54 protein-coding genes are annotated in these 57,261 nt (G+C 57.2%); 17 read left to right on the forward strand and 37 right to left on the reverse strand.

From position 1 onward, the window contains the following. Positions 1–522: 522 nt before the first annotated feature. Positions 523–1,302 (reverse strand): CDP-diacylglycerol--serine O-phosphatidyltransferase, encoded by a 780-nt coding sequence (gene pssA / locus A0251_RS14630; RefSeq protein WP_062817586.1) that lies wholly within the window; start codon positions 1,300–1,302, stop codon positions 523–525. A gap of 96 nt (positions 1,303–1,398) precedes the next feature. Continuing rightward, positions 1,399–2,415, reverse strand: a complete 1,017-nt coding sequence (gene ilvC, locus A0251_RS14635; protein WP_062817668.1) for a ketol-acid reductoisomerase — start codon at positions 2,413–2,415, stop codon at positions 1,399–1,401. A gap of 166 nt (positions 2,416–2,581) precedes the next feature. Between ilvC and ilvY the strand changes: the two genes are divergently transcribed. Continuing rightward, the gene (gene ilvY, locus A0251_RS14640) at positions 2,582–3,466 is read left to right on the forward strand and encodes an HTH-type transcriptional activator IlvY (protein WP_062817587.1); all 885 of its coding nucleotides are present in this window, start codon (positions 2,582–2,584) and stop codon (positions 3,464–3,466) included. 210 nt (positions 3,467–3,676) lie between these two features. Here ilvY and ilvN read toward each other — a convergent pair whose 3' ends face one another. Beyond that, positions 3,677–4,168, reverse strand: a complete 492-nt coding sequence (gene ilvN / locus A0251_RS14645; RefSeq protein ID WP_062817588.1) for an acetolactate synthase small subunit — start codon at positions 4,166–4,168, stop codon at positions 3,677–3,679. Then, positions 4,168–5,889, reverse strand: coding sequence for an acetolactate synthase 3 large subunit (locus tag A0251_RS14650; RefSeq protein WP_062817589.1), 1,722 nt, complete (start codon positions 5,887–5,889; stop codon positions 4,168–4,170). Before A0251_RS14650 ends, ilvN begins: the two co-directional genes overlap by 1 nt. Before the next feature lie 479 nt (positions 5,890–6,368). On the opposite strand from A0251_RS14650, the gene A0251_RS14655 reads away from it, so the two are divergent. Then, positions 6,369–6,830 carry a DUF4124 domain-containing protein gene (locus A0251_RS14655; RefSeq protein WP_062817590.1) on the forward strand — a complete coding sequence of 154 codons (462 nt, stop codon included), beginning with the start codon at positions 6,369–6,371 and terminating at the stop codon, positions 6,828–6,830. 43 nt (positions 6,831–6,873) lie between these two features. Here the strand turns inward: A0251_RS14655 and clpB are convergent, their stop codons facing one another. The 4 genes from clpB to rluD all read right to left on the reverse strand — a co-directional run bounded on the left by clpB (position 6,874) and on the right by rluD (position 11,906). Next, positions 6,874–9,459: an ATP-dependent chaperone ClpB gene (gene clpB / locus A0251_RS14660; RefSeq protein WP_062817591.1), complete on the reverse strand. Its 2,586-nt coding sequence runs from the start codon at positions 9,457–9,459 to the stop codon at positions 6,874–6,876. Positions 9,460–9,745: 286 nt separating this feature from the next. Then, on the reverse strand, positions 9,746–10,492 hold the full coding sequence (gene pgeF, locus A0251_RS14665; RefSeq protein ID WP_062817592.1) for a peptidoglycan editing factor PgeF: 747 nt from the start codon (positions 10,490–10,492) through the stop codon (positions 9,746–9,748). Positions 10,493–10,509: 17 nt separating this feature from the next. Continuing rightward, positions 10,510–10,908: a hypothetical protein gene (locus A0251_RS14670; protein WP_062817593.1), complete on the reverse strand. Its 399-nt coding sequence runs from the start codon at positions 10,906–10,908 to the stop codon at positions 10,510–10,512. Positions 10,909–10,928: 20 nt separating this feature from the next. Beyond that, entirely contained in the window at positions 10,929–11,906 is a 978-nt protein-coding gene (gene rluD, locus A0251_RS14675; protein WP_062817594.1) for a 23S rRNA pseudouridine(1911/1915/1917) synthase RluD, read from the reverse strand. Positions 11,907–11,987: 81 nt separating this feature from the next. Between rluD and A0251_RS14680 the strand changes: the two genes are divergently transcribed. Beyond that, positions 11,988–12,803: an outer membrane protein assembly factor BamD gene (locus tag A0251_RS14680; protein WP_062817595.1), complete on the forward strand. Its 816-nt coding sequence runs from the start codon at positions 11,988–11,990 to the stop codon at positions 12,801–12,803. Positions 12,804–12,964: 161 nt separating this feature from the next. Here the strand turns inward: A0251_RS14680 and A0251_RS14685 are convergent, their stop codons facing one another. Further along, the gene (locus A0251_RS14685; RefSeq protein ID WP_062817596.1) at positions 12,965–14,590 is read right to left on the reverse strand and encodes an NAD+ synthase; all 1,626 of its coding nucleotides are present in this window, start codon (positions 14,588–14,590) and stop codon (positions 12,965–12,967) included. Between the two features lie 247 nt (positions 14,591–14,837). Between A0251_RS14685 and A0251_RS14690 the strand changes: the two genes are divergently transcribed. The 3 genes from A0251_RS14690 to A0251_RS14700 are packed head-to-tail and all read left to right on the forward strand — an operon-like array spanning position 14,838 to position 18,033. Next, on the forward strand, positions 14,838–15,086 hold the full coding sequence (locus tag A0251_RS14690; RefSeq protein ID WP_062817597.1) for a PP0621 family protein: 249 nt from the start codon (positions 14,838–14,840) through the stop codon (positions 15,084–15,086). Next, a complete protein-coding gene (locus A0251_RS14695) occupies positions 15,076–16,632 on the forward strand; it encodes a PAS domain-containing sensor histidine kinase (RefSeq protein ID WP_062817598.1) in 1,557 nt (518 codons plus the stop codon). The genes A0251_RS14690 and A0251_RS14695 overlap by 11 nt, the downstream gene beginning before the upstream one ends. Before the next feature lie 12 nt (positions 16,633–16,644). Beyond that, a complete protein-coding gene (locus A0251_RS14700) occupies positions 16,645–18,033 on the forward strand; it encodes a sigma-54 dependent transcriptional regulator (protein ID WP_062817599.1) in 1,389 nt (462 codons plus the stop codon). Here A0251_RS14700 and A0251_RS17280 read toward each other — a convergent pair. Further along, positions 18,015–19,061, reverse strand: coding sequence for an FAD-binding oxidoreductase (locus A0251_RS17280; RefSeq protein ID WP_082810923.1), 1,047 nt, complete (start codon positions 19,059–19,061; stop codon positions 18,015–18,017). The two genes, A0251_RS14700 and A0251_RS17280, sit on opposite strands and share 19 nt — an antisense overlap. Here A0251_RS17280 and A0251_RS17285 point away from each other — a divergent pair. Next, positions 19,052–19,654, forward strand: coding sequence for a GspH/FimT family pseudopilin (locus A0251_RS17285; protein ID WP_082810921.1), 603 nt, complete (start codon positions 19,052–19,054; stop codon positions 19,652–19,654). The two genes, A0251_RS17280 and A0251_RS17285, sit on opposite strands and share 10 nt — an antisense overlap. A gap of 202 nt (positions 19,655–19,856) precedes the next feature. On the opposite strand, the gene A0251_RS14705 is transcribed toward A0251_RS17285, so the two are convergent. From A0251_RS14705 to murJ, 12 genes are all read right to left on the reverse strand, one after another. Then, complete coding sequence (locus A0251_RS14705) at positions 19,857–20,288, reverse strand: type IV pilin protein (protein ID WP_062817600.1); 432 nt, start codon at positions 20,286–20,288, stop codon at positions 19,857–19,859. Beyond that, the gene (locus tag A0251_RS14710) at positions 20,285–24,523 is read right to left on the reverse strand and encodes a PilC/PilY family type IV pilus protein (RefSeq protein ID WP_197461955.1); all 4,239 of its coding nucleotides are present in this window, start codon (positions 24,521–24,523) and stop codon (positions 20,285–20,287) included. Before A0251_RS14710 ends, A0251_RS14705 begins: the two co-directional genes overlap by 4 nt. After that, positions 24,450–25,001, reverse strand: coding sequence for a PilX N-terminal domain-containing pilus assembly protein (locus tag A0251_RS14720; protein ID WP_062817603.1), 552 nt, complete (start codon positions 24,999–25,001; stop codon positions 24,450–24,452). Before A0251_RS14720 ends, A0251_RS14710 begins: the two co-directional genes overlap by 74 nt. After that, entirely contained in the window at positions 24,985–25,818 is an 834-nt protein-coding gene (locus A0251_RS14725) for a PilW family protein (protein ID WP_062817604.1), read from the reverse strand. The genes A0251_RS14720 and A0251_RS14725 overlap by 17 nt, the downstream gene beginning before the upstream one ends. After that, the gene (gene pilV / locus A0251_RS14730) at positions 25,815–26,324 is read right to left on the reverse strand and encodes a type IV pilus modification protein PilV (RefSeq protein WP_062817605.1); all 510 of its coding nucleotides are present in this window, start codon (positions 26,322–26,324) and stop codon (positions 25,815–25,817) included. Before pilV ends, A0251_RS14725 begins: the two co-directional genes overlap by 4 nt. Beyond that, positions 26,324–26,845, reverse strand: a complete 522-nt coding sequence (locus tag A0251_RS14735; RefSeq protein WP_062817606.1) for a Tfp pilus assembly protein FimT/FimU — start codon at positions 26,843–26,845, stop codon at positions 26,324–26,326. Before A0251_RS14735 ends, pilV begins: the two co-directional genes overlap by 1 nt. 560 nt (positions 26,846–27,405) lie before the next feature. Then, the gene (ispH, locus tag A0251_RS14740) at positions 27,406–28,341 is read right to left on the reverse strand and encodes a 4-hydroxy-3-methylbut-2-enyl diphosphate reductase (RefSeq protein ID WP_062817607.1); all 936 of its coding nucleotides are present in this window, start codon (positions 28,339–28,341) and stop codon (positions 27,406–27,408) included. A 103-nt stretch (positions 28,342–28,444) separates the two neighbouring features. Continuing rightward, positions 28,445–28,915 carry a peptidylprolyl isomerase gene (locus A0251_RS14745; protein WP_062817608.1) on the reverse strand — a complete coding sequence of 157 codons (471 nt, stop codon included), beginning with the start codon at positions 28,913–28,915 and terminating at the stop codon, positions 28,445–28,447. Beyond that, entirely contained in the window at positions 28,908–29,438 is a 531-nt protein-coding gene (gene lspA / locus A0251_RS14750) for a signal peptidase II (protein WP_062817669.1), read from the reverse strand. The genes A0251_RS14745 and lspA overlap by 8 nt, the downstream gene beginning before the upstream one ends. A 22-nt stretch (positions 29,439–29,460) precedes the next feature. Beyond that, positions 29,461–32,271, reverse strand: coding sequence for an isoleucine--tRNA ligase (gene ileS, locus A0251_RS14755; protein ID WP_062817609.1), 2,811 nt, complete (start codon positions 32,269–32,271; stop codon positions 29,461–29,463). Beyond that, positions 32,268–33,236, reverse strand: a complete 969-nt coding sequence (gene ribF, locus A0251_RS14760) for a bifunctional riboflavin kinase/FAD synthetase (protein ID WP_062817610.1) — start codon at positions 33,234–33,236, stop codon at positions 32,268–32,270. Before ribF ends, ileS begins: the two co-directional genes overlap by 4 nt. 134 nt (positions 33,237–33,370) lie before the next feature. Then, positions 33,371–34,936: a murein biosynthesis integral membrane protein MurJ gene (murJ, locus tag A0251_RS14765; RefSeq protein WP_062817611.1), complete on the reverse strand. Its 1,566-nt coding sequence runs from the start codon at positions 34,934–34,936 to the stop codon at positions 33,371–33,373. A 225-nt stretch (positions 34,937–35,161) separates the two neighbouring features. On the opposite strand from murJ, the gene rpsT reads away from it, so the two are divergent. Then, positions 35,162–35,428, forward strand: a complete 267-nt coding sequence (gene rpsT, locus A0251_RS14770; protein ID WP_062817612.1) for a 30S ribosomal protein S20 — start codon at positions 35,162–35,164, stop codon at positions 35,426–35,428. A 141-nt stretch (positions 35,429–35,569) separates the two neighbouring features. On the opposite strand, the gene proB is transcribed toward rpsT, so the two are convergent. The 4 genes from proB to rplU all read right to left on the reverse strand — a co-directional run bounded on the left by proB (position 35,570) and on the right by rplU (position 38,930). After that, entirely contained in the window at positions 35,570–36,682 is a 1,113-nt protein-coding gene (gene proB, locus A0251_RS14775; protein WP_062817613.1) for a glutamate 5-kinase, read from the reverse strand. 23 nt (positions 36,683–36,705) lie between these two features. Then, positions 36,706–37,887 (reverse strand): Obg family GTPase CgtA, encoded by a 1,182-nt coding sequence (cgtA, locus tag A0251_RS14780; RefSeq protein WP_062817614.1) that lies wholly within the window; start codon positions 37,885–37,887, stop codon positions 36,706–36,708. Positions 37,888–38,327: 440 nt separating this feature from the next. Then, the gene (gene rpmA, locus A0251_RS14785) at positions 38,328–38,588 is read right to left on the reverse strand and encodes a 50S ribosomal protein L27 (protein ID WP_062817615.1); all 261 of its coding nucleotides are present in this window, start codon (positions 38,586–38,588) and stop codon (positions 38,328–38,330) included. Between the two features lie 30 nt (positions 38,589–38,618). Next, positions 38,619–38,930 carry a 50S ribosomal protein L21 gene (rplU, locus tag A0251_RS14790; RefSeq protein WP_007148862.1) on the reverse strand — a complete coding sequence of 104 codons (312 nt, stop codon included), beginning with the start codon at positions 38,928–38,930 and terminating at the stop codon, positions 38,619–38,621. Between the two features lie 241 nt (positions 38,931–39,171). On the opposite strand from rplU, the gene A0251_RS14795 reads away from it, so the two are divergent. Genes A0251_RS14795 through A0251_RS14805 form a run of 3 tightly spaced genes read left to right on the forward strand, consistent with a single transcriptional unit; the run spans position 39,172 to position 41,023 of the window. Then, the gene (locus tag A0251_RS14795) at positions 39,172–40,143 is read left to right on the forward strand and encodes a polyprenyl synthetase family protein (protein WP_062817616.1); all 972 of its coding nucleotides are present in this window, start codon (positions 39,172–39,174) and stop codon (positions 40,141–40,143) included. Between the two features lie 14 nt (positions 40,144–40,157). After that, positions 40,158–40,739: a YajG family lipoprotein gene (locus A0251_RS14800; RefSeq protein WP_062817617.1), complete on the forward strand. Its 582-nt coding sequence runs from the start codon at positions 40,158–40,160 to the stop codon at positions 40,737–40,739. Next, complete coding sequence (locus A0251_RS14805; RefSeq protein ID WP_062817618.1) at positions 40,739–41,023, forward strand: SelT/SelW/SelH family protein; 285 nt, start codon at positions 40,739–40,741, stop codon at positions 41,021–41,023. Before A0251_RS14800 ends, A0251_RS14805 begins: the two co-directional genes overlap by 1 nt. A gap of 300 nt (positions 41,024–41,323) precedes the next feature. Here the strand turns inward: A0251_RS14805 and A0251_RS14810 are convergent, their stop codons facing one another. The 3 genes from A0251_RS14810 to A0251_RS14820 form a co-directional block, all read right to left on the reverse strand. Continuing rightward, positions 41,324–41,518 carry a CPXCG motif-containing cysteine-rich protein gene (locus A0251_RS14810; protein ID WP_062817619.1) on the reverse strand — a complete coding sequence of 65 codons (195 nt, stop codon included), beginning with the start codon at positions 41,516–41,518 and terminating at the stop codon, positions 41,324–41,326. Positions 41,519–41,520: 2 nt separating this feature from the next. Next, on the reverse strand, positions 41,521–41,925 hold the full coding sequence (locus A0251_RS14815; protein ID WP_062817620.1) for an HIT domain-containing protein: 405 nt from the start codon (positions 41,923–41,925) through the stop codon (positions 41,521–41,523). A 146-nt stretch (positions 41,926–42,071) separates the two neighbouring features. Continuing rightward, a complete protein-coding gene (locus A0251_RS14820; protein ID WP_062817621.1) occupies positions 42,072–43,085 on the reverse strand; it encodes an AraC family transcriptional regulator in 1,014 nt (337 codons plus the stop codon). A 122-nt stretch (positions 43,086–43,207) separates the two neighbouring features. Between A0251_RS14820 and A0251_RS14825 the strand changes: the two genes are divergently transcribed. Both A0251_RS14825 and A0251_RS14830 read left to right on the forward strand, forming a co-directional pair. Next, complete coding sequence (locus A0251_RS14825; RefSeq protein ID WP_062817622.1) at positions 43,208–44,044, forward strand: NAD(P)-dependent oxidoreductase; 837 nt, start codon at positions 43,208–43,210, stop codon at positions 44,042–44,044. Positions 44,045–44,210: 166 nt separating this feature from the next. Next, on the forward strand, positions 44,211–44,399 hold the full coding sequence (locus tag A0251_RS14830) for a hypothetical protein (RefSeq protein ID WP_062817623.1): 189 nt from the start codon (positions 44,211–44,213) through the stop codon (positions 44,397–44,399). A 94-nt stretch (positions 44,400–44,493) separates the two neighbouring features. Here the strand turns inward: A0251_RS14830 and A0251_RS14835 are convergent, their stop codons facing one another. After that, a complete protein-coding gene (locus A0251_RS14835; protein WP_062817624.1) occupies positions 44,494–44,874 on the reverse strand; it encodes a hypothetical protein in 381 nt (126 codons plus the stop codon). Between the two features lie 256 nt (positions 44,875–45,130). On the opposite strand from A0251_RS14835, the gene A0251_RS14840 reads away from it, so the two are divergent. Both A0251_RS14840 and A0251_RS14845 read left to right on the forward strand, forming a co-directional pair. Beyond that, positions 45,131–45,559 carry a phasin family protein gene (locus tag A0251_RS14840; RefSeq protein ID WP_062817625.1) on the forward strand — a complete coding sequence of 143 codons (429 nt, stop codon included), beginning with the start codon at positions 45,131–45,133 and terminating at the stop codon, positions 45,557–45,559. A gap of 225 nt (positions 45,560–45,784) precedes the next feature. Next, positions 45,785–47,116, forward strand: coding sequence for an AarF/ABC1/UbiB kinase family protein (locus tag A0251_RS14845; RefSeq protein ID WP_062817626.1), 1,332 nt, complete (start codon positions 45,785–45,787; stop codon positions 47,114–47,116). Between the two features lie 47 nt (positions 47,117–47,163). Here the strand turns inward: A0251_RS14845 and A0251_RS14850 are convergent, their stop codons facing one another. Further along, the gene (locus tag A0251_RS14850; protein WP_062817627.1) at positions 47,164–47,715 is read right to left on the reverse strand and encodes a porin family protein; all 552 of its coding nucleotides are present in this window, start codon (positions 47,713–47,715) and stop codon (positions 47,164–47,166) included. Between the two features lie 145 nt (positions 47,716–47,860). On the opposite strand from A0251_RS14850, the gene A0251_RS14855 reads away from it, so the two are divergent. Continuing rightward, complete coding sequence (locus tag A0251_RS14855) at positions 47,861–50,281, forward strand: hybrid sensor histidine kinase/response regulator (RefSeq protein WP_062817628.1); 2,421 nt, start codon at positions 47,861–47,863, stop codon at positions 50,279–50,281. Positions 50,282–50,291: 10 nt separating this feature from the next. Here A0251_RS14855 and A0251_RS14860 read toward each other — a convergent pair whose 3' ends face one another. The 6 genes from A0251_RS14860 to A0251_RS14885 all read right to left on the reverse strand — a co-directional run bounded on the left by A0251_RS14860 (position 50,292) and on the right by A0251_RS14885 (position 54,995). Further along, positions 50,292–51,647, reverse strand: a complete 1,356-nt coding sequence (locus A0251_RS14860; protein WP_062817629.1) for a VWA domain-containing protein — start codon at positions 51,645–51,647, stop codon at positions 50,292–50,294. 58 nt (positions 51,648–51,705) lie between these two features. Next, the gene (locus tag A0251_RS14865) at positions 51,706–52,635 is read right to left on the reverse strand and encodes a MoxR family ATPase (protein ID WP_062817630.1); all 930 of its coding nucleotides are present in this window, start codon (positions 52,633–52,635) and stop codon (positions 51,706–51,708) included. A 103-nt stretch (positions 52,636–52,738) separates the two neighbouring features. Continuing rightward, positions 52,739–53,074 (reverse strand): putative quinol monooxygenase, encoded by a 336-nt coding sequence (locus A0251_RS14870; RefSeq protein ID WP_231866036.1) that lies wholly within the window; start codon positions 53,072–53,074, stop codon positions 52,739–52,741. 85 nt (positions 53,075–53,159) lie between these two features. Further along, the gene (locus A0251_RS14875; protein WP_062817632.1) at positions 53,160–53,843 is read right to left on the reverse strand and encodes a nitroreductase; all 684 of its coding nucleotides are present in this window, start codon (positions 53,841–53,843) and stop codon (positions 53,160–53,162) included. A 66-nt stretch (positions 53,844–53,909) separates the two neighbouring features. Continuing rightward, complete coding sequence (locus A0251_RS14880; protein WP_062817633.1) at positions 53,910–54,233, reverse strand: hypothetical protein; 324 nt, start codon at positions 54,231–54,233, stop codon at positions 53,910–53,912. 129 nt (positions 54,234–54,362) lie between these two features. After that, complete coding sequence (locus A0251_RS14885) at positions 54,363–54,995, reverse strand: TetR family transcriptional regulator (RefSeq protein ID WP_062817634.1); 633 nt, start codon at positions 54,993–54,995, stop codon at positions 54,363–54,365. A gap of 235 nt (positions 54,996–55,230) precedes the next feature. Here A0251_RS14885 and A0251_RS14890 point away from each other — a divergent pair, with 235 nt between their 5' ends. Next, a complete protein-coding gene (locus tag A0251_RS14890) occupies positions 55,231–57,237 on the forward strand; it encodes an SDR family oxidoreductase (protein WP_062817635.1) in 2,007 nt (668 codons plus the stop codon). Positions 57,238–57,261 lie beyond the last annotated feature (24 nt).

Here is a 57,261-nt window from a genome sequence, read left to right on the forward strand (position 1 = left end):
GCGCACTTAAACCATGCTCAGTTCATCATCTGAATTAACAAAAACTTTGTTGACTCGTTCAGAACTGATTATCTGTAAAGACATCGTCCCGAACAGGTCCCACACGTTTGCTTGCCTGATTGTTAAAGAGCTTGGAAGCCTTGGCTTCCTGACTGCGTCCTTGGCGTGTTGCCGTGTCCGCCGTCTCTGTGGGGGCGCATTCTAGAGATTTCCCGGGGACCGTCAACACTTTTTTCATCACTTTTTTATCAAACGGTCACCTTTTAGGCATGGCGAGCAAAAAACCAGCGAAAACCCCTGTTTACGGTGGTTTCTTGAGCAGTTTCATTTGCTTATCGGCACTTTCTCCAGCCGCCCGCAGGTATGAATTCGCCCCACTCCCTTTCTTTTCTACCCTGGGGACAGAGAAACTCACCATCAAAGGCTCGCCACGAGCAAAAAAATGCACTCACCTCCCGCCTGCCTGGCTCCCGGCATGAAAAAGGGCGCCATTTCGGCGCCCTTCGGAATCTTGCGGGAAACTCAATCCGCCTTGCGTAACCGCCACAGGCTCATCAGCAACCCCGCCACCACATAGACAATGGCCACCGTCAGCAGCACCAGGGGCGGATCCAGGAAGACAATCGCGAAGGCCACGATAACCCCAAGCAACACTTTGAACGGAACCCGACCGATATGGAGCTCCTTGAAGGAGTGGTACTTCACCGACGACACCATCAGCAGACCCGCACCCGCCACCACCAGCGCCACAATCCAGGAGATATCATTACCGTCTATGCCCCGGCTGGCCCCCAGCCACACCAGCGTTGCCACCAGGCCGGCCCCGGTGGGGCTTGGCAGACCGATGAAGAAGCGCTTGTCAGTGCTTTCTGCCTGCACATTGAAGCGGGCCAGACGCAATGCCGCGCAGGCCACATAGATAAAGGCGGCCATCCAGCCAAATTTGCCCAGCTCCGAGAGCCCCCAGGAATAGGCCACCAGTCCCGGTGCCACCCCGAAGGCAACGCAGTCAGACAGGGAGTCGTACTCCGCACCGAACTTGCTCTGGGTATTGGTGAGCCTGGCCACTCCGCCATCCAGGCCGTCCAGGATGCCCGCCACGATAATACCGATGGCTGCATGCTCGAACAGGCCATTCATGGCCGCCACGATGGCATAGAAGCCGGCGAACAGGGCACCGGTGGTAAACAGGTTCGGCAGCAGGTAAACCCCCTTGTGACGGGCGCCGGTACGGTGCTCGGCCTCCACCACCTCAAAGGTTTCTGGCTGCTCCGGGGTCGTTGTCTTGTCGTTGTCCTGCATGGTGGTCCATCCAAATTGGGTGTGACTAGTCTAACGCAGTGACCGTAAACAAAAAACGCGGCCGAAGCCGCGTTTTTTGATGATCCGTGCAAGCGCTTAGTTCTTGCTCTTGTCGACGATCTGGTTTGCCTGGATCCAGGGCATCATGCCGCGCAGTTTCTCACCTACCTGCTCGATGGGATGCGCCGCGTTGTTGCGACGGGCAGCCGTCATGGACGGGTAGTTCAGGGCGCCTTCAGAGATGAACTGCTTGGCGTACTCGCCGCTCTGGATGCGCTTCAGGGCGTTGCGCATGGCCGCACGGGATTCGTCGTTGATCACTTCCGGGCCAGTCACGTACTCACCATACTCCGCGTTGTTGGAGATGGAGTAGTTCATGTTGGCGATACCGCCTTCGTACATCAGGTCAACAATCAGCTTCAGCTCGTGCAGACACTCGAAGTAGGCCATTTCCGGGGCGTAGCCCGCTTCGGTCAGGGTTTCGAAACCGGCTTTCACCAGCTCGACCGCACCCCCACACAGAACGGCCTGCTCACCGAACAGATCGGTTTCGGTCTCGTCCTTGAAGGTGGTTTCGATGATACCGGTACGGCCACCGCCGACGCCGGACGCATAGGACAGAGCCACATTCTTGGCGTTGCCTGAAGCATCCTGGAAGATGGCGATCAGGTCAGGGATACCCCCCCCCTTGGTGAACTCGGTGCGCACAGTGTGGCCCGGCGCTTTCGGGGCGATCATGATCACATCCAGGTCGGCACGGGGAACGATCTGGTTGTAGTGGATAGCAAAACCGTGGGCGAACGCCAGGGTGGCACCCTCTTTCAGGTTCGGCTCGATTTCTTCACGGTACAGCTGGGACTGGAACTCGTCCGGGGTCAGGATCATTACCACGTCAGCGGCAGCGACAGCAGACGGCACATCGCTCACTTTCAGGCCATGGGCTTCAGCCTTGGCGATGGAGGAAGAGCCCGGGCGCAGACCGACAGTCACGTCCACACCGGAATCATTCAGGTTGCAGGCATGGGCGTGGCCCTGGGAGCCGTAACCGATGATGGCCACTTTCTTGCCCTGGATGATGGAAAGGTCGCAATCCTTGTCGTAATACACTTGCATGCTCATAGCTCTGGCTCTTTCAGATATCGGAAATCGGTGACGGACAGGCACACAGGGAACCTGCCCGGACAGGCCCGCCACTCTAGGCTATCCGTCGCATTGCGTAAAATGATATATTTGAAACATTGCATTTCATTTACCGCAATACCGAGTGATATAGCCATCCATGGATACCAAGCCGCTCCGCCTGTTCCTGACCCTGGCGGACACGTTGCATTTCGGGCGCACCAGCACCATGTGCCATGTGAGCCCGTCCACGCTCAGCCGTACCATCCAGCAACTGGAAGATGAGCTGGGCGTGCCGCTGTTCTACCGCGACAATCGCAGCGTCACTCTCACCCGGGAAGGACAACGCTTTCAGGAATACGCCCGAAATACCCTGATGCAATGGGACAACCTGCGTCACGCCCTGCAAGAAGACCGGCGGGTGCTGCAGGGGGAGCTGAGCCTGTACTGTTCGGTGACCGCCAGCTACAGCTTTCTCTACGATATTCTCAGCAGCTTTCGCCACCAGTACCCACGCATCGAACTGAAGCTGCATACCGGTGACCCGGCCCAGGCGGTGCAACGGATCCAGTACGGCGAGGAAGATATCGCCATCGGTGCCAGGCCGGATCACCTTCCCGCAGGCATTGCCTTCCGCCCCATCGCCCGCTCTCCGCTACTGTTTATTGCCCAGGCCGGGCAGGCCCAACTGGCGGAACGGCTCAGCGGCAGCGCGACTAAAGCTGCCTGGGAAGATGTTCCCATGATCCTTTCCGAGGAAGGCCTGGCCCGGGAACGGGTGGACCGTTGGTTTCGACAACTGGGCGTCAAGCCGCATATCTATGCCCAGGTGGGTGGCAATGAGGCCATCGTCAGTATGGTGAGCCTGGGCTTCGGGGTGGGTATCGTGCCGAAAATCGTATTGGACAACAGCCCCCTGGCCGGCCGCACCCGTCCCCTGGATGTTCAGCCGGCGCTGGCACCCTATGAGGTGGGCCTGTTTACTCAGGAGAGACGGCGGGAAGAGCCGCTGATTCAAGCCTTCTGGTCGCAGCTACCGGAATAGGGTGAGTTTCGAGTTTCGAGTTTCGAGTTTCGAGTTTCGAGTTTCGAGTTTCGAGTTTCGAGTTTCGAGTTTCGAAGAGCAAAGCCCAAGTCTTTGCCTTTCGCAACTCGCTTCTCGTAACTCGCGACTCAACCACAGGCAGTTATCCCCCCACAAAAAAACCGCTCCGAAGAGCGGTTTTTTTTGTCTGGCGTCAGGCATCGAGTGTTCTTACAGGCTCAACACTTTTTCGCCGCGGGAAATCCCCGATACCCCGGAACGCACCACTTCCAGTACCTGGGTCTCCCCGATGGCACCGATAAAGGCGTCCAGTTTGTCGGAAGCACCCGTGAGCTGAATGGTATAGACGGTGCTGGTCACATCCACGATCTGGCCGCGGAAGATATCCACACTGCGCTTTACCTCGGCACGCTGGGCGCCGGTGGCTTTTACCTTGATCAGCATCAGCTCGCGCTCGATGTGCGCCCCTTCGGTGAGATCCACCAGCTTAACCACCTCGATCAGCTTGTTCAGGTGCTTGGTGATCTGCTCGATCTTCAGATCATTACCAAAAGTGGTCAGGGTCAGGCGCGACAGGGTGCTGTCTTCGGTGGGCGCCACCGACAGGCTTTCGATGTTGTAGCCCCGCTGGGAGAACAGACCGATCACCCGGCTCAGTGCGCCCGGCTCGTTTTCCATCAGAATAGAGATAATTCGACGCATCAGGTCCGCTCCGTCTTGCTCAGCCACATGTCGCGCATGGAACCGTCTGCAATCTGCATCGGGTACACGTGCTCGGTGGGGTCCACATAGATATCCATGAATACCAGGCGATCTTTCAGGGCAAAGGCTTCGTTCATGGCCCCTTCCAGGTCCTCAAACTTGGTCACCTTCATGCCCACATGGCCGTAGGCTTCCGCCAGGGCCACAAAGTCCGGCAAGGACTCCATGTAGGACTGGCTGTGGCGGCCACCGTATTGCATGTCCTGCCACTGACGCACCATGCCCAGGGCCTGGTTATTGATGTTGATGATCTTCACCGGCAGGCCGTACTGCAGGCAGGTGGAGAGCTCCTGAATGTTCATCTGGATGGAGCCTTCACCAGTGACACAGGCCACGGTGGCGTCCGGGAACGCGAACTGCACGCCCATGGCCGCCGGCAGACCGAAGCCCATGGTTCCCAGGCCACCGGAGTTGATCCAGCGACGGGGCTTGTCGTACTTGTAGTACTGGGCGGCAAACATCTGGTGCTGGCCCACATCCGAGGTCACATAGGCGTCACCACCGGTGGCCTTGTAAAGGGCTTCCACCACCTGCTGGGGCTTCATGGGACCATTTTCATTGGTCTCATAGCGCATGCCGTGAACCTTGCGCCAGCCTTCAATCTCTTCCCACCAGCGCTCCAGCGCCTTCTGGTCCGGCTCGCCACCGTGCTCATCCAGAGCCGACAACATCTCTTCCAGCACCTGGTGCACCGGCCCCACGATGGGGATATGCGCCATAATGTTCTTGGAGATAGTCGCCGGGTCGATATCAATGTGGATGATCTTGGCACCCGGACAGAATTTCTTCACGTTGTTGGTCACCCGGTCGTCCAGGCGAGCCCCCACCGCGAGAATCACATCGGAGCTGTGCATGGTCATGTTGGCTTCATAGGTGCCATGCATGCCCAGCATGCCCACATTCTGCGGATCCGTGCCCGGGAAGCAGCCCAGCCCCATCAGGGTATTGGTTACCGGGAAGTTCAAGCGGTGGGCCAGCTTGGTCAGCAGTTCGCTACCCTCGCCCTGGATCACGCCGCCACCCGCATAGATCACCGGGCGCTTGGCTTTCATCAGCTCTTCCACTGCCTTGCGGATCTGGCCGGAGTGGCCACGGCTGACCGGCGCATAGGAACGCATCTTGACCTTTTTCGGATACTCGTAAGGGTTCTTCACGTTCGGCGCGGTCTGATCCTTAGGAATATCGATCAGTACCGGGCCGGGACGGCCGGTGGTGGCAATGTAGAACGCCTTTTTCATGATCTCCGGAATGTCCTTGGCATCGCGGACCATGAAGCTGTGCTTCACCACCGGACGGGACACGCCGATCATGTCGGTTTCCTGGAAGGCGTCATCGCCAATCCAGTCGGAGCGCACCTGACCAGACAGAACGATCATGGGGATGGAATCCATGAACGCCGTCGCCAGGCCGGTAATGGCATTGGTGGCACCGGGACCCGAGGTCACCATCACCACGCCGGGCTTGCCGGTGGCACGGGCATAACCGTCCGCCGCATGGGTGGCCGCCTGCTCGTGGCGAACCAGAATGTGGCTGACCTTGTCCTGCTGAAACAATGCATCGTAAATGTGCAGTACGGACCCCCCGGGATACCCGAAGATGTACTCCACTCCCTCGTCTTGCAGCGCACGGACCACCATCTCCGCGCCGGATAACATTTCCACGGTTGCTACCTCAAATCAGAATGCATACAACCCACTGCCGTGCAGCGGGACGGGGTTCTGGCAGGCTGTTGAACAGCCTGCTAACTTGCTGCCTGCGGGTAAAACACCGGATTTGGGTGCTCTTGGGCCCTGTCGGAGGTGGCCGACACGAACGCAGGCTGGGAGGGCGACACGGAGGCACTGCAAACCTGAAGAGGGATTACTCCCGCTAAATAGGAATGAGAAACCTCCGGAGGCTCCCACAGCGGGACGAGAGTGCAGTGATACTGCTGGCAGGACATCGCGGTAACGGTGCCCCGGGTCCCGGCCTCACATTTACCGGTAAGCAAATGCGGGTCCCGATCTCCGGAAAGGCTCAATTTTGTCAGAAATGTGCGTCGATTCAAAGCCCTTGGTCGGGTTTGGGTTGCAGAAAATCCCCCTCAACAGTCATGCTAAAGTACGAGCCGAAAAGACAACCCGAAAAGAAGACCAACATTATGAACAAATTCAGCCTGTTGCTTGGCAGTGCCCTGCTCACCCTTGCCAGCGCCGGTTCGGCGGCCAAGTTCCACAAATGGGTCGACGAGGATGGCGTGACCCACTACGGGGCCAACCCGCCACAAGGGGTCGTCTCCACGGAAGTGAACACCCGCGCCAATGCGAGCTCCGATCAGGACCGCGAACTGGAGGCCCTGAATGCGAAGCGGAATGCGCGGCAAGATGCCAAAGAAGAGGCTGCCCAAGCAGCCAGGGAGGCCGAGCGCCTCCAGTCAGAGCCCGACGAAGTCGTCAAGGAGCGCTGCGAACAACACCGTAAAAATCTGGAAACCCTGAAGAACAAGCCCATTGTGCGAAGCAAGAATCCGGAGACCGGCGAACTGGAAGTTCTGGACCAGGAAGCAAGAGAAAAGATGATTCAGAGCAGCCAGGAAGCCCTGGAAAAGTGCAACCAGAATTAAGGGTAAGTGAGCCCTGCCTCCCAGGGCTCACTGGACACCGCTCTCACCGCTCAAAAGTGAAGCGGTCCTCATGCACGTCGATGGAAATGGTGTCTCCCTGACCAAACTCTCCCCTGAGCAGGGCCTGGGCCAGCGGGTTCTCCAGCTGCTGCTGGATGGCCCGCTTCAGGGGCCGGGCACCATAGACCGGGTCGAAGCCAGCTTCCACCAGTTTATCCAGCGCCGCATCGCTGAGCTCGAGGCGGATATCCCGCTCAGCCAGCCGCTTACGCAAGTAATCCAACTGAATGCCGGCAATACCCTTGAGCTGATCCTTGGCCAGCGGATGAAACACCACGGTCTCGTCCACCCGGTTGATGAATTCCGGGCGGAAGTGGTTACCCACCACCTCCATGACCGCTGATTTCATGGCCTCGTAATCGTTGTCTCCAGCCAGTTTCTGGATCAGGTCGGAGCCCAGATTCGAGGTCATCACCACCACGGTGTTGCGGAAATCCACGGTACGGCCCTGACCATCGGTCAGGCGACCATCGTCCAGCACCTGCAACAGGATGTTGAACACATCGGGGTGCGCCTTTTCCACTTCATCCAGCAGCACCACGGAGTAAGGCTTGCGACGCACCGCTTCGGTCAGGTAGCCACCTTCTTCGTAACCTACGTAGCCTGGAGGGGCACCCACCAGCCGCGCCACGGAGTGTTTCTCCATGAACTCGGACATGTCGATACGCACCATGGCCTCTTCGGTATCAAAGAGGAAGTTGGCCAGCGCCTTGCAAAGCTCGGTCTTGCCCACCCCGGTGGGGCCGAGGAACAGGAAGCTGCCATTGGGGCGATTGGGATCGGACAGCCCGGCCCGGGAGCGACGCACCGCATTGGCGACCGCTTCCACTGCCTCCGCCTGGCCGACCACCCGCTGATGCAAGGCCTCTTCCATGCGTAACAGCTTGTCTTTCTCGCCTTCCAGCATCTTGGCAACAGGAATCCCGGTCCACTTGGAAACCACCTCGGCGATTTCCTCATCGGTCACCTTGTTGCGCAGCAACTGGTTCTCGGTCTGCGACTGCTGCTCTTCCTGGTCCTGGGCCGCCTGCACCCGCTTCTCCAGTTCCGGGATAACCCCGTACTGCAGCTCGGACATGCGATTCAGATCTCCGGCGCGACGGGCCTGTTCCAGCTCGACACGGGCCTGTTCCAGTTCTGCCTTGTATTCCTGGGCTCCCTGCAAGGCGGCTTTTTCTGCTTGCCAGATCTCTTCCAGATCGGCGTACTGTTTTTCCAGTTCGTCGATATCCGCTTCCAGTTTTTCCAGCCGCTTGCGACTGGCTTCATCCTCTTCCTTGCGCAGCGCCTGGCGCTCCATTTTCAGCTGGATCAGCCGGCGATCAAGACGGTCCATCTCTTCCGGCATGGAATCGATTTCCATGCGGATTCGGCTACCGGCCTCGTCGATCAGGTCAATGGCCTTGTCCGGCAGCTGCCGATCCGTGATATAGCGATGGCTGAGCCTGGCCGCGGCAATGATGGCGCTGTCGGTAATGTCCACACCGTGGTGGACCTCGTAACGCTCTTTCAGACCGCGCAGAATGGCGATGGTATCTTCCACGCTGGGCTCATCCACCTGCACTTTCTGGAAGCGACGCTCAAGGGCCGCATCCTTTTCGATGTACTGTCGATATTCATCCAGCGTGGTGGCGCCCACACAGTGCAGCTCGCCCCGGGCCAGGGCCGGCTTCAGCATGTTGCCCGCATCCATGGAGCCCTCTCCCTTGCCGGCGCCGACCATGGTGTGCAACTCATCAATGAAGAGGATAATACGACCTTCCTGCTTGGCCAGCTCGTTGAGCACGGCCTTGAGACGCTCCTCGAACTCGCCGCGATATTTGGCACCGGCAATCAGGGCCGCCATGTCCAGAGACAGCACCTGTTTGTCCTTCAGCCCTTCCGGCACCTCTCCGTTGACAATACGCTGGGCCAACCCCTCCACAATGGCGGTCTTGCCCACACCGGGCTCACCAATGAGGACGGGGTTGTTCTTGGTACGACGCTGCAATACCTGAATAGTCCGGCGGATTTCATCGTCACGACCGATCACCGGGTCGAGCTTGCCGGACTCGGCCCGTTCGGTCAGATTGACCGTATATTTGTCCAGCGCCTCGCGCTTGTCCTCCGCATTGGGATCGTTCACCGCTTCGCCACCCCGTACCTGCGCAATTTTCTCCGCCAGTGTCTTCTTGGTGATACCGGCATTCTTCATCAGCTTGCCAAGCTCACCGTTATCATCACAGGCCGCCAGCAACACCACCTCGGTGGACAGATATTGATCTCCACGCTGCTGGGCTTCCCGGTCGGCCATGTTGAGTAAACGGCCGGTGGCCTGGCCCATCTGCACATCGCCGGTGAAATTACTGACCGTGGGCAGCTTGTCCACCGCCATGTTCAGGGCAGTAATCACATCTGCCCCGTTGGCGCCGGCTTTTTCCAGCAAGGGGCGGGCCGCACCGCCTTGCTGCTGCATCAGTGCCAGCATCAGGTGAACGGGCTCTATGGTGCTGTTGCCCTGCCCCACGGCCAGGGATTGCGCGTCAGACAGGGCTTCCTGCAGGCGTGCGGTGAGTTTATCCATTCGCATTCGGGCTCTCCTTTCCGGTTGTGATCCGCGCTCCAGCCCCCTGTCGGCAAGCCAGCCACGATCACCGGTTACTTGTCATCTGACCTCTAAATGGGTCCGATTGGGCCATATTCAAGAGCAGTGAAGAGTTAATAGTGAACAGTTAACAGCGACGCGAGGCCGCTTTTCTGTTTTTGAAACGCAAGAGGCCGCGCCCAAACCCTGGGCGCGGCCTCTTGCGTTTCAGAATCAATTCACCCCGGATCGCGAACTATTCACTGTTCACTATTAACTCTTCACTGCTCTTTTATGGGTCCAGCCAAATGAGTGACGCAAACCGACCCGTGTCGCCTTCTTTACGGTAGGAATAGAAACGCTTGAGATCACAGGCGGTGCAAAGCTCCCCGCCCTGTACGTCCTCCACGCCCAGACGAGCCAGTTCAATCATGGCCGCCTGGGCAACGGAAAATCGCCAATGGTGGGGGGTCGCATCTGCATGAAAGGCATCTTTAAAATCTGCCTGGGTATCCACAAAGGCCCGGTAGACCTCGTCACCCACCTGGTAGCATTTGCCACAGATCGCCGGGCCCAGCCAGGCACTGACCGGCTCACCCTTCGGGGCAATCCTGCTCACTCCCTCGGCAATGATGCCCGCCTGCAGGCCTCGCCACCCCGCATGCACCGCCGCCACCGCACTGCCGTCGGTTCGCGCCAGCAACACAGGCAGGCAGTCGGCGGTGAGCACCACACAGGGCCAGCGCTGCTGATCCGTCCAGACCCCATCGGCCTCATTGTCAGCATCCTCTGCGCGGATCACCCGTTTGCCGTGGACTTGCTTCAACCAGGCCACCGGATGATCCGCCTGCAGCAGTTTCTCCACATGGTGACGGGCCTGCTCCACCCGAGCGGGCTGATCACCGCAGTTCATGCCCAGATTGAAGCCATTCCAGGGGGGCGGAGAGTGACTGCCGGCACGGGTGGTCACTGCCACGCGCACTGCCGGGTGCGGTTGCCAGCGGGGCCACAGCCACTGTGTTCGGGCGGGAAGGGCCATCCTTCACTCCAGGTCACTCAGAAAGAGCAACGTCCTTCGGCTTTTTTCAGATTAAAGACAACTTCATGGGGCGCCGACGTTACCGGCATCATCACACCGCCAAAGTCATTCCCGCCGGCTATCACTGGCGCTCCAACCGCAACGGATGACATTGCCGTCACGGTATGGGTGTCGTGCGTGATATCCGACATTAATGCCACATGCGAACCTGCCAGCTCCTGGCAACGCCGTTTCAGATAATCATCCAGCCAGTCCCAGCGGGTGGCCTGTTCGGCCACATAACTGATCCTGTACTGACGCTCCTCAAGCTGTTCCTCCTGGTACCCTTTGGTTCCATCCCAGGCATGATAGGTACTGATACAACCCGACAGGGCAAGGGAAAGCCCCCCCGCCACAAGATTAACGGTCTTCATCATTCGACTTCGTCCTTGAAGTATTATTGCTCGTTGGGCCGTGCGTCCTGTTCCAGTACCCGAATCAACGCCTGCATATCTTCGGGCAGCGGCGCTTCGAATTCACAGTATTCCCCCGTGGCCGGATGAATCAAGCCGAGTTTTCTCGCATGCAGGGCCTGGCGGGGAAAACGGCGCAGGGCTTCGCGCAGGGCCTCGCTGGCACCGGCGGGCTGCTTGAGGCGGCCACCGTAGAGCGGATCGCCCACCAGCGGATAGTTGCGATGGGCCATGTGCACACGGATCTGGTGCGTTCGGCCGGTTTCCAGCTGCACCTTGATCCGAGTGTGGGCCCGATAACGATCCAGAACCCGGTAGTGAGTGACCGCTTCCTTACCTCCGTGCCTTACGACCGCCTGTTTCTTCCGGTCCACCGGGTGGCGACCGATCGGTGCGTCCACCTTGCCGCCGCCGGTCATCACGCCCACGGCAATGGCTTCGTACTGGCGAAACAGGCTCTTGTCCTGCAACTGCGCCACCAGGCTCTGATGCGCCTCCAGGGACCGGGCCACCACCATCAGGCCGGTGGTATCCCGGTCCAGTCGGTGCACAATGCCTGCCCGGGGGAGACTGTTGAGCCGTTCATCCAGGTGCAGAAGGCCATTGAGGAGAGTGCCATCCGCGTGGCCCGCTGCCGGGTGCACAACGAGCCCGGTGGGCTTGTTGATCACGATCAAGTCGTCGTCCTGATAGACCACATCCAGCTCAATGGACTGGGGCAGATCGTCCAGTTCCGGGGCGATTTCCACTTCCAGCGCCAGGCACTCATTGCCAATCAGCTTATCCTTGGGCTTGGCTTTGCCTCCGTTGACGGTCAGCACCCCGTCCTTGATCCAGCCTTGTAGCCGGGAACGGGAAAATCCCTCAAACAGCTCGGCGGCGGCCTGATCGACCCGCTGCCCCGCCTGATCTGCGCGTACCTGCTCGCTACGCTGAATTTTCTCGCCGCCAAGATGTCCCATAGTGCAACCTGTGTTTAAATGCCGAGTCTGAATTATTCAAAGGCTCTGAAGCCTGTATTGTAACCGCTTAACGAGGGAAGAATGCCACGTCTTTTATGGCCACTACTGTGCCTGCTGCTACTCGCCGGCTGCGCCAGCAACAAGGAGCGCCCGGAGCTGACCGAGGTAGACCAGTATCGGGAAGCCAGCGAGTCGCTGGAGTCAAAGAACTATCTGACCGCCATTGACCAGCTCAAGGAGCTGGAAGCCCGTTTTCCCTACGGCGATTTCGCGGAACAGGCCGCCCTGGACCTGATCTACGCCCAGTACCGGGCGGTGGATTACCCGGCCACCGTGGTCGCGGCCCAGCGCTTTATGCGCAATTATCCAGCGCATCCACGCATGGACTATGCGATTTACATGCGTGGGCTGGCCAATTTCAATATGGAAAAAGGCCTGTTCGATAATATGGTCAGCTCCGACAAATCCAGCAAGGATATGGGAGCGGCCAAGGATGCATTCCGGGATTTCGAGCGACTGGTAAACCGCTTCCCGGACAGCGAGTATGCACCGGATGCCCGCTCACGGATGGTGCATATCCGCAACCAGCTGGCCCGCCAGGAGCTGCATGTGGCCCGCTACTATGCCCGCCGCGGCGCAGTCATCGCCTCCATCAATCGGGCCCAGTATGTGGTCAAGCATTTCCAGCAAACCCCAGCGGTACCCGAGGCGCTTGCCATCATGACGAAGGGCTACGAGCGTCTGAAGCAACCGGAACTGGCGGAAAAGAGCCGCAAGGTTCTGGCCCTGAACTGGCCGGACAGCACCTTTCTGGACAATGAAAAACGCGTGGATCTGGCCTGGTGGCCGGACGAGGATGATGGGCTGCTGAGCCTGCTGACGTTTGATTTGCTGTAATGAGCTGAAAGTTTAACGTTCACCGTCGAAAAGCGCGGACCGAGCTTTTTGCTTTATAAACACAAGAGGCCGCGCCCATAGCCTGGGCGCGGCCTCTTTGCTTTCAGGAACCCGCAGGGCTAACCGCTTTTCAAGGTTGAACGTTAAACGTCCAACTATTTTCAGTCCCCAGGGCGCCAGCCATTGGTAATCGGGTAGCGCCGATCCTTGCCGAAGGCGCGACGGCTGACTCGGGGGCCCACGGCGGCCTGCCGCCGCTTGTATTCATTACGGTCGGTTAGCTTGACGACCCGATAGACATTCTCCCGGTCAAACCCATCCCGGATCACCGCTTCCGCACTCATATCCTGCTCCACGTAGCGCTCGAGAATCGCATCCAGCTCGTCGTAATCCGGCAATGAATCACTGTCGACCTGATCCGGGGCCAGTTCGGCAGAAGGCGGGCGGGTGATCACCCGTTCCGGGATAATTTCCACACCGGCTTGCTGGTTCCGCCAGTTTGCCAGGCGGTAAACCATGGTCTTGAAGACATCCTTGAGTACCGAGAAACCACCGGCCATATCGCCGTAGAGCGTGGCGTAACCCACCGCCATTTCGCTCTTGTTCCCGGTGGTCAGAACCACAGAACCGTTTTTGTTGGAAAGCGCCATCAGCAGGACTCCGCGGCAACGGGCCTGCAGGTTCTCCTCGGTGGTATCCTTCTGCTGACCGGCGAATGCCTCACTGAGGATATCCATAAACCCATTGAACGCGGGCTCAATGGGCAGCACCCGGTAGTGAACCCGCAGGGTTTTGGCCTGTTTCTCCGCGTCCTCCAGGCTCATGGCCGAGGTGTAGCGGAACGGCATCATCACAGCCTCCACCCGCTCCGGGCCAAGCGCATCCACCGCCACAGCCAGGGTGAGTGCCGAATCAATGCCACCGGACAAGCCCAACAGGGCCCCCTTGAAACCGTTTTTGTTCACGTAGTCCCGGGTTGCCAGCACCAACGCCTGATAAAGGCTCTCCTCCAGGCCGGGAAGCGGAAGCTGCTCACCCATGGGCTCACAGTGTCCGTCTTGGCCTTGCAGGTCTACCGGCACCAGAGCCTCGGCAAAGCTGGCAGCCTGTATACAGCGCCGCCCCTGGCTATCACAGACGAAGGAAGCACCGTCAAAGACCAGCTCGTCCTGCCCCCCCACCAGGTTGCAATACAGGATGGGCAGGCCGGTTTCACGGCTGCGGGCCTCTACCTGCTCAAGGCGCTCCTGGAACTTGTTGGCCCGGAAAGGTGAGGCGTTCAGATTAAGCACCAGATCCACATTCTGTTGCTGCAGCTGGGCGGCCGGCCCGCTATGCCAGATGTCCTCGCAGATAGTCAGGCCCAGGGTCCAGCCATCCAGCTCAAAAGTGCAGGCTTCGGAGCCAGGCTGGAAATAGCGTTTTTCGTCGAACACCCGGTAGTTGGGCAGATGCTGCTTGAAATACTCATGACGGGGGCGACTCTCCCCCGGGAACATTACCCCGGCGGCATTTCGGCGCTGCCCATTCCGTACCGCAGGATAGCCGATCACCACCGGCACACTGACCTGCTGCCCGATCGTTTCCAGGGCCGCATCCACGCGGCTGTTGAGACTGGGGCGCAACAGCAAATCCTCCGGGGGATAGCCGGTCAGCATCAGCTCCGGAAACAGCACCAGATCCGCACCCAACAAACGACGAGCCTCGTCCGCCGCATCGATTACCCGTTGGGCATTGCCCTCAATGTCGCCCACCAGCGCATTCTGCTGGGCCATAATAATCCGCATGGTTAACCGGCCTTTCCTCAAGTGAGCGCTGATTGTACTCTTTAGAACCTGCTTGGGGTCTATACGCAGCCGCGCCGGAGGCAATTTTTTCGCCAGCCCGCGACGGTGATGTGTAGTCATTCTACATAAGCAAGAGCCGTCACGGGCTGGCGAAAAAAGCTCCCGGCCCTTCGGGTTGCCTATAGACCCCGAGCAGGCTCTGAGCCGGCGACCGATGGACGCATCACGCTAAAACAAGGAGAACAAAATGGGCCTGATACGCCTGCTGATTATTGCCGCCCTGATCTATTTGGCCTGGCGAGTGGCAAAAAACCTGCTTTCGCAGACCGGCAGCCGCAGCAATACCGGGACCGATGCGGATCGGGACGGTCAGGCCATGCTCAAATGCGCCCAGTGCGGCGTGCATGTCCCGGCCCCGGAAGCCTTTACGCATAATGGCCGACACTTCTGCTGCCAGGTGCACCAGCGCCTGTATCTGGAGCACCATGAGCGCTAGCCAGGGGTGGACACCCGCCCGAATCTATAACGTTTACCGGATTGCCATCGCCTGCAGCCTGATGCTGCTGCATTTCGGCCCGGAAAAGCCCCTCATCGGCACCCATCTGCCACTATTATTTGAAACGACACTCTTTGTCTATCTGGGGCTGACGCTGGCGTCGGCCACCCTGGATTTCCGCGCTGAAAAGCGGGCCTACCCCGCTTGGGCGCAACCGGCTTCCCTGATTACCGATCTGACCATGCTCACCCTGGTGGTGCACGCCAGCGGAGGCCTGGAGGGCGGGCTGGCGGTTTTGCTGCTGGTCACCGTCGCCGCAGGCAATATTTTACTGCGTGGACGCCTGGGCTTTCTGATTGCCGCACTTGCGACTCTGTCGATGATGTTCGAGCAGTTTTATTTTTCCATCCAGGCCCTGTCTGAGTCGCCATTCCTGCTCACAGAATCAGGGTTGCTGGGTATCGCCTTTTTCATGGTCTCGCTGATTATCCAGCAGATATCCCAGCGGCTGCAGTACAGTGAACGAATCGCACAGCGACAGCGGGTGGCCATTGAGCGCCTGGAAGCCCTGAATCAACAGATTGTGCAGCGCATGCGCACCGGCGTGGTGGTATTCGACCAATCCTTACGGATCCTGATGGCGAATCAGGCCGCCAACAGCCTGTTTGGCACCCCCATGCTGGGCAACCAGTTACCCAAGCAATTGGCTCACCGCTACCGTCGCTGGCTGGAAAACCCGCTACTGCCGCTGGCCACCTTGAGAACATCAGAACAATCTCCCGTGCTCAGCCCACGCTTCGCGCCTTTGGAAACCGACCACGAGCTGCTCACCCTGCTCTTTCTGGAAGATAGCGCCCGGGTTGCCCAGGAGGCACAGCAGATGAATCTGGCCTCACTGGGGCGCCTCTCTGCCACGCTTGCCCATGAGATACGCAACCCGCTAAGCGCCATCAACCATGCCACCGAGCTGTTACTTGATGGAAATGCCAGCGAGGAAGATCAGCATTTGCTCGGCATTATTCGCAATCATGTGGGCCGCGTGAATGGCATCATCCACGATGTGCTGGACCTGTCTCGCCGAGGACGAGGCCAGGCCGAGCGCTTCAGCCTGGCGCCATTCCTTGACGAGCTTATTGAACAATGGGCGTTACGGGGCTATAGCAACCAGCGCCTCAGCAAGGCCTGCCAATCGGAGGTGGAAGTCCGCTTTGACCGCAGCCAGCTGACCCAGGTAGTCGACAACCTGATTCGAAATGCATTTCAGCACGGCGGGGAGCACTGCAACGTGACTCTGGAATGTGGCAGCCATCAGCAGACCGGCTTACCCTGGCTCCGGATCCGGGATAACGGTAACGGCATCCCCCGAGAAACCGCTCAACACCTTTTTGAACCCTTCTATACCACGGCCAATGACGGCAATGGATTAGGCCTCTATCTTTGCCGGGAGCTCTGCCAGGCCAATCAGGCCGCCCTGGATCTTGAAGATAGCCCGAATGGGGCCAGCTTTGTGATAACCTTTGCTCACCCGCACCGACAATTCCAATAACACGATCTGATTATGAGTGCTGACACCCCACACATCCTGGTTGTTGACGACGAAGCAGATCTGCGCGAACTGCTGGTCATTACCATTGGCCGAATGAAGCTGAAAGCCACCGCCGCTGAATCCCTCGCCGCAGCCAAAAAAGCCCTTGATGAGCAGACATTCAACCTGTGTCTGACCGACATGAACCTGGGCGATGGCACCGGATTGGAGTTGCTCCAGTATATTTCCCGTCACTGTCCCGAGATGCCCACCGCCGTGATTACGGCTTATGGCAGCATGGAAACAGCGACAGATGCCATGAAGTTCGGCGCCTATGATTTTATCGCCAAGCCCGTATCGCTGGACCGCCTGCGTCAGCTGATTGAAGATGGTCTGGGCATCAGCGAAGTGGAAGATCACCACGAGGAAGAAGACAGCCTGATCGGCGAAGCACCAAGCATGCAAGCCCTGAAAGCCCAGGTCCGCAAGCTTGCACGCAGCCAGGCCCCAATCTATATCAGTGGTGAATCCGGCAGCGGCAAAGAGCGCATTGCCCGACTGATACATAGCCTTGGCCCACGGCGCGAAAAACCCTTCGTGGCAGTCAACTGTGGTGCCATTCCCTCGGAATTGATGGAAAGCGAATTCTTTGGCCATCGCAAGGGAGCATTTACCGGTGCGGTGGAAGACCGAAAAGGTCTTTTTCGCGAAGCCGATGGCGGCACGCTTTTTCTTGACGAAGTTGCCGACCTCCCTCTCCACATGCAGGTCAAACTGCTGCGGGCCATTCAAGAAAAGTCTGTTCGTCCGGTAGGGGAAACCAAGGAGTTCCAGGTCAATTTGCGGATTTTATGTGCCACTCACAAGGACCTTGCCCGTGAGATGGCAGAAGGCCGATTCCGGCAGGATCTGTTCTACCGCTTGAATGTCATTGAGGCTCACGTACCCGCATTACGCGAGAGACAAGAAGACATTCCTGCTCTGGTAAAACATATTCTTAACAGGCTAAGTCATGCCTGGGAGATTACCCCTCCCTCCATAACCGATGCGGCCATGGACGTTTTGGCACAATACCCATTTCCTGGCAATGTCAGGGAGCTGGAAAACACGCTGGAACGTGCGCTTACCCTTTGCGATAGCAACACAATCGATAGGGAACATCTCCATCTACAGGCGCATACTCAATCTACTCAGCCCGTGCATGCAAACCCAAACGTCTCGCCATCGCAAAACCTGGCTGAGCGGGATAGCAACCAACCTCTTGAAGATTTCCTGCAAGAGATAGAGAAAAAAGAAATTCTAAAAGCCTTGGATATAACCCACTGGAATCGAACCGCTGCAGCCAAAAAACTGGGCATGACATTTCGATCTTTACGTTATCGGCTGAAAAAACTGGAACTTGATCAGGGTGACAATGAATAAGGCGCCAGACCGACACTTGAGTGTTCGCCACATACAAGCTGAGCAATGAGCTCCGCCGTTACCGGCGCTGACACCAAACCATTTCTAAAGTGACCCGCCGCTAAGAATACGTTAACCGTATTTGGCACTTTGCCAATGTATGGGTAATCCCGCCCAGTACCGGGCCGAACTCCTGCCCAGTGGCAATCCGGAGCGCTGTCTAGCCCAGGCAGCAATAATTTCGCTACCTTTTCCAATTGCCACCTTCCCGATACCGTAGGCCACGTGGAGTCATCCCCTGGACGTGTTGTTGACCCCACAAGGGTGTCACCGTTCTTTCTGGGGATGACATAGCCCTCTTTCGCCAAGATAATATGGCTTGGTGCCTGGCTTCCCAAACGGTACAGTAAGATTTCTCCTTTCACCGGAAAGACAGGGGCAAATTCGACCAGCTCATTCACCCATGCACCGCAAGCAAAGATTAGTCGGCCGAATCTTTTCGCAGTCCCGCTTTCCAGATGAAGTGCAGCGCAGCCACCTCTCTCAGACCATGAAATCACTTTTTGGGAAACGAAAACCACTCCCTTATCGATAAGATAAGATCTCAATGCTTTCAGAAACCAAGGGTTGCGAATTGACCCCAAATCATTAAACCAAAATCCGTGACAACTTTTTCCACCTATCAACCTCTCTTCCTCACAGGTTTGCAATAGGGAAGAAGCAGCCCAAGCACTCGCAATCTCAACCTCATCTTCCTGCACCTCCATCCACATACCTGACAAATGCAAAGCACCGTCAGGTAAGTACCCTAGGGATTGCAGTCGCGCACAAATACTTTTATAGAGAGGAACAGCGCGATCACAGAGCTGATTCATAAATACTGAATAGCGCCAAGGAAATAAAGGAGAAAGAATACCTCCGCCTGCCCAGGAAGCAGGAGGGCGAGAATCGGTTTCATAGATAGATATACTTGAGACTCCACGCTCAAGCAAAAAAAATGCGGACAGTTGCCCAATAATTCCTGCTCCGACGATACCACATGTCTCCATCTATTTACTCATTATGTACTACGCAAAATGAAGAGATCACCTATCGGAAAATAATTTTTAACCAGCAAAATAAAACCATGATAAAAAATACGCGTTCCAAAGGGTTTACATTAGTTGAGCTGGCGACAGGCTTAACTATCTTAGCGATACTAGCAACCTTAGCTACCACACTTACACATCACTTCATTCCTAAACAACAACTAATCGCGAAACGAAATGAGTTGATAGGTTTTTTCCAGCTTGCCCGCGGCGAGGCCCTTTATCATGGGAGCGTACTTGTTTGCAGTGAGAACGCCAACTGCAGGGGCTTTGATGGCGGCGACCTAATTGCGTTTAAAGATACCAACAGAAATCAAAAAAAAGACCGCCATGAAAACATTATCGCCCGACTGTCTTCTTCTCAGGAGCTACAAATATTCCGTAATGGCTGGGGCAAGCAGCATTATCTTGAATATGATTCGATGGGTCGCCTTCACTACCAGAATGGACATTTTTTACTTTGCCACTCCGGATATGGCATCAAACTGATCATGAACTGGCGTGGACGAGTACGTCTTGGGAGCGGCCCCTCCCCTAACAAAAACTGTCCATAAATTTTCAAGAGCGCCTGAAAACTAACGCCCTGACCATTAATAACCAGAACTCCTAGAATACTAGCAAGCTTATCACATCTTTTAACACGCCCCAAAAAACTAAATTGAACGGCTCGAAAAATTTAACATGACTAATAAATTCACATCTCCTCCATATTCTAAGAGTTAAAGCCAAGAGGTAGAAAGTGAGCTAGAAAGCATGCTAATTCCAACTTTTGTCTGAACCGTAGGTGCAACTAGTCTGGTTCGTTTTGCTCCAACAGCTGTCTCCATCGCTACTCAAGCGCATCGCCCCTGACCCCTCCATCAAAGTTCCAGTCTTAGGAACAGCCGTAATCTCATAACTTTGCGCACCGGACGGAAGAGGGTCCTGATTAAAAGAAACTGTATAGTAATCATTCGCCGCTAACCCAGGGGCCAGCACAGAAAGACTTGCCCCTCCGTAAGAGAGATTCTGAGAGCGATAAGTCTCCAAAGATGACGCAAGCGCCATGATATCTCCTTGTGCCTCGGTGCGGCGAGCATTCTCAACGTGATTTTGATAGGAAGGCCAAGCAATAGCAGCAAGGATCGAAACGATGACTACGACAATCATCAGCTCAATCAATGTAAAACCTTCGGCGCTCTTAATCATGGATTGCCTCCGGAATATTTCTTGATCCGTTGATCCGCCTGTTTTTGAGACTCCAGTTCTCGCCATTGCCGCTTCTCGACACCACAAGCACTAATAGTGTTGCCATTAACGATTGAGGTGCCGATCAAAACAGCATATTTGAAATCAGGGCATTCATCCTGACCCGGGACACCAGCACCACCGCCCCCGCCATCTCCATTACCAGATTCTACCGGAGGGAGAATGATCTGAGGCTGGGGAGGAATCCCCTGGTTATCGATATCCTCGTAGCGCTTCTTGGGATCATCGACTTCTCCATCATTATCAAGGTCTGCCGCTGGAGCCCCGTTCATAGCATTAACGATATAAGCTCTCCCCCCGCCAGGGATCGACGCACAATCATTCAGCTTCTTATTTTCCGTGATAAAGGTAGTGAAATACACCAGACCGAACAAAGCGGTTGGTTGAGCCAATACTTTTTCTCCTTTCTCCAAGGTAATATAAAAACCTTTCTCATCGTCTATTGTCGCAGAATAATTATCAGTAACATCAAGAAGGTCCGAATGCGTAACAACAGGCTGCGCTTTGTAGTTATTATAAAAGTGTGTCAAAGCCTCGAAGTCATCGACAGCATAGAACCTGTCTTCAGTTTGTTCATCCATTGGGTGCGGTCTGGCACCCGAGCCTACCAGTACTTGCAGCGTTGTCTTGCCGTTACGGTAACCTATCTGAATAGCTGGCGCAGAGAAGAAACGACGCTGATTCTTTTTGCCACTATCATCACTCAGCCCTAGTTTAGCAATGACTTTTGAGCGCTCAACAACATCGCCGGAAGTTGATGCATCACTATTAAGGTCCACTCGAATAATTTGCCCACCAAGATCCACCGCGTACAGAAAATCGATAATCTTGTCAAAATTCATGTCAACAGATGCAACCGAGGCGGGAATAGACCATTTAAGATCCCCTCCCTCCTGCTTCCAAATCACTGCACCTGTCATAGCGTTGACCAGATAAATAGCATTTCCCATTTTATCCGAATAGCTGATGTCCGCAGCATTATCGTGATTGTCAGGACTGTATCCGCCACCGATGGCAAGAACAGGCACCCTATCACCATCAATTTTAACAAAACCAAAAGTGGGATCGGACCAACTTTGACCCATATTGCCAAAATCACCCTCTCCACCCTTCATTACCCAAAGGAGCTCCGGCTTCTCAGGATTGGTATAATCAAGCGCATAGTAATTCTGGCCACCACGGCGCATACCACCAAATAAATATACTTTCTCGGGGGTGCTATCGGCTGCCCCCTTTCGCCATACACTCCAGCTACCGTCCAGACCATAGGTCACACGCTTATTGCCTGGCTGCTGCAATTGGGGACCCGCTTCACGAAAAGCTGTTTGCCCTAAAATCTCCTGAGGCATAAAGACTGACAGCTCTTTTCCGGTTTTCGCTTCGATGGCGTGCAGCATGCCGTCATTCGTACTGACGAAAACCACATTTTTTTGTTTGTCCGCATCACTGACAGCATCTTCATAGCTACCAATGTAACCATAATTGACCATCACAGGAATGGAATGAAGCGGATCCCCCCATGACTGCAACAAAGTCTCATGCATTTTTTGGTGCTTTTCATCACTTGCTGTTGGTGCAAGGCCAAGTGCCTCTTTGGAAACCTTGTTGTACTTATCATAAAGCAGCAGAGATGCTCCTGCTGCACTATTAGCTGTTTTACTACCGCCTGTAGAGGGACTGGAAGTAGCGACATAAAGTTTTCTTGAGGCCGATGTCACCTGGTTTCGGGCTCCACCCTGCGATACTTCCGGACCATCCTGAATAGTATCCCACCAGCTAGAAGCTGCATCCTTGAAAAAGCCGGTATTAGGGTCTACAGCTTTCAAACCTGTCTGGTCATAAATCGCTAGCCCATCACCATCACGCCCCAAACGATAACGCTTGAGGTTACCATCCCATACTGAAGACGCATTATTAGGCTTGAAAACCGAATAGTAGGTTTGATCCAGGAACTCCAGTCGACTCAGCTGGTTCACCGCAACACCAGGTGCAGCAATTGAAGTATTGGAAGCCGTAAGGCTGTTAATAATATTCTGAAAAACAGCCTCCAACTCTGTGGCATTTCGAGCCGGCGCAAATTGGCCGTTAGAAATATGTGCAACACGCTCAAAGTTTGCCTGCAGGTCTGACGGAACCGCAAAACCAATGGTGTGAGTCGTTATTGGTCTACCCAATCCATTTGCATTGCCGTTGGACAACCACTCTGACAATTGCATTTGGCAATTATAACTTCGCTTATCAGACCCACTGGCATTGCCTGTGCAGTTATTTTTTCCTGTCAGGCTTGTCACCATGTAATAATCGGTATCAACATTCGTCGGCTGACCATCAGACAACGACATGATGTGGTCAGATGTGCAACTTCTGGCATAGGGGTAGTTTTCGTTAGGAGACAAATACTGAGTCCGAGTGTTGTCAGTATATTCCACCGAATCATTGTAACCTGGACCATAAACAGCATTTTTTCCCAGCATGTAACGGGCTATTTCAGCATAGGCTTCCATGGTTGGAGTACCGCCATTAGCCGTCAAAGAGTCCACCGTTTCCTTCAACCGATCACGCACCCTGGGCAAAAATTTAGAAGGGTCGGCGGTGAGGGACTGTATAGTCACATAAGGCTGCGTGGCTGAACCATACTCCGAAGAATATATTTCTAATTTTGAGCTCCCAACCCCCTTGACACCCAACAACAGACCAAAGGCGCTATTTTTTGCCCAGTCTGGATCAGAAATAATTTCCTGTAGAACATCAGTAATTTCGATTTTGTGCCACTGGTTGAAGTCGCCAATTTTCTGTGAATTTTCGGCGGCACCCAGCTTGCGCTTACTGAGATTTTCATTATCCTCCGCAAACTCTGGGACACTACCTCCAACCATACCTTTTACAACAAAATCCCCACTGAAATAACGATCCTGTCGACCATATACATGCAGATAAGCCGACTGGACGACGTCAGGTTCAGGCGCACTAGCTCGACCATCAAGATTCAACGCAGGAAAACGAAGCCCAACACCAACCGAGCTGGGATTAAGATCTGGGTATTGATGCTCAAGATAAACACTGCCATTATTCAATTCGTGCCCATCGTCCAGCGAGCTGCCAAGATTTGCTGTCAGACCTCCACCACAGGAAAGCTGATCTTTATAACCTGCAGACCCGGGCAATGAAGTAATGTTGGGCTTTTGTGTATAGTCCCATTCAACGGTAAGAATTGCCGGATAAGCAGTTCCACTTTCATGGGTTTCGATTTCACGTGTTTTAGTATCTCCTGGAATGGCATTTGTCATGGAGACAGCAAGATTGTTTCCTCCACACCAAGCAATACGGTTTACAGCATCCTGGACCAGATCAGTCACGTCCATCTGATACTTGCCCACATTATTCCAACTCTCTGTCACATCGACACGATACCCCCCTACCCATGAGCGACTATTGATATCATTACTGCCACTAAACAGCTCAGATGAACCAACATCTTCGTACGCAAAATCGATACTTATAGGCGTACTGGAACTTTCATTGGCTTCAATTTCCACATACGCTTCCTTTACTACTGCATAGCGTGGTACATCAAGGTCTTCAAAGATAAAACCAACCCTTCCACCATCTTCTTTTTCATTAGGAATATCTAATTCATCATTATAGACATCAAGATAACCATTTACCGTTTGGTAACCATCCCCGCGATTATCTGAAACTGCACTTTTTATCGGGTCTCCAGCATCAACTTCATCAAGACCTCGAACCGGATAAATCAGCCGCCCGCCATCATTTTGGCTTTGATTATAACGTGCCAGACCGATTCGAGCGTTCGAGCCTAGGGAGTCGATAACACGCTTGAGGGCAATTTTCAGCTCGGAAATCTTGGTGTTTTGGCGTGAACAAGCATCATCGACACACACATTCCCATCCATACTCCCGGATGTATCCATGAGCAAAACGATATTGACTGGCGCACGACTGTCACCATCAACAGTATTGAAATAGATATCCACATCTTCAGCATGCACTGGTGCAGCCAAAAAACATGCTGTAAAAACGACTGGAAAAACCCACCGGTTCATGATTACACCCCCCAGGGCATGAATAACGTTTATCGCATTAAAGCGCTGGACCAAGCTTGGAAAAGTGCTGTTCGTTAATCCTTTCCATGTTGAAAACTTCAATTTCACCATCAGCAACCGCCATAAATTCATACCAGGCGAAATTGATACTAGCCGCCCCCGCCGTGCTGACCGTACTGAGATATGGTGCTGATGCCAAACCTTTCATTACTGTTCGTGAACCAGCTTTGAGAAGGTTTCTTGAGTCGGCATTATCCGAGTCCTGGCATGCCCGCAGAAGCTGCACATCGCTTTTCCCTACGCAACGCTCAACAACAATGCTTTCCCCTGTTTCAATGTTGTACTTTGAAACCAGCGCTCCTATCAGGTATTTGGGATCTGATTGTGGCCGATAAACCGCCTCGTCATATACAGCAGCCAATGCGCTCTCCGCGCCATCAAAAGCAATTGCTGAAACCTGTGTAGTAGTGGCAATCTTTGAATTAAACATACTTGTTTTCATGGCTGTCACACCAAGAATTGAAACGATCGTTAAAATCATAAGTGCGACCAGCAATGCCGCACCTCTTTGATTACAAAATGAGGTCATCGGGAGTCACTCCTCTCTGAGAAAGGTTCCGAAGTTTTACTGTCGTGACAAATAGCCGCCGCATTTTCACTTCCGCTAATGGCCCCTCTCCGTTGACAAGCTCCTTGTCTAAAACCACGAACCGCTGGCCTTCATTGAAATCCGGGAGGTTATCGACTTCTGCACTCACCAATAATCCAACACGAACACTCACTACTGTTTCGCCAACCACATTATCCGCATCAACGTATTGACCAGCGAAAGCAACGCGATCTATCCGGTTTTCACCAGCAATAGTCGGACGGTCCACACCATAAAGAACCTGGAAGCTATCAATGCCTGCAATCATTGCGGCACCTCTGGTGGCAAGATCCACATCCCCCTCACAAAAGAGCTCATTGGCCCCAGAGTCAGCATTCATGCGAACATCATAAACATTGGTAATCAGTACCGGGGAGTCCAGGCTAGCACCTGCAGCACGATCGCCTTCACAATCCTGAACACCATAAAACTGAAACGCGACTGAGTCGTTGGCGTCTGCATTCCCACCTCCTTCACGACTCAAATCGGGACCAAAAATGATAGGGTCAGTAATGTAGCCCGAACCGGGACTAGCCAGAGAATGATCGGACATTGGCGTTCCCGCACGTCGCAAATCTGAAGACAACATCTGTATTGCATATCGCCCTGACTCTTGGACTTCAGTCATCACTTTTTGAGTTTCAGAACTGCGGAGGTTAGCAGTGAAAATCTGAACAGCAGCCAGGGTCACGATCAGCCCAAGAACCATCGCCACCATAAGCTCAACAAGGCTAAATCCCCTTTGCGCGGCCTTCATGGCAAAACCTCCAGCACAAAACAGTTCGCGTCACTCACAACCGCATTACCATCTTCACACTGATCTGGCATTGTCTCGTTCCAAGCAACCCTTACGCATTGCAGCTCACTGCCTACACAGGCAGAGACGTCTATTCGGCCGGATGGCAAAAGATTCCAGGTGAGCCAGCGCAACTGCTGCACATCCCATGCGGCGATTTCGTCAGGCGTACAACTCTTCACCGCACTACATTTCTCATCCAGATCTTTCCCGGGCTCTCCTGTTGGCCAATTATTGCTATCGAGGTAATACTCAGAAGCCAAAGGATTTGATTTCACTCTTTCCACCGCAGCCTGAGCAATGGAGGTTGCCTGACTTCGCGTATAAGCGATTGTTGTCGAATCTAACGCTCGAAGCTGAAGTCCCGCATAGCCGAGCACACCAATAGCAACTACGAGGAGCGCAATCAGCACCTCCACCAGTCCAACACCCTGTTGCTGGGAAAATGAACGTCGATACGAAGTCATCAGCAGTCCCTTTTATCCGTATTGCGGATTCGACCAAACTGATTGACCTCGATAGTGCGCCCGGTAACTCCAGACCCATCGCCCGGGCAAACATCAAACTGCAGTCTTGCGATAACGCTGCTGCCTGCTAGGTCGTAGATACGACCGTCTGGGCCTACAGAAAATCCATCAATGCCTCCAACGACTTCATCGATAGTTACATCTCCTGCAGCCCGGAATGTCTGCTCACCATCCACCCCAGCAGGGAGACGCAACACCCAGCCCGGATTCCCCCACTCATTAGCAGCGTCACCACCATCCGCTTCCACCTGAATGTTCTCACGACGGTTCACCGCATAAGCTCTGGCCGTATTTAAGGTTGCCACCAGATCTCTGGCACTTTTCTTCACTTCAGAGGTACTGGTAGAACTCTGGAACGACGGAACAGCAATAGATGCGACAATAGCCATGATCATCAAAGTGACCAATAACTCTATCAAGGTAAAACCCGCTTGTTTTTTGACTTGTTTCGAGAGTTGCACAACCCATTCCTCTATAAGCACAAACTCACTGTAACAGCGCTCTAGTCAACGGCAATCAAGCGGAGACAGACGGATAAACCATAGCTACAAGCGGTATAAGCCACTGAAAAACAATGAAATTTAGCACTTTATGCTGTGACGGTTATCACACTTTAGTACCAGCGATGATTGACTGGTAAAACATACAAAATCATTACCTTCCCGATAGCAACCTTGTATTCCTTGTATGTAACCACGTGAAGCAAGGATTGCGCCTAAGGGCAGCACACGATAGCACCAGTGGCGTTAACCCTCGCCTGCCAGAGGCCTGGGGAACCCTAAGGGGCTTGAGGCCCAGATGAAGGCGGTTACCCAACCTTTATGCCTGCCGACCGGACCGACAATGGCCAAAGCCCAGCAAAACAGCTCTCCCTGCCTCCTTCGATCGACCATTCAGTGACCGAATTTCCACCGTCAATGATTCGCGCCAAAACAGCGATTGGCGAAGCTTAGCTAGGATATAAAAAAGGGAGTCCATGATCTGAACTCACTAGCAGTGTGGCTCAAAGCACCCTAATACATCACGACCGCAGCGCCTTGGGCATGGAGAAACGGATATTCTCTTCGCGGCCGGGGATTTCTTCGGCGTCGGAGCCGCCCAGGGATTTGAGGGTGGTGATGACCTGCTGGACCAGCTCTTCCGGGGCGCTGGCACCGGCGGTGACGCCGACAGCCGTTTTGCCCTTGAGCCAGGCCGGGTCGATCTGGGAGGGGTCGTCGAGCAGATGCGCTTCAGCGCCGCAGCGCTCGGCCAGCTCCCGCAGACGGTTGGAGTTGGAGCTGTTTACCGAGCCCACCACCAGCACCAGGCCACACTCCAGGGCCAGCTGTCGTACAGCATCCTGGCGATTGGTGGTGGCGTAGCAGATATCCTCGCGTTTGGGACCAAGGATATTGGGGAAACGCTGTCGAAGGGCATCAATGACTCGGGCTGTGTCATCCACGCTCAGGGTAGTCTGGGTGACAAAAGCCAGGGTATCCGGGTCACGCACCTGGAGTCTGGCCACATCCGCCTCGTCTTCGACCAGATAGATATCGCCACCATTGGCCTTGTCGTACTGCCCCATGGTGCCTTCCACTTCCGGGTGGCCGGCGTGGCCAATGAGGATGCTTTCGCGTCCCTCACGGGCGTAGCGGATCACCTCCATATGCACCTTGGTCACCAGCGGGCAAGTGGCATCGAAAACCTTTAGCTGGCGGCGGTCCGCCTCCTGCTGTACGGCTTTTGACACGCCATGGGCGCTGAAGATAACGATGGCATCATCCGGCACTTCGTGGAGTTCTTCGACAAATACCGCTCCCCGCTGGCGCAGGTCGTCAACCACGTAGCGGTTGTGCACCACTTCGTGGCGCACATAGATAGGCGGTCCGAACACTTCCAGGGCCCGGTTGACAATGTCGATGGCGCGATCCACCCCGGCACAGAAACCACGGGGGTTGGCGAGTCGGATTTGCATAGGAAGTCCTGCGTAACGAGTGCGGGCATTGTAACCGGGAAAGGCCGCAATCTGCGACCATGGCCACGACCATCGAGCTGAAAGAGCCTCACTCCAGCCGGTATCAATTCAGCGTAACGGGTTGCTCCGGCGCATAGCGCTCCACCGCGATGATCTCCACCTCAAAGGTGAGATCGCGCCCGGCCAGAGGGTGATTGAAGTCGACGAATACCCATTCATCTTCCACCCTGCTGATCACTCCCGGCAACTCACCACCGGCGGCATCGGCAAAACTGAGCACCATGCCCGGCTCCAGGGTGTCGTACTGGGCAAAGGTATCCCGGGTAAAGTGCTGCACATTCTCGTCGTTGTACTCGCCGAACGCCTTTTTCGCTTCCAGGAACACGCTACGCCGGTCCCCCGCCTTGAGTCCACGCAGTGCATTTTCGAAGCCCGGCAGCAGGGATTCATCCCCCCAGACAAAGGCCGCCGGCTCACCGCCAAAAGTGGAATCCATTTCAGTGCCATCCATCAGACGCACAGCGAAATGCAGGGTAATACGGGTTTCCGGGCCCGCGCGGAGAATCTCAGTCATGCTTTTTGCGTGCCTCTTTCTTTTCGGCGCCGTTTCCAGCGCCCAAGAACATATCCAGCAATATCAGGCCGGCCCCGATGGTGATGGCGGTGTCGGCGATGTTGAAAGCCGGGAAGTGGCTGTTACCCCAGTAAAAGTCCAGGAAGTCCACCACATGTCCCAACACCAGCCGATCATAGAAATTGCCCAGGGCTCCGCCCAGAATCAGGGCCAGAGCCACTCCCTGCAGTTTTTCGGCTGCGGTGAGCCGGGCCAGCCAGATCAGAATCACCACCGAAGCGCCCAGGGCGATAGCGGTAAAGAACCAGCGCTGCCACCCCCCGGCATCCGCCAGGAAGCTGAACGCGGCTCCCGGATTGTAGGCCAGGGTCAGATTGAAGAACGGCATCACTTCGAGCCGCTCGTAGAGATCAAAACGAGCCACCACCATATGCTTGGTGATCTGATCCAGCGCAATCACCACACCAGTGAGCCACAGCCAGATCAGCTGGCCTGGCAATAATCCCTTTTTGACGTCTGACATCTGGTCTCGGTGGTCCGTGCCATCACGCATAACGTCGCACCTCGCCATCCCCGTCCACATTGGTGACGCAACGGCCACACAGTTCAGGGTGGTCCGCATGGCTGCCCACATCCGGCTGGTGGTGCCAGCAACGTACACACTTGGTGTATTCGCTGGGGACCACTTGCACCTTGAGGCCCGCCACGGCAGTGGCCTCCAGTTCTACCGGCGCCTCGGCCAGGGGCTTGAGGGTAGCCGCGGAGGTGATGGTCACGAAGCGCAGCTCATCTCCCAGGCGATTCAGCAGCGCCTGTTGCGCCTCATCCACATAAAGCACCACCTCGGCACTGAGCCCGCCCTTGATCAGCTTGTCCCGGCGGGCATTCTCGATGGCCTTGTTGACCGCCTGTTTCACATCCTGCACTTGCTGCCAGAAAGCGCGGTCCATGTCCGTATCGGTCAGCGCGAAAAGCCCCGTGTACCATTCCGCCAGGAACACGGAATCGAGACGCTCGCCGGGCAGGTTCTCGTAGATCTCCTCGGCGGTGAAGCTGAGCACCGGCGCCATCCAGCGCACCAGCGCCTGGGCGATGTGATAGAGCGCGGTCTGGCAGGAGCGACGCGCCACGGAATCCGCCTGGGTGGTGTACTGGCGATCCTTGATGATATCCAGATAGAAGCCACCCAGATCCAGCGCGCAGAAGTTGTGCAACTTCTGGTAGACCTGATGGAAATGGTAACCGTCGTACAGCCCCTGAATGTCTTCCTGCAGTTGCAGGGCGCGATCGACAATATAGCGATCCAACGCCAGCATCTGCTCCGGCTGCAGGGCATCGGTCGCCGGGTCGAAACCACTGAGATTGGAAAGCAGGAAACGGCTGGTGTTACGGATACGACGATAGCTGTCGCCCATCTGCTTGAGAATGTCCTTGGACACGGACATCTCGCCACGGTAATCCGTGGCTGCCACCCACAGGCGCAGGATATCGGCGCCCAGGTCATTCCACACTTCCTGGGGAGCGATCACGTTGCCGATGGACTTGGACATCTTGCGGCCCTGCTCGTCCACGGTGAAACCGTGGGTCAGCACCGTCTTGTAGGGCGCGGCATCGCGAATTGCCAGACTGGTCAGCAAGGAGGACTGGAACCAGCCACGGTGCTGGTCGGAGCCTTCCAGATACAAATCTGCCGGGCTTCCCAGCTGCTCGCGCTGATCCAGCACGCAATAATGGGTAACACCGGAATCGAACCACACGTCCAGGGTATCGGTGACCTTGCTGTACTGGTCGGCCTGATCGCCGAGCAACTCGGCGGGCGTCAGGTCGAACCAGGCATCGATGCCTTCTTTTTCCACCCGCTGGGCCACCTGCTCGATCAGCGCCGGGGTGTCCGGGTGCAGTTCACCGGTTTCCTTGTTCACGAACAGGGCGATAGGCACACCCCAGGTACGCTGGCGAGAGATACACCAGTCCGGGCGATCGGTGAGCATACCTTCGATGCGGGCCTTGCCCCAATCGGGTAGCCATTGCACCTGGTCCACTTCCTGACGGGCGCGGGGCAGCAGCCCGGCCTTGTCCATGGACACAAACCACTGGGCCGTGGCGTGGAAGATCAGGGGCGTCTTGTGACGCCAGCAGTGCGGGTAGCTGTGCTCGATCTTCGCCAGCTTCACCAGGGCACCGCTTTCCTGCAATGCTTCGATCACCGGCTCGTTGGCCTTGCTCACATGCACACCGCCCACCACCGGCAGGTCGTCACGGAACAGGCCGCTGTCAAGCACCGGGCTGACCGGGTCCAGATCGTATTGCTGGCCCACCACAAAGTCATCGGCACCGTGACCGGGTGCCGTGTGCACCAGGCCGGTACCGGCATCGGTGGTCACGTGCTCACCGAGAATCACGGGCACCTGGGCACCCAGGAACGGATGCTGCAGGGACAATGTTTCCAGCTTTTCGCCTTTCACGGCCGCAGAGCGAGACACGCTTTCCATGCCCCAGCGCTCGACCAGATCGTCCGCCAGCGCCTCGGCCACCAGCAACTCGCGATGCCGGCCATCCAGCTCGCCGCTGAGCAGCACATAGTCCAGCTGCGGATGCACCGCCACCGCCCGGTTGGCGGGGATGGTCCAGGGGGTGGTCGTCCAGATCACCAGTGCCGGCGCAGTAGCCTCAATACCGGAACGGGCCGCAAAGTCCGCCACATCCACCACACTGAACGCCACATCAATGGCCGGGGATACCTTGTCGTAGTATTCCACTTCCGCTTCCGCCAGGGCAGAAGCGCAGTCCAGACACCAGTGCACCGGCTTGAAACCCTGTTGCAGATGACCGTTGTCGACGATCTTGCCCAGGGAGCGGATAATGTTCGCCTCGAAGGCGTAATCCATGGTCAGGTAGGGATTGTCCCAGTCGCCGAGCACGCCCAGACGCTGAAAATCGGACTTCTGTCCGGCCACCTGCTTGCTGGCGTATTCCCGACACTTCTGGCGAAAGGTGCGGGCATCCACCTTGTGGCCGGCCTTGCCGACCTTCTTTTCCACCATCAGCTCGATGGGCAGACCATGGCAGTCCCAGCCCGGCACGTAGGGGGCATCAAAGCCGGCCAGGGTACGGGACTTGACGATCATATCCTTGAGGATCTTGTTCACCGCATGGCCGATATGAATGTCGCCGTTGGCGTACGGAGGGCCATCATGAAGAATGAACTTGGGACGGCCGGCAAAGGCCTCACGGATTTTCTGGTAGAGCTGTTTTTGCTGCCACTCTTTCAGCCGCGCCGGTTCGCGCTGGGACAAGCCGGCTTTCATGGGAAAGTCGGTTTGGGGAAGATTAAGCGTTGCCTTGTAGTCCGTCATAGTCCCGTCTTGAATAATCCCGTCTTTTCAAAGTAGTCCCGGACCGCTTGCACGTCCTGCCAGATGGCAGTCTTGAGCTGATCCAGATCCGCGAATTTTTCTTCCGCTCGCACGTAATGGCGAAAGGCAACCGTCAAATGCTTGCCGTACAGACTGTCCTGGCCGGCCCCGGCATCGCTGTAGTCCAACAGATGTACTTCCAGGCGGTTTTCTGTGCCATTCACCGTGGGCCGATCGCCCATGTTGGCGGCGCCGGCCTGGTCCACCAGCCCGGCGCCACTGACCGTGACCGCAAACACCCCGGCCAGCGGCGAGTGCAAGCGTTTCAGCGCCAGGTTCACCGTGGGCAAATCCAGGGTGCGGCCAATCTTGTCGCCATGACGCACCCGGCCACTGATGGCAAAGGGCCGCCCCAGCAGGGTTTCCGCCAGGGCAAAATCGCCGGCGCTGAGAGCCGCACGGACCCGGGTACTGGACACCCGCTCGCCGTGGATTTCACAGGTGGCAGTGTCTGTCACAGCGAAACCGAACTGTTCGCCGGCCTGCTGCAGGTAAGCGAAATCCCCGTCACGGCCACAGCCGAAACGGAAATCATCTCCCACCACCAGGTATTCCACTCCCAGCCCGTCCACCAGCAGGGATTTCACAAAGGCCTCGGCGGTCAGGGAGCGAAACCGCTCGTTGAACCGCACACACAGCACCTGATCCACCCCGGCGTCACGCAGGGCAATCAGCTTGTCGCGCAGGGACATGAGCCGGGCTGGCGCCTGCTGCGGCGCAAAAAATTCCTGAGGTTGCGGCTCGAACAGCATCACCGTGGCCTTCAGACCACGATGGCGGGCTTCCGCGATCACCTGATCCAGAATCCGCTGATGCCCCTGATGCACCCCATCGAAATTGCCGATGGTGGCCACGCAGCCGCGATGCCTGTCGCGCAGATTGTGAATGCCGCGAATCAGTCGCATCTCATCCTCGTCTCAAAAGACGCCCGATTATACAGGCTCGTCGATGGTTTTGTATGCGCCCGTGGCAGCGACCGGCGGGAAAGTTAACCATTACTGACATGGCGCTCCCCCTGAGGAAAGACAACCCCGGGATGTCAGCGGCGCAAATGTCGCGGGCGCAGCCCCAGAATCAGCAGGCTTGCCCCGTAAATCGCCAATCCGGAAATCACAATCAGGCTGAGCCAACCGACCCGGTCCCACATGCCGGCCTCGGTCCAGGCCTGGGTTTGCAAAGACAGCCAGTAAGTGGCCGCTGCCATGGCCACACCGGCAGCCACCATCCGCCCCCAGTGAAACAACCAGCCCTTGAGCGGCTGATAGACCCCCGCCCGGCGCAGCCCCAGATACAACAACCCGGCATTCAGCCAGGCGGACAGGGCCATGGCCGTGGCCAGCCCCACATGACGCCACTCCCACACCAGCATGGCGCCGAACGCCATATTTGCCAGCATGGCAATCACGCCAATCTTCACCGGAGTGCGGGTGTCCTGGCGGGCATAGAAGCCCGGCGCCAGTACCTTGATCAACATGGCCGCCAGCAGGCCAGCGCTGTAGGCACGCAGGGATTCTGCGGTTTTCGCCACATCCAACGCAGTGAACTCGCCGTACTGGAACAGCGTGGACAGCAGCGGCTCGGCCAGCACTGCCAACGCCAGTGCTGCCGGCAGACCAATCAGCAACACCATGCGGATGGCCCAATCTAGGGTTCGGGAAAACGCCTCACTGGAGGCATCCACATGCTTGCTGGACAGGCTGGGCAGGATCACCGTGCCGATCGCCACCGCAAAAATCCCCAGCGGCAGCTCGATCAGCCGGTCGGTATAGTAGAGCCAGGTCACCGACCCCGTCTCCAGCAGCGACGCCAACACCGTGTTGACCAGGGAGTTGAGCTGATAGACCGATGCCCCGAACAGGGCCGGCACCATCAATGTCATGATCTTGCGCACCCCCGGGTCTGACCAGCCCATGCGCGGCACCGGCATCAGATTCAGCCTGGCAAGAAACGGTAGCTGAAACAGCAGCTGAGCGACCCCGGCGATCAGCACACCCCAGGCCAGCGCCACCGCCATGCGATCCTCGGCAAACTGCGGCGCCAGGAACAGGGCGCAGCCGATCAGGCTCAGATTCAACAGCACCGGGGTAAAAGCCGGCACCGCAAAGCGGTTCCAGGAATTGAGGATGCCGCCTGCAAAGGCAGTTAGGGAAATAAAGAATAGATAAGGGAAGGTCAGCCGCAGCATTTCCACGGTCAGGGCCCGCTTCACCGGGTCATCGCCAAAACCGGGGGCAAACAACCACACCACCCCCGCCGCCGCCAGCACCCCCACCAGGGTGATCAACGCCACGACGGTTCCCAGGGTCCCGGCCACCCGATCCACCAACAGCTTGGTGGCGGCCATGCTGCCTTTGCTGCGATACTCGCTCAGCACCGGCACGAACGCCTGGTTGAAGGCCCCTTCGGCAAACAGACGGCGGAAAAAATTGGGGATTTTCAGGGCCACGAAAAAGGCATCGGCCCCAGCGGAGGCCCCCAGCATACGAGCAATCACCACGTCCCGAACCAGCCCCAGCACCCGCGACAGCATGGTCATGGTTGCCACCACGGCAGTGGAGGCCATTAAACCGGCTTTTTTCGGGGTCTTTTCTGTGGGTTCGGTCATGGTGCCTCCAGCAAACCGGGCAAGAGTAAACAAAGGCCACGCAAACCGCCAGAATGATGATTTCCGGCCCCTCAGCCCATTGACATCGGGCTGCCGGATCGGCATAGTTGCGCGTCTTTAGACCATGACCCGCGTGTTTTTTGACCACAACAGGCCGGGTCGGCCCCAGAGGCCAGTGTCGTAACCCGAATTTGACCTTCGAATTTAAAGTATAGGAGCAGGACCTTGGCTAACTCACCGCAAGCACGCAAGCGTGCGCGTCAGGCGGAAACCCGCCGTCAGCACAACGCAGCGATGCGCTCCATGGTGCGCACATACCTGAAAAAGGTGAACGCGGCTATTGCGTCCGGCGACCAAGGCAGCGCTCAGGAAGCTTATACCCAGGCGGTGTCTGTGCTGGACAAAGCCACCCGCAAGGGCAAGTTTCACCCCAACAAGGCCGCTCGCCACAAGAGCCGCCTGAACGCCAAGATCAAGGCCATGGCTGCCTGAGTCTCATGCGTTCACGAAAAAACCGGCCATTGGCCGGTTTTTTTATGTCTGAAAATCAGTGACGCGTTGCGTGAAGCGAGTTTCGAAGGGCCAAACCGGTTTTGCCTTTCGCTTCTCGAAACTCGAGACTCGCTTCCCACATCAGCCGACGTCGAACACCACCATATTATCCCGGTGGATCAGCTCTTCCTCGTTCATGTAACCCAGCACATCGGCAATTTCGGTACTTTTCTTGCCACAAATACGGCGGGCGTCGGCGGCATCATAGTTGGCCAGCCCACAGCCGATGCGCTCGCCCTGCTCGCTTTCACAGGCCACCATTTCCCCACGGGAGAACTGGCCGAACACATCCACCACGCCCACCGGCAGCAGGCTGGAGCCGCCATCACGGATACGGCGCACCGCTCCGGCATCCAGCACCACCCGTCCGCGCATCTGCAGATGCCCGGCAAGCCACTGCTTGCGGGCATTCATGGGCGAGGTATCCGGTAGCAGCGTGGTCCCCGGCCCCTGCCCCAGGGCCAGCTCCGCCAGGACCTGCGGACTGCGACCGGAGGCGATGGTGGTGGAGGCCCCGGAACGGGCAGCCAGCTTGGCGGCTCGCACCTTGGTGGCCATGCCGCCGCGCCCCAGCAGCCCGCCACCGCCAGCAACACGGGCAATGTCCGGATCCGATGCCCGCGCTTCCCGGATCAGTTTTGCCTCCGGGTTGCTGCGAGGATCAGCGTCAAAAAGGCCGTCCTGATCAGTGAGAATCACCAACCGGTCCGCCTCGATCAGATTGGCCACCAGCGCCGCCAGGGTGTCATTGTCACCGAAACGGATTTCATCGGTAACCACGGTGTCATTCTCGTTCACGACGGGCACCACCGAAAAACCCAGCAGGGTCAGCAGCGTGGAACGGGCGTTGAGGTAGCGCTTCCGGTCTGACAGATCATCGTGCGTCAGCAGCACCTGGGCGGTGTGCAGATTGTGTTTCTGGAAGCGCGACTCCCAGGCTTGCACCAACCCCATCTGCCCCACTGCAGCTGCGGCCTGCAGCTCATGGACCGAATCAGGACGGGAGGTCCAGCCCAGCCGGGTCATCCCCTCCGCCACGGCACCGGAGGACACGATCACCACCTCGATGCCCTGCTCGCGCAACGCCACCATGCGATCCACCCAGGACTGCATCAGGGCACAATCGAGCCCCTTGCCGTCATTGGTCAGCAGGGCACTGCCTATCTTGATCACCCAACGCTGGCGGTCCGCCACGCTCACTCCTTCATTGCGCTCAATCAGGGTTCGTAGATGATTTCCACATCGTGGTCGTCATCGTCGTCATCATCATTCTGGCGGGCTCGGCGGGCGTCCGCCTTGAGCTCCTGCACTTTCTCACGGGCCTCTTCTTCCAGGCGAGCCCGCAGATCCTGCTGCGCAGCGGCATACTCCGGGTCTTCCTGCTCGAGCCTGCGACGGTCCTCGATGGCATTCATCAGGGCATAGACCAGATCTTCGCAGCCCACTCCCGCCGCAGCGGAAATCCTGAACACCGGCCCCTGCCAGCCCAACTCCTCGACGATGGCATCCGCCTGCGCCTGGGCCTCATCATCTGCCAACAGGTCGATCTTGTTGAACACCAGCCAACGCTCCTGCTCGGCCAGAGCGGGAGAGAAACGGTCCAGTTCGTCAGCGATGGCATCAATATGATCCGCCGGGCTACTGCCATCCATGGGCGCCAGATCCACCACATGGAGCAACAGGCGAGTGCGCGCCAGGTGCTTGAGGAAACGAATCCCCAGACCCGCCCCTTCGGCCGCACCCTCAATAAGGCCAGGGATATCCGCCACCACAAAACTCCGATGGCGATCCGCCTTCACCACACCGAGATTGGGCACCAGAGTGGTAAACGGATAATCCGCCACCTTGGGCTTGGCAGCGGAAATCGCCCGAATCAGGGTACTCTTGCCCGCATTGGGCATCCCCAGCAGCCCCACATCCGCCAGCACCTTCAGCTCCAGACGCAGACGACGGGATTCGCCAGGCTTGCCCTTGGTCGTCTTGCGCGGTGCCTGATTGGTGCTGCTCTTGAAATGAATATTGCCAAGCCCACCGCGGCCGCCCAGGGCGATCATTACCGGCTTCTCCGGATCGGTCAGGTCCGCCAGCACCTCATCGGTATCCACATCGACGATGGTAGTCCCCACCGGCACCAGCAGCACCACGTCATCGGCGGATTTGCCGGTCATCTGACGCCCCTTGCCGGGCTCGCCATTGCGGGCCTTGAAAATGCGCTCGTAGCGGTAATCCACCAGGGTGTTCAGATTGGTATCCGCCTGCACCATCACACTGCCGCCAGCCCCGCCGTCGCCGCCATCCGGCCCGCCGAATTCCACGTATTTTTCGCGGCGGAAACTCAGGCAGCCATCACCGCCCTTACCGGCGTGAACTTCAATGGTGGCTTCATCGACAAATTGCATTGGGAGGACACTCTTTACTGGATGGATGCCATTGTAGAGCAGCACGCAGGCCGCTCACCACAACGTCTCAGATCTGTTTCCTGTGGCGTGATGCATATCGCTTGCAAGCAGCCTGACACAAAAAAGCCCCGCGGGCAGGAGCCTCGCGGGGCTTTGAGAACCTGTTCGCGCTCTATACGCAGCAGCGCCGGAGTCAATTTTGTCGCCAGGTCGTGATTTCGATTGTGCCGTGTAGTCATTCTACATAAGCAAGCGCAATCGCGGGCTGGCGGCAAAAGGGGCCCGGCCCTTCGGGTTGCCACTAAAAAAGCCGCCATGCCGTGTTGTGAACCTTGAACTTGACCCGTCAGGCCCTGCGGTTCACGCCTTGCCTGGCGACTTTTTTAGTGGCAACGCTGCTGCGTATAGAGCGCGAACAGGTTCTTACCGACCCTTTCGGATCAGGCCACGGGCTCGATCACCACAAACTTGCGGCTCAGCGGACCCTTGGTTTCGAACTTAACGCGACCGGTTTCCTTGGCAAAGATGGTGTGGTCTTTGCCCATGCCAGCATTCACGCCAGCGTGGAATTTGGTGCCACGCTGACGAACGATGATTTCGCCTGCGCTGACAACCTGGCCGCCGAAGCGTTTCACGCCAAGGCGTTTACTTTCCGAATCGCGACCGTTACGAGTACTACCACCGGCTTTTTTATGTGCCATGTCTCAATCCTCTCTCAAATGTCCTAAGGATCAGCCCTGGATCCCGGTGATTTTCACCGCCGTGTACCACTGGCGATGACCTTGTTGCTTGCGGGAGTGCTTACGACGACGGAACTTCACAATCTTGATCTTCTTGTGACGGCCCTGCTCCAGCACTTCAGCGGTTACCTTGGCGCCATCCAGCATCGGCTGGCCGACTTTCACGTCATCGCCGTTGGCAACCAGCAGCACCTGATCGAAATCCACGGATTCGCCAGTGGCCACTTCAATTTTCTCGATGCGAACAACATCGCCTTCTTCAACGCGATACTGCTTACCACCGGTTTTGATTACTGCGTACATGTATGTGCTCCAGCACAACTCCACTCAGGCGGGTAACACCCTGTTGTTCAGGGATCACCACTTGCGGGCCAGGCAGAGGATGAAATTGGGTCGCGAAGTGTACGTGAAACACCGCCCCTGAACAAGCCCTGATTCCGCCTCGTGCCGCCGTCTTCACGGGGAATGGGCTTTCCTTGACTAGCTGCCAGCCACTGCTAGCATTGCCCGCTGTTGCGCCCACCTTCTGTCTGGACACAAGTGCATGGATTTCAAGGCCATTTATGCTGTCGTCGAAGATGACTTCGCGGCGGTGAACCAGTTTATCAACCACCACCTGGATTCCAATGTCCCGCTGATCCGTGAGGTGGGTGACTATATCGTCCAGTCCGGTGGCAAGCGCCTGCGCCCGCTGGTTTCCATCCTCTGTGCCCGGGCCTCCGGTTACCACGGTGAGCGTCATGTGGACGTGGCTGCCATTATCGAATTCCTGCACACCGCCACCCTGCTCCACGACGACGTGGTGGACGAATCCAACCTGCGTCGCGGCCGGCCCACGGTCAATGCGGTGTGGGGCAATGCGGCCAGCGTCCTGGTGGGCGATTTCCTGATTTCACGGGCCCTGCAACTGATGGTGGCACTCAAACACCCGCGCCTGCTGGATATCTTCTCCCAGAGCACCAACACCATTTCCGAAGGAGAAGTGCTGCAGCTGATCAATGTGCGCGACCCGAATACCAGTGAAGACAACTATATGCGGGTAATCCACCACAAGACGGCCAAGATGTTCGAATCCGCGGCAGAAACCGGTGCCGTGCTGGGAGCCGATGACAACACCGACTTCGTAGAGGCCTTCGCCGCCTACGGCCGCCATCTGGGCATTGCCTTCCAGCTGATCGACGATGTGCTGGACTATCAGGGTGAAGCCAGCGAGCTGGGCAAGAACGTGGGCGACGACCTGGCCGAGGGCAAACCCACCCTGCCGCTGATCTACACCATCGCCAATGGCAGTCCGGAACAGGCCAAGCTGATCAAGGACGCCATCCGTAACGGGGGCCTGGATCATCTGCAACATATTATTGAAACCGTTCAGGCCAGCGGTGGTCTTCAATATACGGTGGACAAGGCCGCCGAGCATACGCGCCTGGCCCTGGACGCCATCGCTGCGGTGCCGGACTCCCCCTACAAGGAGACCCTGTTCACCCTGGCAGAAGAATCCCTGAAGCGGACTTATTGATACAAGGAGCCACCATGTTTCGTGCTGTGCTAGTGCTTGCCCTGACCGCCACTTTCGCCGGCTGCGCCCTCAGCCCGCAGGTGATTGATGTCAAACCGGTTGCCGACGTGGACGCCACCAACATTGGCCGTAACCAGCCCGTACAGGTTCTGGCCGTGGACTCCCGTGAGCAGGAAGCGTTTGGCACCCGCGGCGGCGTTTACAAGGATACCGCCCTTGTGCGTCCCGCCAATGACGTGAAGAGCGCCATTGAAGACGCGGTGAAAAAGGGCCTGCAAACCCAGGGTTTCAACGCGTTCAATCCCGGCGATGACGCGACCCGCCTGGAAGTGCGCCTGGAGCAGCTGGACTACGTGCCCGAGGAAGGGTCGGTGATCAATCAGGTCACCCTGACGCTGACCCTGCTGGCCGAGGCCAGTCGTGGCGATGTGATCCACACTGGCACCTACAAAAGCAGTGTGGAACACGACCTGCCGCTGACCCCGTCGGCAAGCCGTAACCAGCAGATGGTCAACGACATCCTCAGTGGCGCCATCAACCGTCTGCTCAAAGACCCGGAGATGCTGTCCTTCCTGGCGGGTAACGACACACCCTGATGCCTGGCAACCGGGTCGCCATTCACTACTGCAGCCAGTGCAACTGGCTGCTCCGTAGCGCCTGGTACGCGCAGGAATTGCTGACCACCTTCAGCGACGAGCTGGACGAAGTGGCCCTGCAACCAGGGACCGGTGGCGTCTTTCAGATCGAGGCCAATGGCCAGCGAATCTGGGAACGCAAGAGCGACGGCGGTTTTCCGGAAATCACCGAGCTGAAGCGACGGGTGCGGGATGTGGTGTGCCCGGAACGGGAGTTGGGGCACATTGACCGCAAGGGCACCTGATAACACCACCCTCTCCAATCGCACTGCAGGAGCGTCACTGGCGGCGCGATAACCAGCGCAGTGAAAAACTTTCTACAACGCTGCTGTAGGAGCTCCTCTTGAGGGGCGAACCGAGCGTAGCGAGGCAGGCCATGGAACCTGTCAAGCCCTGCTACTCCTGACCGCCCGCGGGCAATTTCCACGTTGACGCGTGGTTCGCTCCTCGAGAGGAGCTCCTACAGCGACTTCGAAACAGCTCGGGACAACATGAACCTAGCTATCGCGCCGCCAGCGGCATCGAGCCAATCGCAAAGAGGCGGACTACTCATTCTCCGGCCGCACTTCTACCTGCGGCTCTTCGCTGTCGAATGGCGCTGCCACAGTAAATAGCAACGGCTGGCAACACACCTGACAGTCTTCCACGTACTCCTGCTCTGCCACCGACGTATCAATCAACACCTCGATGGGCTCCCAGCAATGGGGGCATTGCACGGTTACCGGTACCAGGCCCGCCATGGCTACACGGCCCCCGTCAACGCCACTTTTTCCAGCCACTCCGGACTCTCGCCCTCTGCCCAGGGCTCGGGCTGCCCCTGCCCCCAGACCGGGCCAGGCCAGCAGGGGTCCCCCTCGAAGCGGGCAATGATGTGGATGTGCAATTGCGGCACCAGGTTTCCCAAGGCGCCGATATTGATCTTGTCCGCCCGGGTCACCCGCTCCAGCTCCGCCGCCAGGCCATTGACCTGTTGCAGCAGCGCCAGCTGATCCGCCATGGGCAGGTGATGCCATTCGCGCAGACCATCGCGTTTGGGCACCACGATCAGCCAGGGAAAGCGCCGGTCATTCATCCAGCGCAGCCAGCAAAGATCCGTTTCGCCAAGGGGCCGGGTATCAGCGGCAAGGCGCGGGTGGAGTGTGGCCATGGTGTCTCCTCAAATAACAGAACATCGGAGCGAGTGACGAGCTACGGGTTTCGAAATTCAAAACCGGACTGCCTTTCGCTCCTCGTAACTCGTACCTCGCTTCTCACAACGGGCCGTCAACGGTTGCCCCGCATCATGGGGCCCTATTACCGATAATCTGAAGGACTTCGCAGCGTCCAGCGTCGAAACGCCCGGGCAAAGTTGGAGGCATCGGAATAGCCCAGACTCATGGCGATTTCATCGACTGTCTTGTCTGTCTGGGTGAGGTATTCCACCGCCAGGCCTTTGCGCAGCCCATCCAGCACTTCCTGGTAACTGGTACCCAATTGCTGCAACTTGCGCTTGAGGGTGCGCGACGACATGTGCAGCTCACCGGCCACCTCCTCGACGCCGGGGAAACGGCCACTCCCGCCCAGAATGATCCGCCGAACCTGTCCAAGCAGGGCTGGCGGCGCCTTGATGGAGGCCATCTCCTGTTCACATTGATCCGCAGCCATGCGTGCCAGACGCGGGTCGGCAAACTGCAGTTCATAGTCCAGGCGCTCAACCGGAAAACGCATCTGGTTGTAGGCACAATCGAAATACACCGGCACCGGCATCACCGGCCGCATGCGCGCAAAGTACTCGGGCTCCGGGTAGGTAAAGCGCAACTCACCGATAATCTCCATATCCGGCAACAGCTTCTGGCCCATGAAGTGAAAACTGGCGAACAGGCTTTCCATCATTACCGGCGCCAACCCACCCAGCGCCAGCAACTCATCGATCTGCATCACCGCCATGTCGCCATCGGTGAAAATATCCAGCTGCACCAGGGTGCTGCGTGTACGGAAGTATTTCACCGCCAGCTCCATGGCCTCGCCGAGGGTGGCGCTGCTCATGGCGGCATACCCCAGAAACCCATGGGAGGAAATCGTCATGGCGGCGCCCAGCTCCCAGCCCAACCAGGGCTCACCGCTAAGCTGGATACCGCGCATCACCACCCGTTCAAAATCCTGGGCGGTTACCCGTGCCTTGGGGTCCCGCCAGCAGCCAGGCTCAATGTCAGTGCCGGAAAGCAATACCTCATTGGCAATGCCCCGTCTGGACATTACCTCCAGAAAAAGGGCCAGGTATTCGGCGGAGACCGAGTACTCCGCAGGGTCCATTTTTAGTATTGTCATGGCTATATCCAGCTTGTGCCGCGCATGGCCCCAAATGACCGAAAAAAGCAACCATAACGTTACGTCTCGCCGCTGACAAGTAACTCTCGTTCACTTGTCAGCGCCAACTCCGGGAGAGCCCCATGTCCACTGACAACCTCAAAGACAAAACCCTGTTCATTACCGGTGCCAGCCGCGGCATCGGCAAGGCCATCGCCCTGCGCGCAGCCCGTGACGGTGCCAACATCGTTCTGTTCGCCAAAACCACCGAGCCGCATCCGAAACTGCCCGGCACCATCTATACCGCGGCCGAGGAAATCCGCGAGGCAGGCGGTTCCGCCTTGCCCTGTGTGGGCGACATTCGTTACGAGGAACAGCTGCAGGCCGCCGTGGACAAGGCCGTGGAAACCTTTGGCGGCATTGATATTCTGATTAACAACGCCAGCGCCATCTCCCTCACTGGCACCGAAGCCACCACCATGAAGTCCTACGACCTGATGCACCAGATCAACAGTCGCGGCACTTTCATGGCCAGCAAGCTGTGCCTGCCCCACCTGAAGAAAGCGGCCAACCCGCACATTCTCAACCTGGCGCCACCACTGAACATGGCGCCCCACTGGTTTGGCCGCCATGTGGCCTACACCATGGCCAAGTACGGCATGAGCCTGTGCGTACTGGGCATGGCCGACGAATATGCCGGCAAAGTGGCCGTCAATGCCCTGTGGCCCAAAACCGTCATCAACACTGCCGCCGTACAGAACCAGCTCGGCGGCGCCCCCACCGTCAAGGCCGCCCGCCAGCCGTCCATCATGGCCGATGCCGCCAGGACCATCCTCACACAGCCAGTGGACGCGGCCAGTGGGCGCTTCTTTATTGATGAGGACGTGTTGCGCAGCGCCGGGGTCAACGACTTCAGTGGCTATCGGGTGGACCCGGATCTGGATGACAATAAGTTGCTGCCGGATTTCTTTCTGGATTGACGGAAAAGGAGGTTACCAAAATTGTCACATGCTGCCGGGCTTCGCCCATTGCGCAGTGACTTTTCCCGTTTGCACAACGTAAGCCACTGAACAAAAACAATAAAAATATTTTCACAACACTGGCACGGTTCTCGCTTTAGTTGTTTCAAGCAAGAGAGAACGTGCCATGAGCAAGATTCTGAGATTACAAAAGCTGCGTCCGAAGACGGCATTGGAGAGCCTGAACCGGCTCACCGGCCTGGATTTCCAGAGCTTGCCGGAGTCCCTGGTGAACCATGACGACACCGCTCGCCAGGAACAGGACTCGTTCGAGCCCAGCCCCCACTTTCCGCAGCGCGTCGGCCGCCAGGGCTGACGCGTCTATTTTTTCCGCCCGATTTTTCTACCGGGACAGACGCCCCAAACATGTCAGCCACGGCTGCCGGATGGATCGCTCCTTTCCTGCCGGGTCAGTAATTCGAGATCAGTTTGTCGGAGGTCTTGAGGGCCGCGCCGCGACGCTGCATGAACAACTCTTCCACCACATGGGTCATGGCCGGCTCGCTCAACCGCAAGGAAATTTGCACCTGCTCCACGTCTGCAGTCAGCTTCAACCGTATACTGCCGGATAGCAATGCACTGCCTTCCCCGCCCACATCCGCAGTGTCCACCAACACGGCCCGATCAGTCTTATTGTCCAGGTAGCGAACCACCAACTGCACCTTCCCCGCCGCCCCTGCAATCCGGACCCAGGAGGCCACGTTGAATTCCGCTTCCCACTGGCGGGCACGAGCCGGTCGGCCATCTGCCCAGATACGCGAAGGCACTTTGGCAATGAATTTTTCTATCATTATGTTCTCTCTAGCCGGTACAGTCTTTTTAGCCAGTGTACGCATGAGCATAAATCACGACCATGCGGGGTTTGGCTTACTGACTTTGACGGATATCACATCCTGACGCTTCAATGCTCACCGCTCCATGTCCAATTGTTGGACAGTTAGCCGCCCTCTCCTTTCCCTGAATCCTTACTCTTTATCCCACGCAGCGCACATGACCGCTGCAACAAATTTTGTTTTCACACCGGACAACGTAAAGGAACCATTAATCATGGGCGAGCTGAAAGATCTCCGCGAACAAAGCGAATCTCTGGTAAACCGTGCCAAAGAACTGGCCAACAAGCTGTACCTGGCTGGCCTGGGCGCTTATGACAAGGCCGAGGAAGGTTCTGAAGAGCTGCTGAGCAAGTACGTGGAAGCCGGCACCGAAGCGTTTGGCGAAGACGCTGAAGGCAAGCCCAAGGCTCTGCTGGCCAGCCGCGGCGCCCTGCTGGCTGCCCGTCAGCTGCTCGATACCGCGCCGGAAAAGCGCCAGGCCCTCTACGAGAAACTGGTTGAAGCCGGCAAGAAAGAGCGCGGTGAGAAAGCCGAAGAAACCAACGAATTCGTGCTGGCCGGCCTGGGTGCTGTTGCCTCTGCACGCGAAGAAGGCGAGAAACTGTTCAATGAACTGGTTTCTGCCGGGGAAAAACGTAGCTGATTCTGTTTCCCTGATTCTGTTGTACTCTCCTTTGGGGCCTGATTTGGGCCCCTTTCTTTTGCCCGTCATTTACTCGAACTTCACTTTCTCCCCCTCTCTTTCTGGCATCATCCCACCATGTACAGCCCGCCGGACAAGCGCTAGAGTCTGGTAGCGTCCGCTGATTTGCTCAGCGCATGCCGAGAATGCTTCCCCAAAACATCGCTCGCGCCACCCGAGGACACCATGGCTGACGACCGCCGTCGCAAACGCCCCACCACCGCCACCGGCCGACTGTTCCGGCTGACCGGCATGACCACGTCCATTGCCACCCGGGTGGCCGGTCATCAGGTCAAGGGGTGGTTCCAGTCGGATATGGCCAAAGCCGCAGACCGGGAAAAACTGCTCCAGCATATCGGCCGGGAAGTCGCCGCGACCCTCGGAGAGATGAAAGGCGCGGTGATGAAAGTGGGGCAGATTGCCTCGCAGATGCAGGACATTCTCCCCCGGGAGATCAGCGATCAGCTCAAGGTGCTGCAGAATGCCTCGGCACCCATGCCTTTCCACGTAATCCGTCGTCAACTCGAGCGGGAGCTGGGAAAACCACTGGATGCGCTGTTTGCCGATTTTGAGGAAACCCCTTTCGCAGCGGCATCCATCGGCCAGGTTCACCGGGCCACCACCCATGATGGCAAGGATGTGGTGGTCAAGGTTCAGTATCCGGCGGTCAAGGAATCCATTGATTCGGACATGAAACATCTGCGCCGGATCCTGCGTCTGGGCAGCCTGCTGAAAGTGGATGAAGCGGCTCTGGACGCGGTGTTCAAGGAAATCCGCAACCAGCTCCACGAGGAACTGGACTACCACCAGGAAGCGGGCAACCTGAAACATTTCCAGGCATTCCACAAAGACCAGCCGTGGCTGGTGATCCCGCAGGTTTTCGAGGATCTGTCCAGCGAGAAGGTGCTGACCCTGAGCCAGGAAACCGGCATTGCCCTGGATCAGGTGGATGACGATCACGGCTTCGATCAGGCGACCCGGAACCTGCTTGGCGAGCGCCTTTTCGATGCCCTGGGCCAGCAAATTTTCCAGTTACGGGCGGTTCACTGCGATCCACATCCCGGCAATTTTGCCTTTCGCCCGGACGGCACCATCGTGATCTATGATTTCGGCGCGGTAAAACGCTTGCCGCCCCAGGATGCCGACCTGTTGCGCAAGATCGTACGCAGCGCCCTAAGTGAACAATGGGCGCAGCTGGACGAACTCTTGCTGGAACTGGGAGCCCGCAAGAAAGACACCCAGGTCAACGGGCAATTTTATGCCACCTGGATCGCCTTGCTGTTACGGGCCTTCGATGACAAACCCTACGACTTTGGCCGTTCGGAACTGCACACCGACATACTTCGACAGGTGAAACGCACGCCACTGGAGCAAATGCTGAAATTCCAGCCTTCCTCCCGGAGCCTGTTAATCGAGAGAGTGGTCAGCGGGCACTACTGGACCATGATGAAACTTGGCGTCAACACCGCTTTCCGCCCCAATCTGGAAAAAGCTCTGGATCTGTCTCGGGAAGGTTGAAGATGCGGGCACCGGATGGTGCCCGCAGGCGGGTCAATCCGCGCAACCTAAAAAGCGGAACGCAAGCCTACGCTGACCCCGGAAATTTCTTCTTCATCGGTATCCACATAGCGCATGTATTCCAGGTTCGCGCCCAGGGTATCGGTCAGATTGAAATCCAGCCCGGCACCCCAGGACTCATCCTCAAAGGTTTCCGTTTCGCTGAAGGAATAATCCACTCCTGCCACGGTGCCGCTGGCCGAGACCTCTCCTTTTACCTTGCTGTAGCCGCCGATCACATAGGGACGCAGCGTGTCACCCACTGGCGCACCCAGCTTCACATAGCCGCCATACAGATGATCCATTTCGAAGTCGACGATGCCACGGGAGTCCTTGTCGAACCCCATGCCACCCCGGGCTTCCAGGGCAAGAAAGTCGGTAAAATCAAAGCCGGCACGGATGGTGGCGGCATCAATTTTCAGGGTATCGCTGTCAATTTCCTCGTTGTCATACTGGATCTGGCTATAGTTACCACCGATGTAGGGGCCAGCAGCAAAGGCGCCGGAGGCAGCCACCAGGGAACAGGACATGACCAGAACATTACGTATCATCACTTTCATACATATCTCCTTTTCCGTTTAATCACCATTTTGGAGATGCTGTCCGACGCACGGTTCCGGGCAATACGGTAAAGTCTGTAAAATACCTTCAAAACAAGACACGCCGCATCCGGATAACAGCAATAACAGTAAAACAGGATCGGGAATGACAAAGGGAACCGTCACCACAGGGCGACTGGCTGCGTTTATCTGCGCTCTGTTTCTGTCATTGAACAGCGACGCTCTCACGCTGGCGGATGACCGCGACAGCTATGAAGCCGCCGCAGGCATGCAATGGCTCGGCGACGAAGATCACTCCTTGAGCCCGGCGCTTGCCTTGCAGGCATTACTTGGCGGGAAAGGGCAGAAGCTGGACAGTCCTTATCCTTCATTGGGCTTTCGCGAGGGATACCAGTGGTTTCTTATTCCCGTAAAAAACAACAGCACGCTGCCCTACTGGTTTCTGAGGGTGGGACGCCCCCATCTGGACTACCTGGATATCTACGTCTTCGATAAAGACGGCAACCGGATCAAGCATGCCCGCATGGGCGACAGAGTGCCCTTTCACAGCCGGGAACTGCCCCATTATCACCTGGTGACGCCTCTGACCCTGCCCGCTGACAGCGAGCATTACCTGCTGTTACGGGCCCAGGGCAATAACGTGATTGAGCTGCCTGCCACCCTGATGACGCCAGCAGCCTTTAACGCCCATGACAACAAAATTTCTGTTTTTTACGGCCTCTATTTTGGCGCCATTGTCGCCATGTGCCTCTTCAATCTCCTGATCTTCCTCTCGATCCGGGACCCCAGTTATCTGCTTTATGTGCTTTACCTCGGCACCTTTGGTCTTAACCTGTTTACCCGGGAAGGGCTGAGTTACCAATGGCTGTGGCCTGATGCCACCCTGTGGAATCATTACTCCCTGCCGGTTTTGAATCTGGTCACACTGGCGTTTTCCATGCTGTTTGCCAGCCAGTTCCTGGAGTTGAAAAAACGGGCCCCGCAAATTCACCGGGTATTGTTCTCTAGCGCGATGGTGCTGCTGGCCCTGACCCCGCTGACGTTGCTTAACTTTCATTTCTCCATCCAGGCCACCACCGCCATTGTGTTGCCCTGGCCTTTCATTGCCATTGCCCTTTCCCTGTGGCTGATCATCAAGGGTTACAGCCCGGCGCGTTATTTCCTGCTCGCTTTTACTGCCGTCGCCTGCGCCACCGTGCTCTACATATTGAAGACCTTCCAGCTACTGGAGGGAGGATGGCTGCTGGAAAATGCCATGCAGCTGGGCACCTTTACCGAAGCGGTCCTGCTGTCTTTCGCTCTGGCTCACAGGATGACGGTACTGAAAAGTGAGAATGCCCGCATTCAACGGGAAGCCAACGAGGTCCTGGAGCAACGCGTGGATGAACGCACCCGGGAACTGAACCGTGCGCTGAGTGCCCGTAGCGAATTCCTGGCTGTCATGAGCCACGAAATTCGCACGCCGCTCAACGGCATCATTGGTACCGTGGATATGCTCAAGGGCACCCCGCTGGATCAGGACCAGAAGCACAATCTGAATGTCATCGAGCAATCCGGTAACAGCCTGCTCAACCTGATCAACGACATTCTCGATTACTCCCGCATCGAAGCAGGCAAGATGCCCATCGAGCAGACCAGCTTCAACCTGGCGGATGTGGTTGACGAGTCCCTCGCCCTGTTTCAACACAAGGCCCATGTACACTCCAATACCTTGCAGACCGAGCTCGACGCCAATTTGGGAGAACGCTGCCTGGGTGATCCGGTCCGGTTACGGCAGATTCTGGTAAACCTGATCGGCAATGCGGTGAAGTTCACCAGTAACGGCATCATCACTGTCAGCGCCGCGCGGGATGAACACAATCCGGATTATGTCTATTTCGAAGTCTCGGATTCCGGTATCGGCATTGCCCCTGAGCAACTCAACAACCTGTTTGATCATTTCCACCAGGGCGATAGCTCCACCAGTCGACGCTATGGCGGGACGGGTCTTGGGCTGGCAATTTGCCGACAACTGGTAGAAATCATGGGAGGCGAGATTGGTGTCTTCAGCCGCCAGCATCAGGGATCCCGGTTTTGGTTTCGCCTGCCTTTGCCCGCCACTCAAAAAGACAGCGGCTACCTGCCACAAAACGACGACAACGACGTGCCCGGCCTTTCCGGTGGACGGCTCCTGATCGTCGATGACAACCATATCAACCTGATGGTGGCCGAGGGGTTGTGTCAGAAGCTGGGCTACGAGACCGAAGTGGCGGAAAGTGGCATGGAAGCGATTGCGGTACTGATGTCTGCCAGCCAGTCGTTCGATCTGATTCTAATGGACTGCGAAATGCCGGACATGGATGGATTCGAAACCGCCCGCGCCATTATCAAGCTGCAACAGGAAGGCCGGCTACCCTGGACACCGATTGTCGCGCTTACCGCCCACGCGGTTCCCGACAAGATCCATGCCTGTCACGATGCCGGTATGGTCGCCCACCTGGCCAAGCCCATCAACAAGGCGCGTCTGCAAGCCACGCTGAAACAGGTACTGCGCGATCCGGGCAAGGGGTCACGCGGTAGCGTCTGACGTCGGACGTTTAATCCAACGCCCCCAGCAGACTGTCCACCACCCGTTCCAGATCGTTGAGGGTGGCGCACTGACGAGCCAGGCGGCAGTGGGGCAAATAGCGGTCCATCACCGCATCACCGCTGTTCCAGCGGCTCCGGGATTCCGGATTCAACCACCACACCTGTTTGACCCGGCGGCGGATCGCCTGCAACGTTTCGGCACCGTCCGGCAGGTAGTTGTTGCGGGCATCACCGAGAATGATCACCGTGGTGTGGGCATCCAGCTCCCTTTCACAGCGGGCCTGAAACGCCCGGAACATTTCCGCATAGTCGGTACCGCTGCCGGACAGCCGATCCAGCACCTGGCCCACTGCCACCTCGGGTGAGTAACGGGCAAAGTCCTCGGTGATTTCATCAAACCGCGAGGCAAACGCAAAACTGCGCACCCGTGGCAGCACATCGTTCATGGCATAGAGAAACTGCAGCAGAAAGCGAGCCGCATCACTGACCGAGCTGGACACATCACAGATCACCATGACTCGGGTCTTGCGGGGCGGGCGACGTCGCCAGAACAGTTTCGCCGGCACGCCATCATGGCGAATGCTCGCCACCATGGTGCGACGGGCATCGAGCATGCCTCGCCGACTGGTTTTGGTGCGTCGCTGGTGCAGGCTCGCCAGTCGCCGGGCCATCTTGCGCACCAGTGCCTGCACGTCACGAAATTCACGCAGGTCCCGGAATGGCACTGCCCGCAGGGTCTGCTCACGAAGTTCCCGCCCTTTACCCGCCCCATGCAGCAGAAACTGACGGCGCACCTGAGCGGCCGCCTGTTCCCGAACCCGGGTTCGCCAGTGCCGCAGCTGTTCCGCCCTGGCCTGCTGGGCCGGGCTGCCCTGATCCAGCTGCAATACCCGGTCATCCACCGCTCCCATGCCCATATTCATGAGCAAGCGACGGGTATAGATCCCCTGCTGGGTAATCACTTCCATTTGTGTGAAGTCCATCTCGGCAGCAGCTTCTGCCATCCGCTGCTGCAGCTGCTCGGGAGTGCTGGCCAGCAAGGCTTCTGCTTGTTGCGCCTCAGGCGTCTGTGCGGAAGCCGGGTCAGGCTGAGCTGCCGGGGACGGCATGGACGAGGCAGAATCCTGCGGGGAGTCAGAACGAGGGTCTTCCGCCTCGAAAAAGCGGGCAAAGGTTTCTTCGAACGCGGACCGGTCCTGCTGTTGTTTGACCAGCGTCAGGGCCAGAGCGTCATGAAAACGCTGGCGCTGCGCATAGCCCACCAGCGCCGCCGCATCCATGGCCTGGCTGGCCTCATCCGGGGAAATACGCAGCCCAGCCCCGCGCAAGGCTTGAACAAACTCGGACAAGCGACGAGTTGGCATCGGCAACCCCTAGTGGTCCATGGGGAAAGTGCGGAAAGCGTTCACGCCGGCAATCCCGTTAGCGCTTACCCAGCTTGCGCAGCCAGGCAGGCAATAACTCACGGGCCAACGACACATCCTGCTCGGTTTTCAGTACCAGGTTCAGCGTATCGGCAACCTGGGCATGTTCCAGACTATCCGCATGCAGTAATACCAGCGCACGGGCCCAGTCCAGAGTTTCAGAAATGGCCGGGAGTTTTTTCATATCCTGCTCGCGGAGATGCTGAATAAACGCCACCAGCTGCTCCCGCAACCGGACATCCAGATCCGGCACCCGGGTGGCGACAATCTGGGCTTCCAGCTCTGCCGTCGGGTAAGGGATATAGAGATGCAGACAGCGCCGCTTGAGGGCATCGGACAACTCCCTCTGGTCGTTACTGGTCAACAATACCAGGGGCTGGTGCCGGGCTTTCACCGTGCCCAGTTCGGGAATGGAAATCTGGAAATCGGACAGCAGTTCCAACAGGAAGGCTTCGAACTCCTGGTCCGCCTTGTCGATTTCATCGATAAGAAGCACCGCCGGCTCGTCACTGCGCAGGGCATGCAACAGGGGCCGCGGCTCCAGAAAGGTATCGCTGTAGAACGCTTCACCCAGGTCTCCCAGCCGTTCCATGCTGGCTTCCAGGCTGTCGGTGTCAGCCAGCATGCCGCCCAGCTTGTCACGCAACAACTGGGTATAGAGCAGCTGCTTGCCGTACTTCCATTCATACAGCGCCCGGCTTTCATCCAGCCCCTCATAGCACTGCAGGCGAATCAACGGGGCTTCCAGGAAAGCCGCCGCAGCCTTGGCCAGCTCAGTCTTGCCCACCCCCGGAGGTCCCTCCACCAGCACCGGCTTGTGCAACTGCGCGGCCAGGTAGATCGCCAGGGCAATCTGCTCACTACAGATATAGCCCTGCCCGGCAAAACTGCGGGTTATCTCTTCGACGGAATCAATACGGGTTTTCATGGAGGCTCCTGCAACAGACCTCAGAGGGTAGCGCAGGAAAGGCTGGCCGGGAATGACATCTGCAGCGAAGGGTTTGCTGACTTGGTACCTGAACGCGAAACGGTCAATGCAGGGTAATGTTGTCCGCCAGCACCAGCGGGGCAATCTCCGCCACCTCATCAACAACGGGTTCGCCGTCCAGGCTGCTCACATCGAATCGGGCAGAGGTCACTTCACCATCGATCATGTCGGGGATGGCATCCAGAAAGGCATCCACATGCTCGGAACCAAAGTGGATCTCCAACGCGTCCAGGTCGGTCCATTGCTGCCAAACCACGATGACCCGCGGCTCGTCTGCCTGCAGGTATACCTCATAGGCCAGACAGCCGCGTTCCCCCCGGGAGGATTTCGCCAAGGCCTGCACCAACTCCAGTGCTTCGGGTTGCTGGTCTTGTTTCACGGGGAAAGAACCTTTGACGATGATCATTGGGGTCCACTGGGTCGGAAAACCGCAATGGTACCACAATTGCGCCAGTTCTGTCCGCTCAACCGCCACCACAGAAACGGACCGAGTCCCCCAGCGGCACCCGCCCGACCCGGGTGCGGTTGGCTGCCACATCGGCGTTTTCGTAACCGAAACTGATGCCCAGCACGATGGCGGTGCTGTCAGGAATCCCCAGCAGCTCGCGCACATCGTCCGGGTAGTAGCGCATGCTGCCCTGGGCACAGGCCCCCACCCCGTGAGCGGTCATGGCCAGCAGCAGGGATTGCACATACATGCCCACATCCAGCGCCACGGTAACGCCAAAATCCCGCTCCATGCCGATAAAGGCCACGTGGGGCGCATCGAACAGCTCGAAGTTGCGCAGCTCTGCACGACGGCGGCCCTCCCGATCTTCCCGGGCAATGCCCATGTTGCCGTAGAGGGCCATGGCGCAATCGACCTGGCGTTCCCGATAGACACCCTGGAAACGCGGCAGACTTTCATAGTCCGGCGCAAAGGGAACCCCCCGGCTGACCTTGTCCACCAGACGCTCACGCAAGGCATTGCGGGTCTCTCCACTGGCAACCCACACCTGCCAGGGCTGAATATTGCAGTTTGAGGGAGCATGCTGGGCCAGTGAGAAAATCGCCTCCAGCTCTGCTTGCGGTACCGGCTTGTCGAGAAAGCCGCGCACAGAGCGGCGCTCGGTCATAGCCTGATAAAGGGATAGGGAATCGGCGGTCATGGGTAACTCCTCTGAATTACCCACCAGTCTAACCAGCCAGAAAAAGAGGGACGATGACAGAAACGCTCAGGCCGCAGACGCCTCGCGCATGGCCTGACAAATCTGGTCGATCACCGGGGCAGCAAGCTCCATATGACCCTCACAATCAGCCACACCAAGGCCCTTTGCACAGGCCGGGCAGAGCACATTGAACACCAATTCATCGCCTTTGATACGGGCCGGCAACACTGCCCAGTTTTCCCGGCGCGCCTGCTGGCCAATGCGGTGGTAATACTCCAGATTGATTTCACCACCGGGCTCGAAATCGAAGGTGGCCGGGCAACGACTGCAGTTGAGCCACATGTCGTACAGGGCCGCCGCGTCGTAGGGATCCGTGGGATCGAATGACATCGCCACCTCCTGTGGCAATTGAAGGAAACCAATGCGCTTTTGTAGTGCAATTTTTGTCAAAAACCCACGAATTGCGTCACATTTGTCCGGTTTGCCGCTCAAACCCAAGAGAACAACGGCCAAAACAGCCTACAGTCGCACCCCTTGAGCCATCATTCGTCCACCCAGCGCCATCATTTCCAGCTGCAGACAGGCATGGTCCGCCAACACTTTTCGCGCGGCGACCGTGTTGTCGAGCATGGAAATCCCCGCGCCAAACATGATGGCAATGGCCGCTTCCGCCTCCTGTTCTGCGGGCACCGGATCGCGCCCCTGGGCCGCCACTGCCTGGCGCACATCCTCGGCCAGCTCGTCCACCAGCAGCTGCAGCTCCCGCTGGATACGCATCCGGTAGCGGTCATGGCTGCCCAGACGCTGTTGTACCAGCAGACGGAAGTCATTTTCATAATCGTTCAGATAACGGACAAAGCGGCCCACCAACTCTTTCACAGCCCGCGCCGGCCCGATTTCGATCATGCTGCGACGCTCGTTTTCCATGGCGGAGCGCAGACGAAAGCAGCAGGAATCGATCAGCGCCAGCCCCAGCGCATCCATGTCCGGGAAATGGTTATACAGGGACGTGGCGGCCAGTCCGGATTCCCTGGCCACTTCCCGTAATCCCAGGCTATCCAGGCCACGGCCACCGGCCATCAGGGTCCGTGCCGCTTCCAGAATGCGCTCCCGGGTTTGTCGCTTCTGCCGCTGTCGAGTTGTTTCAGCCATAACATTATCACTAACGAGTGTTAGTTAAATAATCCCATGAATAACGCTCATCGCGCAACTACACCCTGGTTACATAATAATCTTTGACAAACAAGTGTTCGTTGAAAGAGAATCCGCCTTACAGTTGTAAGGTAAGAAATTTGGCTCTTACCGATCTCACGGCGCATCATCAACTAGCGCTACAACACAGACTGCCCGCTCACAGCGGGCAGCAGGGAAGCAAAAGGGGAAAGCAATGAACTATTTCGTCACCGGTGCCACCGGCTTTATTGGTCGTTTTCTGGTTGGTCGTCTGCTCAAGCGTGAGGACAGCAGGGTATTTGCCCTGGTGCGCTCCGGCTCCGAATACAAGCTGGATGCCCTGCGTCGTCGCCTGGGTGTGGACGCCGACCGCCTGGTGGCCATCCAGGGCGATATCAACGAAAAATTGCTGGGCGTCAGCAAGCGGGATCAGGACGATCTGAACGGTCAGGTGGACCATTTCTTCCATCTGGCGGCCATCTATGACCTGACCGCCGACGAAAACACCCAGCGCTACACCAACATCGAGGGCACCCGCCAAACCCTGAAACTGGCAGAAAAACTGGAAGCAGGCTGCTTTCACCATGTCTCCTCCATTGCCGCTGCCGGTCTCTACAACGGCACCTTCACCGAAGACATGTTCGAGGAGGCCACTGGCCTGGACGACCCCTACCTGCTGACCAAGCATGAGTCCGAAGCCCTGGTTCGTCAGGAGAGCAAACTCCCCTGGCGCATCTACCGCCCCTCCATGGTGGTAGGCCATTCCGAAACCGGGGAAATGGACAAGATCGACGGCCCCTACTACATGTTCAAGCTGATCCAGAAGCTCAAGGACGTGCTGCCCAACTGGATGCCACTGATCGGTGTGGAAGGCGGCCACTTCAATGTGGTGCCGGTGGACTTTGTGGCGGATGCCCTGGATCACATCGCCCACCAGCCGGACCATGATGGCCAGTGTTTTCACCTCACCGCGGACCGCAGCTACAACCTGGGCGAACTCATGGACATTATTGCCGGTGCCGCCCAGGCCCCGCGCTGGCCGGTAAAACTGGATAACAGTCTGTTTAACGCCGTCCCCGGCTTTGTGAAGAAAGGTGTCAGCGCCATGACGCCGAAGCTGATGGTCAATACGGTACTGGAGAATCTGGATATCCCGCCGTCAGCCCTGCAATTTCTCACCTTCCCCACCGAGTACGATAACCAGCGTGCCCGTGAAGCCCTGGCTGGCAGCAACATCGAGGTGCCGGATCTGGAAGGTTATATCCAGCAACTGTGGGACTTCTGGGAAAACCACCTGGACCCGGACCGCGGTGACCGCAAGGATGAACTGCAACCCCTGCCCACCCTGCCCGAACGGGTGGACGGCAAGGTCGTGATGGTAACCGGCGCCACCTCCGGCATCGGTAAGGCGACAGCATTGAAGCTGGCGCGGGCCGGAGCCACCGTGCTGGTGATCGCCCGTACCGCAGAAAAGCTGGAAGAGACCCTGCATGAAATCGATCAGCTGGGCGGCACCGCCCAGGCCTATAGCTGCGACGTGTCGGACCTGAACAGTGTGGATGATCTGATTCAGCAGGTGATTGCCGACCACGGCCATGTGGATGTGCTGGTCAACAACGCCGGTCGCTCCATTCGCCGTTCCGTGGTGCATTCCTTTGATCGCTTCCACGATTATGAGCGCACCATGCAGCTCAACTATTTCGGCGCGCTGCGGCTGATCATGCAATTGATGCCGGGGATGATCGAGCGTGGCGGCGGCCACGTGATCAATATTTCCAGCATCGGGGTGCTGACCAATGCGCCTCGCTTCTCCGCCTATGTGGCCTCGAAAGCCGCACTGGATGCATTCACGCGGTGTGCCTCCAGTGAGCTCGCTCACGAGGGCATTCGTTTTACCACCATCAACATGCCGCTGGTGCGTACCCCGATGATTGCGCCCACCAAGATCTATAATCATGTGCCAACCATTAGCCCGGCCCAGGCAGCGGACATGATCTGCGATGCCATCGTGCGCCAACCCAAACGCATTGCCACCAATCTGGGCGTCATGGGTCAGGTGATGCACTTCCTGACGCCCAAGGTTACCGAGACCATCATGAACACCGGTTACAAGCTGTTCTCGGATTCCTCCGCGGCCCTGGGCGACAAGGAAAGCTCGCCGAAGAAGATCCGCCGCGAACAGGCGGCTTTCTCCCGGTTGTTCAAGGGTATTCACTGGTAACAGGGGCAATTTCCCTGCCGCTGG

This window comes from Alcanivorax sp. NBRC 102024 (assembly GCF_001602235.1).
Lineage (GTDB): Bacteria > Pseudomonadota > Gammaproteobacteria > Pseudomonadales > Alcanivoracaceae > Alcanivorax.

Coding starts and splice junctions, on each gene's coding strand:
- pssA (WP_062817586.1), bottom strand. CDS start 1,302: ATGCAGGACAACGACAAGACAACGACCCCGGAGCAGCCAGAAACCTTT.
- ilvC (WP_062817668.1), bottom strand. CDS start 2,415: ATGCAAGTGTATTACGACAAGGATTGCGACCTTTCCATCATCCAGGGC.
- ilvY (WP_062817587.1), top strand. CDS start 2,582: ATGGATACCAAGCCGCTCCGCCTGTTCCTGACCCTGGCGGACACGTTG.
- ilvN (WP_062817588.1), bottom strand. CDS start 4,168: ATGCGTCGAATTATCTCTATTCTGATGGAAAACGAGCCGGGCGCACTG.
- A0251_RS14655 (WP_062817590.1), top strand. CDS start 6,369: ATGAACAAATTCAGCCTGTTGCTTGGCAGTGCCCTGCTCACCCTTGCC.
- clpB (WP_062817591.1), bottom strand. CDS start 9,459: ATGCGAATGGATAAACTCACCGCACGCCTGCAGGAAGCCCTGTCTGAC.
- pgeF (WP_062817592.1), bottom strand. CDS start 10,492: ATGGCCCTTCCCGCCCGAACACAGTGGCTGTGGCCCCGCTGGCAACCG.
- A0251_RS14670 (WP_062817593.1), bottom strand. CDS start 10,908: ATGATGAAGACCGTTAATCTTGTGGCGGGGGGGCTTTCCCTTGCCCTG.
- rluD (WP_062817594.1), bottom strand. CDS start 11,906: ATGGGACATCTTGGCGGCGAGAAAATTCAGCGTAGCGAGCAGGTACGC.
- A0251_RS14680 (WP_062817595.1), top strand. CDS start 11,988: ATGCCACGTCTTTTATGGCCACTACTGTGCCTGCTGCTACTCGCCGGC.
- A0251_RS14685 (WP_062817596.1), bottom strand. CDS start 14,590: ATGCGGATTATTATGGCCCAGCAGAATGCGCTGGTGGGCGACATTGAG.
- A0251_RS14690 (WP_062817597.1), top strand. CDS start 14,838: ATGGGCCTGATACGCCTGCTGATTATTGCCGCCCTGATCTATTTGGCC.
- A0251_RS14695 (WP_062817598.1), top strand. CDS start 15,076: ATGAGCGCTAGCCAGGGGTGGACACCCGCCCGAATCTATAACGTTTAC.
- A0251_RS14700 (WP_062817599.1), top strand. CDS start 16,645: ATGAGTGCTGACACCCCACACATCCTGGTTGTTGACGACGAAGCAGAT.
- A0251_RS17285 (WP_082810921.1), top strand. CDS start 19,052: ATGTCTCCATCTATTTACTCATTATGTACTACGCAAAATGAAGAGATC.
- A0251_RS17280 (WP_082810923.1), bottom strand. CDS start 19,061: ATGGAGACATGTGGTATCGTCGGAGCAGGAATTATTGGGCAACTGTCC.
- A0251_RS14705 (WP_062817600.1), bottom strand. CDS start 20,288: ATGATTAAGAGCGCCGAAGGTTTTACATTGATTGAGCTGATGATTGTC.
- A0251_RS14710 (WP_197461955.1), bottom strand. CDS start 24,523: ATGGTGAAATTGAAGTTTTCAACATGGAAAGGATTAACGAACAGCACT.
- A0251_RS14720 (WP_062817603.1), bottom strand. CDS start 25,001: ATGACCTCATTTTGTAATCAAAGAGGTGCGGCATTGCTGGTCGCACTT.
- A0251_RS14725 (WP_062817604.1), bottom strand. CDS start 25,818: ATGAAGGCCGCGCAAAGGGGATTTAGCCTTGTTGAGCTTATGGTGGCG.
- pilV (WP_062817605.1), bottom strand. CDS start 26,324: ATGACTTCGTATCGACGTTCATTTTCCCAGCAACAGGGTGTTGGACTG.
- ispH (WP_062817607.1), bottom strand. CDS start 28,341: ATGCAAATCCGACTCGCCAACCCCCGTGGTTTCTGTGCCGGGGTGGAT.
- A0251_RS14745 (WP_062817608.1), bottom strand. CDS start 28,915: ATGACTGAGATTCTCCGCGCGGGCCCGGAAACCCGTATTACCCTGCAT.
- lspA (WP_062817669.1), bottom strand. CDS start 29,438: ATGTCAGACGTCAAAAAGGGATTATTGCCAGGCCAGCTGATCTGGCTG.
- ileS (WP_062817609.1), bottom strand. CDS start 32,271: ATGACGGACTACAAGGCAACGCTTAATCTTCCCCAAACCGACTTTCCC.
- ribF (WP_062817610.1), bottom strand. CDS start 33,236: ATGCGACTGATTCGCGGCATTCACAATCTGCGCGACAGGCATCGCGGC.
- murJ (WP_062817611.1), bottom strand. CDS start 34,936: ATGACCGAACCCACAGAAAAGACCCCGAAAAAAGCCGGTTTAATGGCC.
- cgtA (WP_062817614.1), bottom strand. CDS start 37,887: ATGCAATTTGTCGATGAAGCCACCATTGAAGTTCACGCCGGTAAGGGC.
- rpmA (WP_062817615.1), bottom strand. CDS start 38,588: ATGGCACATAAAAAAGCCGGTGGTAGTACTCGTAACGGTCGCGATTCG.
- rplU (WP_007148862.1), bottom strand. CDS start 38,930: ATGTACGCAGTAATCAAAACCGGTGGTAAGCAGTATCGCGTTGAAGAA.
- A0251_RS14795 (WP_062817616.1), top strand. CDS start 39,172: ATGGATTTCAAGGCCATTTATGCTGTCGTCGAAGATGACTTCGCGGCG.
- A0251_RS14800 (WP_062817617.1), top strand. CDS start 40,158: ATGTTTCGTGCTGTGCTAGTGCTTGCCCTGACCGCCACTTTCGCCGGC.
- A0251_RS14805 (WP_062817618.1), top strand. CDS start 40,739: ATGCCTGGCAACCGGGTCGCCATTCACTACTGCAGCCAGTGCAACTGG.
- A0251_RS14810 (WP_062817619.1), bottom strand. CDS start 41,518: ATGGCGGGCCTGGTACCGGTAACCGTGCAATGCCCCCATTGCTGGGAG.
- A0251_RS14815 (WP_062817620.1), bottom strand. CDS start 41,925: ATGGCCACACTCCACCCGCGCCTTGCCGCTGATACCCGGCCCCTTGGC.
- A0251_RS14820 (WP_062817621.1), bottom strand. CDS start 43,085: ATGACAATACTAAAAATGGACCCTGCGGAGTACTCGGTCTCCGCCGAA.
- A0251_RS14825 (WP_062817622.1), top strand. CDS start 43,208: ATGTCCACTGACAACCTCAAAGACAAAACCCTGTTCATTACCGGTGCC.
- A0251_RS14830 (WP_062817623.1), top strand. CDS start 44,211: ATGAGCAAGATTCTGAGATTACAAAAGCTGCGTCCGAAGACGGCATTG.
- A0251_RS14835 (WP_062817624.1), bottom strand. CDS start 44,874: ATGATAGAAAAATTCATTGCCAAAGTGCCTTCGCGTATCTGGGCAGAT.
- A0251_RS14840 (WP_062817625.1), top strand. CDS start 45,131: ATGGGCGAGCTGAAAGATCTCCGCGAACAAAGCGAATCTCTGGTAAAC.
- A0251_RS14845 (WP_062817626.1), top strand. CDS start 45,785: ATGGCTGACGACCGCCGTCGCAAACGCCCCACCACCGCCACCGGCCGA.
- A0251_RS14850 (WP_062817627.1), bottom strand. CDS start 47,715: ATGAAAGTGATGATACGTAATGTTCTGGTCATGTCCTGTTCCCTGGTG.
- A0251_RS14855 (WP_062817628.1), top strand. CDS start 47,861: ATGACAAAGGGAACCGTCACCACAGGGCGACTGGCTGCGTTTATCTGC.
- A0251_RS14860 (WP_062817629.1), bottom strand. CDS start 51,647: ATGCCAACTCGTCGCTTGTCCGAGTTTGTTCAAGCCTTGCGCGGGGCT.
- A0251_RS14865 (WP_062817630.1), bottom strand. CDS start 52,635: ATGAAAACCCGTATTGATTCCGTCGAAGAGATAACCCGCAGTTTTGCC.
- A0251_RS14875 (WP_062817632.1), bottom strand. CDS start 53,843: ATGACCGCCGATTCCCTATCCCTTTATCAGGCTATGACCGAGCGCCGC.
- A0251_RS14880 (WP_062817633.1), bottom strand. CDS start 54,233: ATGTCATTCGATCCCACGGATCCCTACGACGCGGCGGCCCTGTACGAC.
- A0251_RS14885 (WP_062817634.1), bottom strand. CDS start 54,995: ATGGCTGAAACAACTCGACAGCGGCAGAAGCGACAAACCCGGGAGCGC.
- A0251_RS14890 (WP_062817635.1), top strand. CDS start 55,231: ATGAACTATTTCGTCACCGGTGCCACCGGCTTTATTGGTCGTTTTCTG.